The sequence below is a fragment of the Pseudomonas sp. NPDC089758 genome, from assembly GCF_044748705.1.
Taxonomy (GTDB): domain Bacteria; phylum Pseudomonadota; class Gammaproteobacteria; order Pseudomonadales; family Pseudomonadaceae; genus Aquipseudomonas; species Aquipseudomonas putida_X.
Window position 1 is genome coordinate 480972 of the sequence record NZ_JBIVGN010000001.1, and the last position, 57671, is coordinate 538642.

Annotated in this window: 50 protein-coding genes and 1 pseudogene (2 of these 51 cut by a window edge); 38 read left to right on the top strand and 13 right to left on the bottom strand. The window is 63.2% G+C overall.

Annotation, left to right across the window (positions count from 1 at the left end; all coding sequences use genetic code 11):
* On the top strand, positions 1–2262 hold the 3' portion of the coding sequence (metH, locus tag ACIPZH_RS02350) for a methionine synthase (RefSeq protein WP_400634926.1). The gene continues 1446 nt to the left of window position 1, outside the view; the window shows 2262 of its 3708 coding nt (coding positions 1447–3708); the start codon falls outside the window, past its left edge; its stop codon occupies positions 2260–2262.
* Positions 2263–2337: 75 nt separating this feature from the next.
* Positions 2338–2556, top strand: coding sequence for a DUF2970 domain-containing protein (locus tag ACIPZH_RS02355; RefSeq protein WP_241803351.1), 219 nt, complete (start codon positions 2338–2340; stop codon positions 2554–2556).
* Positions 2557–2822: 266 nt separating this feature from the next.
* Here ACIPZH_RS02355 and ACIPZH_RS02360 read toward each other — a convergent pair whose 3' ends face one another.
* Positions 2823–3899 carry an ABC transporter substrate-binding protein gene (locus ACIPZH_RS02360; protein ID WP_400634927.1) on the bottom strand — a complete coding sequence of 359 codons (1077 nt, stop codon included), beginning with the start codon at positions 3897–3899 and terminating at the stop codon, positions 2823–2825.
* A 215-nt stretch (positions 3900–4114) separates the two neighbouring features.
* Here ACIPZH_RS02360 and ACIPZH_RS02365 point away from each other — a divergent pair, with 215 nt between their 5' ends.
* The 7 genes from ACIPZH_RS02365 to ACIPZH_RS02395 all read left to right on the top strand — a co-directional run bounded on the left by ACIPZH_RS02365 (position 4115) and on the right by ACIPZH_RS02395 (position 12509).
* Entirely contained in the window at positions 4115–5767 is a 1653-nt protein-coding gene (locus ACIPZH_RS02365) for a nitrite/sulfite reductase (protein ID WP_241803349.1), read from the top strand.
* Entirely contained in the window at positions 5751–6245 is a 495-nt protein-coding gene (locus tag ACIPZH_RS02370; RefSeq protein WP_241803348.1) for a DUF934 domain-containing protein, read from the top strand. The genes ACIPZH_RS02365 and ACIPZH_RS02370 overlap by 17 nt, the downstream gene beginning before the upstream one ends.
* Positions 6246–6481: 236 nt before the next feature.
* Complete coding sequence (gene dkgB / locus ACIPZH_RS02375; protein ID WP_400634929.1) at positions 6482–7285, top strand: 2,5-didehydrogluconate reductase DkgB; 804 nt, start codon at positions 6482–6484, stop codon at positions 7283–7285.
* 74 nt (positions 7286–7359) lie between these two features.
* Positions 7360–8541 (top strand): MFS transporter, encoded by a 1182-nt coding sequence (locus ACIPZH_RS02380; protein WP_400634931.1) that lies wholly within the window; start codon positions 7360–7362, stop codon positions 8539–8541.
* A gap of 124 nt (positions 8542–8665) precedes the next feature.
* A complete protein-coding gene (locus ACIPZH_RS02385) occupies positions 8666–9130 on the top strand; it encodes a DUF1348 family protein (protein ID WP_241803345.1) in 465 nt (154 codons plus the stop codon).
* 160 nt (positions 9131–9290) lie between these two features.
* Entirely contained in the window at positions 9291–11204 is a 1914-nt protein-coding gene (locus tag ACIPZH_RS02390) for a tyrosine-protein phosphatase (protein WP_400634933.1), read from the top strand.
* A 195-nt stretch (positions 11205–11399) separates the two neighbouring features.
* Positions 11400–12509 (top strand): hypothetical protein, encoded by a 1110-nt coding sequence (locus ACIPZH_RS02395; protein ID WP_400634935.1) that lies wholly within the window; start codon positions 11400–11402, stop codon positions 12507–12509.
* Between the two features lie 57 nt (positions 12510–12566).
* On the opposite strand, the gene ACIPZH_RS02400 is transcribed toward ACIPZH_RS02395, so the two are convergent.
* Positions 12567–13544: an AraC family transcriptional regulator gene (locus ACIPZH_RS02400; protein ID WP_400634937.1), complete on the bottom strand. Its 978-nt coding sequence runs from the start codon at positions 13542–13544 to the stop codon at positions 12567–12569.
* Between the two features lie 676 nt (positions 13545–14220).
* Here ACIPZH_RS02400 and ACIPZH_RS02405 point away from each other — a divergent pair.
* The 13 genes from ACIPZH_RS02405 (at position 14221) to nuoN (ending at position 29190) form a co-directional block, all read left to right on the top strand.
* The gene (locus ACIPZH_RS02405; protein ID WP_003251427.1) at positions 14221–14634 is read left to right on the top strand and encodes an NADH-quinone oxidoreductase subunit A; all 414 of its coding nucleotides are present in this window, start codon (positions 14221–14223) and stop codon (positions 14632–14634) included.
* Between the two features lie 10 nt (positions 14635–14644).
* Positions 14645–15322, top strand: coding sequence for an NADH-quinone oxidoreductase subunit B family protein (locus ACIPZH_RS02410; RefSeq protein WP_012313769.1), 678 nt, complete (start codon positions 14645–14647; stop codon positions 15320–15322).
* Positions 15323–15401: 79 nt separating this feature from the next.
* A complete protein-coding gene (gene nuoC / locus ACIPZH_RS02415) occupies positions 15402–17183 on the top strand; it encodes an NADH-quinone oxidoreductase subunit C/D (protein ID WP_241803340.1) in 1782 nt (593 codons plus the stop codon).
* Positions 17184–17185: 2 nt separating this feature from the next.
* Positions 17186–17683 (top strand): NADH-quinone oxidoreductase subunit NuoE, encoded by a 498-nt coding sequence (nuoE, locus tag ACIPZH_RS02420; RefSeq protein ID WP_241803339.1) that lies wholly within the window; start codon positions 17186–17188, stop codon positions 17681–17683.
* Positions 17680–19056: an NADH-quinone oxidoreductase subunit NuoF gene (gene nuoF, locus ACIPZH_RS02425; protein ID WP_012313766.1), complete on the top strand. Its 1377-nt coding sequence runs from the start codon at positions 17680–17682 to the stop codon at positions 19054–19056. The genes nuoE and nuoF overlap by 4 nt, the downstream gene beginning before the upstream one ends.
* A 132-nt stretch (positions 19057–19188) precedes the next feature.
* Positions 19189–21903 carry an NADH-quinone oxidoreductase subunit NuoG gene (nuoG, locus tag ACIPZH_RS02430; protein WP_241803338.1) on the top strand — a complete coding sequence of 905 codons (2715 nt, stop codon included), beginning with the start codon at positions 19189–19191 and terminating at the stop codon, positions 21901–21903.
* Positions 21900–22907, top strand: coding sequence for an NADH-quinone oxidoreductase subunit NuoH (nuoH, locus tag ACIPZH_RS02435; RefSeq protein ID WP_012273297.1), 1008 nt, complete (start codon positions 21900–21902; stop codon positions 22905–22907). The genes nuoG and nuoH overlap by 4 nt, the downstream gene beginning before the upstream one ends.
* Before the next feature lie 11 nt (positions 22908–22918).
* Complete coding sequence (gene nuoI / locus ACIPZH_RS02440; RefSeq protein WP_003251442.1) at positions 22919–23467, top strand: NADH-quinone oxidoreductase subunit NuoI; 549 nt, start codon at positions 22919–22921, stop codon at positions 23465–23467.
* A 10-nt stretch (positions 23468–23477) separates the two neighbouring features.
* Positions 23478–23978 (top strand): NADH-quinone oxidoreductase subunit J, encoded by a 501-nt coding sequence (gene nuoJ / locus ACIPZH_RS02445; protein WP_086978409.1) that lies wholly within the window; start codon positions 23478–23480, stop codon positions 23976–23978.
* A gap of 3 nt (positions 23979–23981) precedes the next feature.
* Positions 23982–24290, top strand: a complete 309-nt coding sequence (nuoK, locus tag ACIPZH_RS02450) for an NADH-quinone oxidoreductase subunit NuoK (RefSeq protein WP_003251446.1) — start codon at positions 23982–23984, stop codon at positions 24288–24290.
* Complete coding sequence (gene nuoL / locus ACIPZH_RS02455) at positions 24287–26140, top strand: NADH-quinone oxidoreductase subunit L (protein ID WP_241803337.1); 1854 nt, start codon at positions 24287–24289, stop codon at positions 26138–26140. Before nuoK ends, nuoL begins: the two co-directional genes overlap by 4 nt.
* Positions 26141–26180: 40 nt before the next feature.
* Entirely contained in the window at positions 26181–27713 is a 1533-nt protein-coding gene (nuoM, locus tag ACIPZH_RS02460) for an NADH-quinone oxidoreductase subunit M (RefSeq protein WP_046787247.1), read from the top strand.
* A 7-nt stretch (positions 27714–27720) separates the two neighbouring features.
* A complete protein-coding gene (gene nuoN, locus ACIPZH_RS02465; protein ID WP_400634939.1) occupies positions 27721–29190 on the top strand; it encodes an NADH-quinone oxidoreductase subunit NuoN in 1470 nt (489 codons plus the stop codon).
* A 74-nt stretch (positions 29191–29264) separates the two neighbouring features.
* Here nuoN and ACIPZH_RS02470 read toward each other — a convergent pair whose 3' ends face one another.
* Positions 29265–29540 carry an ogr/Delta-like zinc finger family protein gene (locus tag ACIPZH_RS02470; RefSeq protein ID WP_241803335.1) on the bottom strand — a complete coding sequence of 92 codons (276 nt, stop codon included), beginning with the start codon at positions 29538–29540 and terminating at the stop codon, positions 29265–29267.
* A 201-nt stretch (positions 29541–29741) separates the two neighbouring features.
* Between ACIPZH_RS02470 and ACIPZH_RS02475 the strand changes: the two genes are divergently transcribed.
* Positions 29742–30128 (top strand): helix-turn-helix domain-containing protein, encoded by a 387-nt coding sequence (locus tag ACIPZH_RS02475; protein ID WP_400634941.1) that lies wholly within the window; start codon positions 29742–29744, stop codon positions 30126–30128.
* Here ACIPZH_RS02475 and ACIPZH_RS02480 read toward each other — a convergent pair.
* Complete coding sequence (locus ACIPZH_RS02480) at positions 30125–30487, bottom strand: hypothetical protein (RefSeq protein ID WP_400625697.1); 363 nt, start codon at positions 30485–30487, stop codon at positions 30125–30127. The genes ACIPZH_RS02475 and ACIPZH_RS02480 overlap by 4 nt on opposite strands.
* Before the next feature lie 7 nt (positions 30488–30494).
* A complete protein-coding gene (locus ACIPZH_RS02485) occupies positions 30495–30743 on the bottom strand; it encodes a response regulator transcription factor (protein WP_241803332.1) in 249 nt (82 codons plus the stop codon).
* A 229-nt stretch (positions 30744–30972) separates the two neighbouring features.
* On the opposite strand from ACIPZH_RS02485, the gene ACIPZH_RS02490 reads away from it, so the two are divergent.
* Entirely contained in the window at positions 30973–33039 is a 2067-nt protein-coding gene (locus ACIPZH_RS02490; RefSeq protein ID WP_400625699.1) for a TonB-dependent receptor family protein, read from the top strand.
* A 27-nt stretch (positions 33040–33066) separates the two neighbouring features.
* On the opposite strand, the gene ACIPZH_RS02495 is transcribed toward ACIPZH_RS02490, so the two are convergent.
* Positions 33067–34131, bottom strand: coding sequence for an AI-2E family transporter (locus tag ACIPZH_RS02495; protein WP_241803330.1), 1065 nt, complete (start codon positions 34129–34131; stop codon positions 33067–33069).
* A 130-nt stretch (positions 34132–34261) separates the two neighbouring features.
* Between ACIPZH_RS02495 and yegQ the strand changes: the two genes are divergently transcribed.
* The 4 genes from yegQ to ACIPZH_RS02515 all read left to right on the top strand — a co-directional run bounded on the left by yegQ (position 34262) and on the right by ACIPZH_RS02515 (position 37678).
* A complete protein-coding gene (gene yegQ, locus ACIPZH_RS02500) occupies positions 34262–35623 on the top strand; it encodes a tRNA 5-hydroxyuridine modification protein YegQ (protein ID WP_241803329.1) in 1362 nt (453 codons plus the stop codon).
* A 115-nt stretch (positions 35624–35738) separates the two neighbouring features.
* Positions 35739–36167, top strand: coding sequence for a DUF411 domain-containing protein (locus ACIPZH_RS02505; protein ID WP_400625705.1), 429 nt, complete (start codon positions 35739–35741; stop codon positions 36165–36167).
* On the top strand, positions 36167–36604 hold the full coding sequence (locus ACIPZH_RS02510) for a YqaA family protein (RefSeq protein WP_400634944.1): 438 nt from the start codon (positions 36167–36169) through the stop codon (positions 36602–36604). The genes ACIPZH_RS02505 and ACIPZH_RS02510 overlap by 1 nt, the downstream gene beginning before the upstream one ends.
* 75 nt (positions 36605–36679) lie before the next feature.
* Positions 36680–37678, top strand: a complete 999-nt coding sequence (locus ACIPZH_RS02515; RefSeq protein WP_400634946.1) for an alpha/beta fold hydrolase — start codon at positions 36680–36682, stop codon at positions 37676–37678.
* Between the two features lie 50 nt (positions 37679–37728).
* Here ACIPZH_RS02515 and ACIPZH_RS02520 read toward each other — a convergent pair whose 3' ends face one another.
* The 3 genes from ACIPZH_RS02520 to ACIPZH_RS02530 all read right to left on the bottom strand — a co-directional run bounded on the left by ACIPZH_RS02520 (position 37729) and on the right by ACIPZH_RS02530 (position 40919).
* Positions 37729–38829 (bottom strand): extracellular solute-binding protein, encoded by a 1101-nt coding sequence (locus ACIPZH_RS02520; RefSeq protein WP_400634948.1) that lies wholly within the window; start codon positions 38827–38829, stop codon positions 37729–37731.
* Positions 38829–39938 (bottom strand): agmatine deiminase, encoded by a 1110-nt coding sequence (gene aguA / locus ACIPZH_RS02525; protein WP_400634950.1) that lies wholly within the window; start codon positions 39936–39938, stop codon positions 38829–38831. The genes ACIPZH_RS02520 and aguA overlap by 1 nt, the downstream gene beginning before the upstream one ends.
* A gap of 93 nt (positions 39939–40031) precedes the next feature.
* A complete protein-coding gene (locus ACIPZH_RS02530; RefSeq protein WP_400634952.1) occupies positions 40032–40919 on the bottom strand; it encodes a LysR substrate-binding domain-containing protein in 888 nt (295 codons plus the stop codon).
* A 135-nt stretch (positions 40920–41054) separates the two neighbouring features.
* On the opposite strand from ACIPZH_RS02530, the gene ACIPZH_RS02535 reads away from it, so the two are divergent.
* From ACIPZH_RS02535 to ACIPZH_RS02555, 5 genes and pseudogenes are all read left to right on the top strand, one after another.
* Positions 41055–42344 carry an NAD(P)/FAD-dependent oxidoreductase gene (locus ACIPZH_RS02535; protein WP_400634954.1) on the top strand — a complete coding sequence of 430 codons (1290 nt, stop codon included), beginning with the start codon at positions 41055–41057 and terminating at the stop codon, positions 42342–42344.
* The gene (locus ACIPZH_RS02540; protein WP_400625714.1) at positions 42337–42888 is read left to right on the top strand and encodes a helix-turn-helix domain-containing protein; all 552 of its coding nucleotides are present in this window, start codon (positions 42337–42339) and stop codon (positions 42886–42888) included. The genes ACIPZH_RS02535 and ACIPZH_RS02540 overlap by 8 nt, the downstream gene beginning before the upstream one ends.
* Before the next feature lie 9 nt (positions 42889–42897).
* Positions 42898–44252: pseudogene (locus tag ACIPZH_RS02545) on the top strand (glutamine synthetase family protein).
* A gap of 296 nt (positions 44253–44548) precedes the next feature.
* Positions 44549–45379 carry an alpha/beta fold hydrolase gene (locus tag ACIPZH_RS02550; RefSeq protein ID WP_400634956.1) on the top strand — a complete coding sequence of 277 codons (831 nt, stop codon included), beginning with the start codon at positions 44549–44551 and terminating at the stop codon, positions 45377–45379.
* Between the two features lie 196 nt (positions 45380–45575).
* A complete protein-coding gene (locus tag ACIPZH_RS02555) occupies positions 45576–46355 on the top strand; it encodes a TSUP family transporter (protein ID WP_241803318.1) in 780 nt (259 codons plus the stop codon).
* Between the two features lie 898 nt (positions 46356–47253).
* Here the strand turns inward: ACIPZH_RS02555 and nudC are convergent.
* Entirely contained in the window at positions 47254–48084 is an 831-nt protein-coding gene (nudC, locus tag ACIPZH_RS02560) for an NAD(+) diphosphatase (RefSeq protein ID WP_400625722.1), read from the bottom strand.
* 33 nt (positions 48085–48117) lie between these two features.
* The gene (locus tag ACIPZH_RS02565; protein WP_400625724.1) at positions 48118–48930 is read right to left on the bottom strand and encodes a crotonase/enoyl-CoA hydratase family protein; all 813 of its coding nucleotides are present in this window, start codon (positions 48928–48930) and stop codon (positions 48118–48120) included.
* 207 nt (positions 48931–49137) lie between these two features.
* Between ACIPZH_RS02565 and ACIPZH_RS02570 the strand changes: the two genes are divergently transcribed.
* The gene (locus ACIPZH_RS02570; RefSeq protein WP_400625726.1) at positions 49138–49704 is read left to right on the top strand and encodes a lipocalin family protein; all 567 of its coding nucleotides are present in this window, start codon (positions 49138–49140) and stop codon (positions 49702–49704) included.
* A 62-nt stretch (positions 49705–49766) separates the two neighbouring features.
* A complete protein-coding gene (locus tag ACIPZH_RS02575; protein WP_400625728.1) occupies positions 49767–50732 on the top strand; it encodes an MBL fold metallo-hydrolase in 966 nt (321 codons plus the stop codon).
* Positions 50733–50945: 213 nt separating this feature from the next.
* Here ACIPZH_RS02575 and ACIPZH_RS02580 read toward each other — a convergent pair whose 3' ends face one another.
* The gene (locus ACIPZH_RS02580; RefSeq protein ID WP_400634957.1) at positions 50946–52229 is read right to left on the bottom strand and encodes a Zn-dependent hydrolase; all 1284 of its coding nucleotides are present in this window, start codon (positions 52227–52229) and stop codon (positions 50946–50948) included.
* Between the two features lie 13 nt (positions 52230–52242).
* On the bottom strand, positions 52243–53745 hold the full coding sequence (locus ACIPZH_RS02585) for an NCS1 family nucleobase:cation symporter-1 (protein ID WP_241803312.1): 1503 nt from the start codon (positions 53743–53745) through the stop codon (positions 52243–52245).
* 616 nt (positions 53746–54361) lie between these two features.
* Here ACIPZH_RS02585 and hydA point away from each other — a divergent pair.
* The 3 genes from hydA to preA form a co-directional block, all read left to right on the top strand.
* Positions 54362–55801, top strand: a complete 1440-nt coding sequence (gene hydA / locus ACIPZH_RS02590; RefSeq protein ID WP_400634958.1) for a dihydropyrimidinase — start codon at positions 54362–54364, stop codon at positions 55799–55801.
* Between the two features lie 149 nt (positions 55802–55950).
* A complete protein-coding gene (locus ACIPZH_RS02595) occupies positions 55951–57318 on the top strand; it encodes an NAD(P)-dependent oxidoreductase (protein WP_400634959.1) in 1368 nt (455 codons plus the stop codon).
* Positions 57319–57671, top strand: the start of a protein-coding gene (gene preA, locus ACIPZH_RS02600) for an NAD-dependent dihydropyrimidine dehydrogenase subunit PreA (protein ID WP_400634961.1). Its footprint extends 922 nt past the window's final position; the window shows 353 of its 1275 coding nt (coding positions 1–353); the start codon lies at positions 57319–57321; its stop codon lies beyond the right edge, outside the window.

The following is a 57671-nucleotide window of genomic DNA, read 5'->3' on the forward strand; positions in this document are numbered from 1 at the left end:
GTGGTGGTGATGGCCTTCGACGAGGTCGGCCAGGCCGACACCGCCGCCCGCAAGAAGGAAATCTGCCAGCGCAGCTACGATATCCTGGTCAATGAAGTCGGCTTCCCGCCGGAAGACATCATTTTCGACCCCAATATCTTCGCCGTCGCTACCGGCATCGAAGAGCACAACAACTATGCCGTGGATTTCATCGAGGCCTGCGCCTACATCCGTGACCACCTGCCCTATGCGTTGAGCTCGGGCGGCGTGTCCAACGTGTCGTTCTCGTTCCGCGGCAACAACCCGGTGCGCGAGGCGATCCACTCGGTGTTCCTGTTCCACGCCATCCGCAACGGCCTGACGATGGGTATCGTCAACGCCGGCCAGCTGGAAATCTACGATGAGATCCCGGCCGAGCTGCGCGAGCGGGTCGAGGACGTGGTGCTCAACCGCACGCCTGAAGGTACCGATGCGCTGCTGGCCATCGCCGATGATTACAAAGGCGGGGGTGCCACCAAGGAAGTCGAAAACGAGGCCTGGCGCTCACTGCCGGTAGGCAAGCGCCTGGAACATGCGCTGGTCAAAGGCATCACCGCACACATCGTCGAAGACACCGAGGAGTGCCGCCAGCAATGTGCGCGCCCGATCGAAGTCATCGAAGGGCCGCTGATGAGCGGCATGAACGTGGTTGGCGACCTGTTCGGTGCGGGCAAGATGTTCCTGCCGCAGGTGGTCAAGTCGGCGCGGGTGATGAAGCAGGCCGTGGCCCACCTGATCCCGTTCATCGAGGCCGAAAAAGGTGACAAGCCCGAAGCCAAGGGCAAGATTCTCATGGCGACGGTCAAGGGCGACGTGCACGACATCGGCAAGAACATCGTCGGCGTGGTCCTGGGCTGCAACGGCTATGACATCGTCGACCTCGGCGTGATGGTACCGGCAGAGAAGATCCTGCAGACCGCCCGCGACGAGAAGTGCGACATCATCGGTTTGTCCGGCCTGATCACTCCGTCACTGGACGAGATGGTTCACGTTGCCCGCGAAATGCAGCGCCAGGGCTTCGAGCTGCCGTTGATGATCGGTGGGGCCACCACGTCCAAGGCCCACACGGCAGTCAAGATCGAGCCCAAGTACAGCAACGATGCAGTGATCTATGTGACCGACGCCTCCCGCGCAGTGGGTGTGGCCACCCAGTTGCTGTCCAAGGAGCTCAAGCCTGACTTCGTTGAAAAAACCCGCCTGGACTATGTCGACGTGCGTGAGCGCACTGCCAACCGCAGTGCCCGCACCGAGCGCCTGAGCTATGCGCAGGCAGTGGCGGCCAAGCCGAAGTACGACTGGGCCGCTTATCAGCCGGCCGCCCCTGCCTTCACAGGCGTCAAGGTGCTGGACAACATCGACCTGCGCACCCTGGCCGAGTACATCGACTGGACGCCGTTCTTCATTTCCTGGGACCTGGCCGGCAAGTTCCCACGCATCCTCACCGATGAAGTGGTGGGTGAAGCGGCGACCTCGCTGTACAACGATGCCCGCGAGATGCTCGACAAACTGATCGACGAAAAGCTGATCAGCGCGCGCGCCGTGTTCGGTTTCTGGCCTGCCAACCAGGTTGCCGATGACGATATTCAGGTCTACGGCGACAATGGTCAGACCCTCGCTACGTTGCACCACCTGCGCCAGCAGACCATCAAGCCCGATGGCAAGCCGAATTTCTCCCTGGCCGACTTCGTCGCGCCAAAGGACAGCGGCGTCACCGACTACATGGGGGGCTTCATCACCACCGCCGGCATTGGTGCCGAGGAAGTGGCGAAGGCTTACCAGGACAAGGGCGACGACTACAGCTCGATCATGGTCAAGGCCCTCGCCGACCGCCTGGCCGAGGCGTGCGCCGAGTGGCTGCACGAGCAGGTGCGTAAAGAGCACTGGGGTTATGCGCGTGACGAACACCTGGACAACGAAGCACTGATCAAGGAACAGTACCGCGGCATCCGTCCTGCCCCAGGCTACCCGGCCTGCCCGGACCATACCGAAAAAGCCACGCTGTTCCGCCTGCTCGATGGCACGGCCATCGGTGAAACCGGCCCCAGCGGCGTGTTCCTTACCGAGCACTTCGCCATGTTCCCGGCCGCCGCGGTCAGCGGTTGGTACTTCGCTCACCCACAGGCGCAGTACTTTGCCGTGGGCAAGGTCGACAAGGACCAGATCGACAGCTACAGCGCACGCAAGGGCCAGGATGTCAGCGTCAGCGAGCGCTGGCTGGCACCGAACCTGGGCTACGACAACTGACCTGTGCGGGGCCGCTTTGCGGCCCCATCTTCCATCTACACTGTCCCTGATTGCCTCTTGAATTGCGGAGCCAACATGGACGATTCCAGCCAAGGCAAACCCCCTACCTTCTGGCAGATGCTGCACAGCATCCTCGCCGCCGCACTGGGCGTACAGAGCGGTAAAAACCGCGCGCGCGACTTCACCCATGGCAAGGCCAGCCATTTCATCGCGCTCGGCGCACTGTTCACCTTGGTGTTCATCCTGGTCCTGATCGGCCTGGTACAACTGGCGCTGCACCTGACCGCCCGCTGAAACGCAACCCGCCCGCGCAATTCCCTTGCGCGGGCGGCTCAGGTTGCATCATGGTCTGGAGCCAGGGCTATTGGTGGCTGACCCAGTACACGGCAGTGACCACCACCAGGACGATCAGGCAGAGGATCGCCCAGGCATCGACGCTGCTGTCAGCTTTGCGGGCCTTGGTTGTATTTCCCATTGCATTGCCTCTTGTAGTGGTTATGGGAATGCACTTCACAACCAGCAGTTAAGACGAGCAATGCCCTTCTCTCAAGCAGGGTTTTTCAGTAGTCGACAGGTGACGTCAGGAAGGGGTAACGGTAGGCAGGCGGGCGCCCTTCGGCGCTGAAGCGCTGAAAGTCCACACCAAAGTCGTCCTGCTCCGCCAGTTTGAGCCAGCGCTTGGCCTTGAGCGGATCGACCGACTGCAACACAGGCAGCACATGGTCGCGCTTTGCGTCCCGAGCGATATCCACACCATGGGCATCGTCATGCAGCATGACCATGGCCCAGCCGCCGAGACTGAAATGCCCACCCATCAACACCCCCAGGCGCCCATCGATGCGCGCGCGCAAGGCCTCGGGGGAACTGTTGATGGCGCTGAACACCACATCTCGTCCAGGCTTGCGCCCCGCAGCTTCGAAAGCGCGCATGGCGCCGAAAGCCATTTCGTCGTTGGCCGACCACACCAACTGGGTATCCGGGTAGCGCTGCAACAACTGCTGCGCCTGTTCAAAGGCGCGCTGCCGGTTCCAGCCGCCGTAAACCACCTGCCGCAGGCGCACCTGAGGGAAGTCGGCCAGGGCGCGGCGCATGCCTTGTTCACGCAACTGCGAGGCGGGCGTGGTCTTGATCCCGGCGAAAGCTACCAGGTCCACAGGCGCGTTACTGCGCGGCAGCAAGGCGACCATCTGGTGCAGCATCTGGTAGCCGGCCTGCTCGTCATTGGCCGTCAAGGTTCCCAATAAAGCGCCGTACTTTGTGGGCTGAGCCTCAATGCTGTCCGCTTGACTGGCAGTCAGCCCGTTGCTGACCATCAACAGCTTGACCCCGCTACCTTGCGCCAAGCGGATGATTTGCGGCGCAACGTATCGCTCGTTGACCAGCACCAGGTATTCCGGGCGCTGCGGTCCGTTGAGCACAACCCGCGCCTGGTCAAGTGCGCGCTCGGCATTGCGCGCGCTGTATTGCACCTGCAGCGTCATGCCCAAGTCGTCGGCGGCCGCCTGCATGAAGCGCGAGTAGCTGGCCCAGAACGTCTCACCGGGCAGCCCCGGGTTGAGGAACACCACCGAAGCGGCCTGAGCGCTGGCTGCCAGCGGCAGGCTCAGGCACAAGCTGTAGCACAATGCCTTGAGCATGCGGTTACATCCTTACCAACAAACCCACGAGTATAAACCTGCGGCACTGAGTGACGGACAAATGCCAGTCAATCTCACTTAGTTCGTTTGGTTCTTTTCATATGCAAAAACATCACTTTAGCGCATAAACGCAACCTGATATCGTTTCCCCGCTCCGAACCGGAGTGCGCGGCCGTGCGCGCGAATAGCTGCATGCAGCCTGAGACAGGACTTTTATGTACGTATACGACGAGTACGATCAGCGGATCATCGAGGACCGCGTCAAGCAGTTCCGTGATCAGACCCGCCGCTACCTGGCCGGTGAGCTGAGCGAAGAAGAATTCCGCCCTCTGCGCCTGCAGAACGGCCTCTATATCCAGCGTTTCGCCCCGATGCTGCGCGTCGCCGTGCCCTACGGCCAGCTGAACGCCCGCCAGGTCCGCACCCTGGCCAAGATCGCCCGCGATTACGACAAGGGCTACGCCCATATCTCCACCCGCCAGAACGTGCAGTTCAACTGGCCGGCACTTGAAGATATTCCAGACATCCTTGCCGAACTGGCCACCGTGCAGATGCACGCGATCCAGACCAGCGGCAACTGCCTGCGCAACACCACCACCGACCAATTCGCCGGTGTGGCCGCAGACGAAGTCATCGACCCGCGCCCCTGGTGCGAAATCGTTCGCCAGTGGACCACCTTCCACCCAGAGTTCGCCTACCTGCCGCGCAAGTTCAAGATCGCGATCAACGGCTCGAAGGAAGACCGCGCTGCCATCGAAGTGCACGACATCGGCCTGGAACCGGTGCGCAACGCCGCCGGCGAGCTGGGCTTCCGTGTGCTGGTCGGTGGTGGCCTAGGCCGCACCCCGGTGGTCGGTTCGTTCATCAATGAATTCCTGCCGTGGCAGGACCTGATCAGCTACCTGGACGCCATCCTGCGCGTGTACAACCGTTACGGCCGCCGTGACAACAAGTACAAGGCGCGGATCAAGATCCTGGTCAAGGCCCTGACCCCAGAAGTGTTTGCCGAGAAGGTCGAGGCCGAAATGGCCCACCTGCGTGGCGGCAGCACTACCCTGACCGAAGAAGAAGTGCAGCGTGTTTCGCGCCACTTCATCGACCCGGACTACCTGGCCCTGGACAACGTCGACTACAGCGCCCAGGACGCCGAGAACCCAGGCTTCGCCCGCTGGCGCTCGCGCAACACCCGTGCCCACAAGCGCCCTGGTTACGTGGCCGTGACCCTGTCGCTCAAGCCCACCGGCGTTGCCCCGGGTGACCTCACCGACAAGCAGCTGGACGCCGTGGCGGACCTGGCAGAGCGCTACAGCTTCGGCTTCCTGCGCACCTCGCACGAGCAGAACATCATTCTTGCCGACGTCGAGCAGCGTCAGTTGCATGCCCTGTGGCTGGAGCTGCGCGAAGGTGGTTTCGCCACGCCGAACATCGGCCTGCTGACCGACATCATCTGCTGCCCGGGCGGGGACTACTGCTCGCTGGCCAACGCCAAGTCGATCCCGATCGCCGAATCCATCCAGCGCCGCTTCGACGACCTGGACTACCTGTTCGACATCGGCGAGATCGACCTGAACATCTCCGGTTGCATGAACGCCTGCGGCCACCACCACGTCGGGCACATCGGTATCCTTGGCGTGGACAAGAAGGGCGAGGAGTTCTACCAGGTGTCCCTGGGTGGCAACGCCGCACGTGACGCGAGCCTGGGCAAGATCCTCGGCCCGTCCTTCGCCCAGGATGACATGGCCGACGTGATCGAGAAGCTGATCGCCGTGTACGTTGAACAACGTACCGAGGAAGAGCGTTTCATCGACACCTACCAGCGTATCGGCATCGACCCCTTCAAGGAACGCGTCTATGCAGCGAATCATTAAGAACAATCAGATCGTCGACGAAACCTGGCACCTGCTGCCCAAGGAAACCACGATCGACGAGCTGACCAACTGCGACGACTACATCGTCCCCCTGCAACTGTGGCGTGACCATGCCCACCTGCTCAAGGCCCGCGACGGTGGCCTGGGCGTGTGGCTGGACAGCGATGAACAAGCGGAAGAGATCGGCGACGACGTGCAGCACTTTCAGGTCATCGCCCTGAACTTCCCGGCCTTCACCGACGGGCGCAACTATTCCAATGCGCGCCTGCTGCGTGACCGCTATCAGTTCAAGGGCGAGCTGCGCGCCATCGGCGACGTGCTCCGTGACCAACTGTTCTACATGGCCCGCTGCGGTTTCGATGCCTTCGCCATCCGTGCCGACAAGGACCCGGAAGATGCCCTGCAAGGGCTGAAGGACTTCTCGGTGACCTACCAGGCCGCCACCGACGAGCCGCTGCCGCTGTTCCGCCGCCGTTGATCGTCACTCGGCATGGCCACCGCAGGGTGGCCGTGCCTGCTTGGCCCAGCAGAGGTGTTTACCGCATCTGATTCACGAGCCAGCGGATGATTCGTGATTTCAGCGCAAAAGACCTTGGCATTGCCCCGTCTTAATCAACGCCTGCAAAACCCCCACACTGCTCCCCATTCGAACGACTTGGGCACCCGGGCACCTAAGCTCTGGCTCAACCCCAATCACTCAGCAGGAGCAGCCCCATGAGCATTCCATCCTTCGGCCTTGGCACCTACCGCCTCACCGGCCAGGCCGTCATCGATTCGGTCAAGTCGGCCCTGGCGCTGGGCTATCGTGCCATCGACACAGCGCAGATCTACAAGAACGAAGCCGATGTCGGCCAGGCCATTGCCGAAAGCGGCGTAGCGCGCAGCGAGCTGTTCATCACCACCAAGATCTGGGTCGACAACTATGCTGCAGACCGGCTGGTCCCCAGCTTGCGCGAAAGCCTGGCCAAACTGCGCACCGACTACGTCGACCTGCTGCTGATCCACTGGCCAGCCCCAGGGAATGGCATCGAACTGGCCGAGTACATGAGCGCCTTGGCCGACGCCAAGAAACTCGGCCTGACCCGCCAGATCGGCGTGTCCAACTTCAACATCGAACTCACCCGCCAAGCCATCGACGTGGTCGGCCAAGGTGAAATCGCCACCAACCAGATCGAGCTCAGCCCCTACCTGCAAAACGCCAAGCTGGCTGCCTACCTCAAGGACCAGGGCATCACCGTCACCTCGTACATGACCCTGGCCTACGGCAAAGTGCTCAAGGACCCGGTGCTGGCCGAGATCGCCAGCACGCACAAGGCCACCGTCGCCCAGGTGGCCCTGGCCTGGGCCATGCAGCTGGGTTACGCAGTGATCCCCTCCTCCACCAAGCGCGAGAACCTGGCCAGCAACCTGCTCGCCTGCAGCCTGAAACTGGATGCCGAGGACATGGCGCGCATTGCCTCGCTCGAGCGCAATGGCCGTGAAGTCAGCCCGGATAGCCTGGCGCCCGCCTGGGACTGATGACCACTGCAGGTCGGCACCGGCCCGTTCCCGGCCGGTGCGACTGCTCATTGACCTTTCAATCGGAGCTCCTGATGAGCACGCTTTCCCCAAAACGGGTTCTGTTTGCCCTGGCGATCGGCGCCTTCGGCATCGGCACTACCGAATTCACCCCGATGGGCCTGCTGCCGGTGATCGCCCAAGGCGTCGAAGTCAGTATCCCCAGCGCGGGCATGCTGATCACCGCCTATGCCATCGGCGTAATGGTCGGCGCACCGATCATGACCCTGCTGTTCAGCCGCTTTGGCAAACGCGCCGCACTGATGGCGCTGATGGCCATCTTCACCCTCGGCAACCTGCTCTCGGCACTCTCGCCGGACTACTACACCCTGCTCGCGTCGCGGCTGGTCACCAGCCTCAACCATGGTGCTTTCTTCGGCCTGGGCGCGGTCGTGGCCGCCAGCGTGGTGCCCAAGGACAAACAGGCCAGTGCCGTGGCGACCATGTTCATGGGCCTGACCATCGCCAATATCGGCGGTGTGCCTGCGGCGACCTGGGTCGGCCAGCAAGTCGGCTGGCGCATGGCCTTTGCCGGTACTGCAGTGCTCGGCCTGCTGGCCATGGCCGCCCTGTGGTACGCGCTGCCCAAAGGTGAGCGTGGCAGCGTGCCCCACGTGCGCAAAGAGCTGGCGGTCATCGCCCGCCCCAGCGTGCTGCTGGCGATGGCGACCACGGTGCTTGGCGCCGGCGCCATGTTCACCCTGTACACCTACGTAGCACCGGTACTGGCGGAGCTGACGGGCGCTTCAGACAGCTTCATCACGCTGGGCCTGGTGCTGATCGGTGTCGGCTTCACCTTGGGTAACAGCCTGGGTGGGCGCCTGGCCGACTGGTCGCTGGACGGCGCTGCGCGCATCTTCCTCACAACCCTGGCGCTGATCATGTTGCTGATGCCGCTGGTACTGGGCAGCCACATCGGCGCCGCCATCGCGCTGCTGGTCTGGGGCGTGTTCACCTTCGCCGTGGTGCCGCCCTTGCAGATGCGCGTCATGACTGCCGCCATAGAGGCACCAGGGTTGGCATCATCGATAAACGTCGGCGCCTTCAACCTTGGCAATGCCGTTGGCGCGGCCCTGGGTGGTGCGGTGATCAGCCTGGACCTGGGTTATGCAGCAGTGCCCATGGCGGGCGGCGTGCTGGCGTCGGTGGCCCTGGTACTGGTATGGCTGGGCGGGCGCGGCAAGGCTGCCGACAAGGCCCTGGGCGCTGCGGTTTAGCGCACTGGCGGGGGCCCTGCATTGTTCCACCGGGCGCAATTATGAAGTGCCCGTCGCAGCCATTCCCCACCCTGCAGCGGGGGCAGTACTCTCCTCTACGCCAACCACCGCCAAGGAGTTACCCATGTCCCGCCCTCCGTTGCCGCCATTTACCCGCGAAAGCGCCATCGAAAAGGTCCGCCTGGCCGAGGATGGCTGGAACAGCCGTGACGCCGCCAAGGTATCGTTGGCCTACACCCCCGATACCGTGTGGCGTAACCGCGTCGAGTTCCCTCGCGGGCGTGCCGAGGTTCAGGCCCTTCTGACCCGCAAGTGGAACCATGAACTGGAGTACCGGCTGATCAAGGAGCTGTGGGCATTCACCGACAACCGCATTGCCGTGCGCTATGCCTACGAGTACCGCGACGACAGCGGCCAGTGGTTCCGCGCCTATGGCAACGAAAACTGGGAGTTCGCCGCCGATGGCCTGATGCACAACCGCCATTCGAGCATCAACGAGCAGCCCATTGCCGAAGCGGACCGCAAGTTCCACTGGCCACTGGGGCGCCGCCCGGACGACCATCCGGGGCTCAGCGACCTGGGGCTCTGACCACCCGGCCGGGAGCCTGACTGCGGCCGCAAGGCCAGACAGAAAACGCAGGCCCCGGCCAGATCGCGCAGGCTTTTGCGTGCAGCCTTGATATGTAACATTCAGTTTCATATTGCCCACGGAGAGTGGCCACACCACATACCCCTCCGAGGCCTCTGCCGTGCTGCAACGTCTGTTCTGCTCCCTGTCCATGCTCACACTCGCAATCTCCGCCGCCCATGCCGCCGATGCGCTCGATACGCCGCGCCTGACTGGCATTGACAACTTCCGCGACATCGCCGGCACCACATCGGCGTACGGCACAAGTCATGATGGGGTGATGCGCAGCGGCGTGTTCTATCGCACCAATGCCCTGACCCCCACTGCCGCTGACCTTGCCGTGCTCAACGGCCTTGGCATCAGCGATGTATACGACTTGCGCACCCCAAGCGAAATCGCCGCCACGCCCGACACCCTGCCCGCCGGCGCCAGCTACACCAACATCGACATCATCGGCAGCACCACCTCGGGCGCGGACATCACCAACATGTCGTTCACCAGCGCTGCCCAGGCACGCGCCATGATGCAAGAGACCAACCGCGCCTTCGTCAGCGATGCCGGCATGCGTGGGCAATTCTCGGTGCTGTTCAACGAGCTGGCCAGTGCCGACGGCGCCGCCTTGTTCCACTGTACCGCTGGCAAGGACCGTACGGGCTGGACCGCCGCCGTGCTGCTGAGCATCGCCGGCGTGGACGACGCGACGATCATGGACAACTACCTCGCCACCAATGACTACACCGCCGCCCGCGTGGCGGCCACACTGGCAGCCATGCCGGCCAGCATGGCCGAAGTCTACGCCCCGCTGCTGGGCGTCGAGGCCAGCTACCTGCAGGCCGGCCTGGATGAAGTGACTGCCGCATACGGCAGCATGGACAACTATCTCAAGCAAGGCCTGGGGCTTACCCAGGAAACGATCTATGTGCTGCGCGGTAAAATGGTGCGCTATGGCACGTTACCCGGTGAAGCAGGCCTGCTCGGTAACGCCGCGGCGGGCGCGCAACTGCTGCGCCAACTGCAGGACACGTCGCTGTCAGGCACCTACAGCGCCTACAACTATTACCTGCAGTCGGCGATCGATGCCGGCACGCTGGGCGGCGTGGAGTCCACCGTGGGTGGGCAGGTGCATGCCGATGCGGCCAGCTACCTGCTGCGGCTGGGCGCCCTGATCGACCGCGCCGCCGCGCCCTTCGCCGACGGTACCGACCTGAAGGTTGGCCAGTCGCGCCTGTGGAGCAGCGCCTTGGCCGGTTACCTGGGCACCGACGGCTCCTCCAGTGTCGCCAGCAGCAACGAACACAGCCAAGGCCTGATGATCGGCATGACCCAGCGCTTCTCCGAGCAGCTCAGCGGCCACGCAGGTTTCGGCTACAGCAGCGGTAACGTTGGCGGCGCAGGCGGCGAGGTTGATACGGACCTGACTTTCCTGAGCCTGGGCGCCCGCTTCGCCCCGGGCGGTCTGGAACAAGGCCTGTTCATCGACACCGATGCCAGCGCCGGCTACCTCGACTATTCCAGCAAGCGCGACCTCACAGGCGGCCTGGGCACGGCCAAAGGCGACAGCCACGGTACCCTGGCCGGTGCCAGCCTGGCCGTGGGCTATCGCCTGAACACCAACCACGTGGTGCTGGAGCCGAGCCTGGGTGTACGCATCAGTCACGTGGACGTGGCCGGGTTTAGCGAAAAAGGCAGCGAATTGGCGCTAAAGGTGGACGACTTGCAGCAGACCCGCCGTAGCGCGATGGCCAGACTCGAGGCGTCCTTCATGCCGTTCAGCATGGGCCGTTGGCAGTTGGTGCCCGGCGTGCAAGTGGGCTATGAGCATGCGCTGGGCGACCACGAGGTCGAAAGCGAGGGCCACTTGCTGGGGCTGGATATCGAGCAGCGCGCCGCCTTCGACAATCGTGACCAGTTCAACGCTGGCGTGAGCCTGATGGCCAACCTCGGCGCGCTGAGTATTGGCGCCGATCTAGCGGCGTTGGGCGGCGGTGACAGCCATGGGGCCAGTGGCAGCCTGAAAGCCAGCTACGCGTTTTGACAATTGCCGGGGCCGCCGTGCGGCCCCCACGGCTGCACCACCCCGATTCTTGAGGGTGCGCCTACTGGCCAAGATGCCGGCCCCTTCAATGGCGGTCATGTCGAACAGCTACTGCCAAAAATGCCAGTTTCTGTTCTCGCTTGCTGCGATTACGCTTTGCTGCGCAACGTTCCCATTCCCACAAGGACAGTGCCCATGGAAAAGCGAGCAATCATCACGCTGGTAGTCGGCTTGGCCAGTGCAACGCCTCACGCACCAGCAGCTGAACTGCCAGGACGCATCGCGGCCATCGAACATCACACGGCGGCGTGTTTCGCCCCTGGAACCTCCGTCAACTGTGAAGTGTCGGCAGTGGTTGAAAGCAATGGAAAACTGCTCTTGGCCAACGACAAACGCTTGCCCGCCCCAGGCGGGCCAGCCCTGTTCACCCTTGACATCGAGCAGGGCAAAATCAGTGGTGAGCCTACCGTGCTGCCTGGGAAGGCATTAAGAGAAGCCGATAAATACGAGGCACTGACCAAGACGCTGGATGGCCGCTACATGATCGCCAGCACCGCCTTCAACAAAGCCGGCACCGACGAAGATCCGAGCAGCGACATTCTCAACACGATCCTGTACTGGCCCGTGGACGACCCTGAGGCGGCAAAGCCCCTGTCGCCCACATCGCGCAGCGGGGTCACAAGCTCGATTTCACTGCGCGAACAGATCGAGAAGGCGATTGGCGCGTCTTACTATCAAATCGAAGCAATCACCATGGCGCCGAGCGAGCCGGCGAAGGCAAAGACGGCAGACGGCCAACTGATCATCGGCATTCGCAGGCACGGAAACGACAAAACTGACGCGCATTTCGGCTTTACACTCATCTCAGCGCATGTGAAGTTCAAAGAGGGAACCTTGGCGCTTGTGGAAGCGTTCAAATCCGTCCGGAACTTCAACGTCCAAGCCCAGGGCCACACAGTCGGGCTGTCCGGCATCGAGTATGACCGGTTCAACAAAGACAGGCTTTATGCGGTTACCAGCTACGAGGAAAAATCCGTGGATGCTGCTAACAAGCCAATTACCAAGATAGGCGGGTTTCTATGGGTCGTACCGTTTGCAGCGGGTAAGCCTGGCACGCCGCAACTGGTGACCCGCGAAGACGGCTCCACACTGAGGTTCAGCAACAAGCCAGAAGGTGTCGAGGTGCTGGATGCACACGAGATAATCGTCGTTCACGACGATGACCGGGTTGAGGTGCAAACCTCCGAGGCGGGCATCGAACGGGGCGCCAATGAGTTCGCCTACAGCAAGATCAGGTTCCCTTGAGCGCATCCAGTGCAAGCAGCGCGTTATCTGATTCGCAGCACGGCCCACTGCCGCAGGTCATGGCTCATGCCTGCGCCTGACCTGTGCCGGAGGCAAACCAAACGCCGCTTTGAAATACTGGGCAAACCGCCCCGCATTGGTGAAGCCGAAGCGTAACGCCACCTGCTCCACCGACGTACCCTGCTCGCTTGCCAGCACCTGACGCGCCTGCTCCAGCCGCACCTGCCGCTGATACCCGACTATCGAAGTGCCCGCAAACCGTCGAAAGCCCTCCTGTAACGCCCGCACGCTGACATTGGCCAAGCCAGCCAACTCGCTGCTACTGCTCAGCCTCGCGGGATGTTCACGAATATAGGCCATCGCCAGTTTCACATGGCGCGGCGCTGGCAATGGAGCCGGCCTGTGCAGCGCTTCGCGGTAATTGTGCGGCCAGGCTTGCAGCAGTGCGTCGACCAGCATTTCCTGCAACCGCAGCGGCATCAGCAGGCCGGTATTGATCAATTGATCGAACTCAGTGCCCGTGGCCAGCTCGAGCAAGGCACGGATGCCCTGAAAGCCTGGCGCGGCCAGGTCCACTACCGGCGCGAAACGTATCGGGGCCGCCAAAGGCCGCTCCAGCAGTGCCGACAGCCGCTCGGCAAATACGCCCCGGCGAATCGACATGCCACACTGGGCATGATCATCGGCGATGCGTACCGAGCGTATCTCGAGCTTGTCGACAGCGAGCCCGACCTGCGCGCCGCCGATTGACTCGCCGCGATGGTCGAAGATGATCTTGCCTGCAGTGGGCAGCACGAAGGTGATTTCGTCCTGCGGGCTGGGCAGGACGATGCGAAAGTCACCCTGGTAATGCAGGCGCCTTACGCTCATGCCCTCGAAGCGGCCATACACCCCGCCGATGGAAATACCCTCGCCCAGTGGCGGTACGTCGGCATACAGGTTGCCATAGAGCTGCGTGAACAAGGCGCCGAAATCATCGCTGTGCATGTCGGCGCAACGGAGCAGGAAGGGCTTGCGAGGCGTGGCGGGGTGCACCTGATGGCTTTCCTTTTGCCGCGGGACGGGACCTGCACGCTAGCAGGCATTCGTGACACAGGCATGACACCCGAAGCCCCGGCAATCCGCAAAATCCGGACTATGCTTGAACCAGCCCGGTAGCAGGAGCAACCCAGCCAGCAGCTATGGACGATTGCATCGGTGTCGGCGCTTTTCATTCATGTGCACGGGCGAGCCACCGCCCGACTTGTCCACTGGCCACCGCACCCTGCACATCCCTACCCACTCGAAAAACATTGACCCAGAGCGGTGCAGCGAGTGTCCAACACTGATAGAACGATAGCGGCGCGCAATTGCAAGAGGGGGGCAACGGCCTATGAACTTAACAAGGCTCAATCGCATTAACTCCAATCGGCCGCCGCAAACGATATTAATTATCATTACTAAAACTACAATCTGTTACCACGCACAAGAAACATAATTGACAAAACCAGGCCGAATCCCCGAATTTCAAGGCTTTCAGCCAGTTACGAGCATGTTTTGTTCTTAATCCTACGAATAAATTTGCGACAGAAATTTTACTTGCAACAGGTTTACCCATAAAATCAGCGCGATTGATTCAGCTGCGACATTTGGTCACTGCACCTGCGACACCACGTCGCCGCTCTACTTATTTCAGACTGCAGAGCTGGGTCTCTGTATAAGGATTTCTAGCATGTCCGATTCGGCAGGACTCATCGCCCACAACTGGGGCTTTGCCATCTTCCTCCTGGGTGTCGTCGGCCTGTGCGCCTTCATGCTCGGCCTGTCCAGCCTGCTCGGTAGCAAGGCCTGGGGCCGCGCCAAGAACGAACCCTTCGAATCCGGCATGCTGCCCGTGGGCAGCGCCCGCCTGCGTCTTTCCGCCAAATTCTATCTGGTCGCGATGCTGTTCGTGATCTTCGATATCGAAGCCCTCTTCCTCTTTGCATGGTCTGTGTCCGTCCGCGAAAGCGGCTGGACCGGATTCGTCGAAGCGCTCGTTTTCATAGCAATTCTGTTGGCAGGTCTTGTCTACCTTTGGCGCGTCGGGGCACTTGATTGGGCTCCCGAAGGTCGCCGCAAGCGGCAAGCGAAGCTGAAACAATGAGGCTTTGGCAATGCAATACAATCTCACCAGAATCGATCCGGATGCGCCCAATGAGCAGTACCCGGTCGGCGAGCGGGAAACCGTTACCGACCAACTGCTAGAGGACCAGGTCCACAAGAACATCTACATGGGGAAACTCGAAGATGTGCTGCGTGGCGCGGTCAACTGGGGTCGCAAGAACTCCCTCTGGCCGTACAACTTCGGCCTGTCCTGCTGCTACGTGGAAATGACCACGGCCTTCACGGCGCCCCACGACATCGCCCGCTTCGGCGCCGAAGTCATCCGGGCCTCGCCGCGTCAGGCCGACTTCATGGTCATCGCCGGTACCTGCTTCATCAAGATGGCGCCGATCATCCAGCGCCTGTATGAGCAGATGCTCGAACCCAAATGGGTCATTTCCATGGGGTCGTGCGCCAACTCCGGTGGCATGTACGACATCTACTCGGTCGTTCAGGGGGTCGACAAGTTCCTCCCCGTGGACGTCTACGTGCCTGGCTGCCCGCCACGCCCTGAGGCTTTCCTGCAAGGCTTGATGCTGTTGCAGGAGTCGATCGGCCAAGAACGACGCCCGCTTTCCTGGGTTGTTGGTGATCAAGGTATTTACCGTGCCGAGATGCCAGCCCAGAAAGACCTGCGTCGTGAGCAGCGCATTGCAGTAACCAACCTGCGCAGCCCCGACGAAGTCTGATCCAGCGACCTGCCGCCCGCTCCTGAAGGAGCCGGCGGCCTGGCTTCATTCTTAACGTTGACCCAAAGCGACCGAGACCATGACAGCGGACAACGCTATTTATATTCCGCCCTACAAGGCAGACGACCAGGATGTGGTCGTCGAACTGCACAACCGTTTTGGCGCCGAAGCATTCGTCGCCCAGGAAACCCGCACCGGCATGCCCGTGCTGTGGGTCAAGCGCGCCCAGCTCAAAGAGGTGCTCAGCTTCCTGCGCGGCGTTTCCAAACCTTACAGCATGCTGTACGACCTGCACGGCGTGGACGAACGCCTGCGCACCCAGCGCCGTGGCCTGCCTGCCGCCGATTTCAGCGTGTTCTACCACCTGTTGTCGGTCGAGCGTAACAGCGACGTGATGATCAAGGTGTCGCTCAGCGAAGGCGACCTGAACCTGCCGACCGTGACCGGCATCTGGCCGAACGCCAACTGGTACGAGCGCGAAGTCTGGGACATGTTCGGCATCGACTTTGCCGGCCACCCGCACCTGAGCCGCATCATGATGCCGCCGACCTGGGAAGGCCACCCGCTGCGCAAGGACTACCCGGCCCGCGCCACCGAGTTCGACCCCTACAGCCTGACCCTGGCCAAGCAGCAGCTTGAAGAGGAATCGGCACGTTTCAACCCGGAAGCCTGGGGCATGAAGCGTCAGGGCGCCAACGAGGACTACATGTTCCTCAACCTCGGCCCCAACCACCCTTCGGCGCACGGTGCGTTCCGTATCGTGCTGCAGCTGGACGGCGAAGAGATCGTCGACTGCGTACCGGACATCGGCTACCACCACCGTGGTGCCGAGAAAATGGCCGAGCGCCAGTCCTGGCACAGCTTCATCCCCTACACCGACCGCATCGACTACCTTGGCGGGGTGATGAACAACCTGCCGTACGTATTGGCGGTAGAAAAGCTGGCCGGTATCCAGGTGCCGCAGAAGGTCGACGTGATTCGCATCATGCTCGCCGAGTTCTTCCGCATCACCAGCCACCTGCTGTTCCTGGGTACTTACATCCAGGACGTCGGCGCCATGACGCCGGTGTTCTTCACCTTCACCGACCGCCAGCGCGCCTACACCGTGATCGAAGCGATCACCGGTTTCCGCCTGCACCCGGCCTGGTACCGCATCGGCGGCGTCGCTCACGACCTGCCACGTGGCTGGGACAAGCTGGTCAAGGACTTCGTCGAGTGGCTGCCCAAGCGCCTGGACGAATACACCAAGGCCGCGCTGCAAAACAGTATCCTCAAGGGCCGCACCATCGGCGTTGCTGCCTACAACACCAAAGAGGCGCTGGAATGGGGCACCACCGGTGCCGGCCTGCGCGCCACCGGCTGCGACTTCGACCTGCGCAAAGCGCGCCCCTACTCCGGCTACGAGAACTTCGAGTTCGAAGTGCCGCTGGCCCACAACGGCGATGCCTACGATCGCTGCATGGTCCGTGTCGAGGAGATGCGCCAGAGTATCCGCATCATCGACCAGTGCCTGCGCAACATGCCGGAAGGCCCGTACAAGGCGGATCACCCGCTGACCACGCCGCCGCCGAAAGAGCGCACCCTGCAGCACATCGAAACCTTGATCACGCACTTCCTGCAAGTCTCGTGGGGCCCGGTCATGCCGGCCAACGAGTCGTTCCAGATGATCGAAGCGACCAAGGGCATCAACAGTTACTACCTGACGAGCGATGGCGGCACCATGAGCTACCGCACCCGGATCCGTACCCCGAGCTACCCGCACCTGCAGCAGATCCCTTCGGTGATCAAAGGCAGCATGGTCGCCGACCTCATTGCGTACCTGGGCAGTATCGACTTCGTTATGGCTGACGTGGACCGCTAAGCATGAACAGCACGCTTATCCAGACAGACCGTTTCGCCCTGAGCGAAACCGAGCGCTCGGCCATCGAGCACGAAATGCACCACTACGAGGACCCGCGTGCGGCGTCCATCGAAGCCTTGAAGATCGTCCAGAAGGCGCGCGGCTGGGTGCCGGACGGCGCCATCTACGCCATCGGTGAGGTGCTGGGCATCCCTGCCAGCGACGTCGAGGGTGTGGCCACTTTCTACAGCCAGATTTTCCGCCAGCCTGTGGGCCGCCACATCATTCGTGTGTGCGACAGCATGGTCTGCTACATCGGCGGCCACGAGTCGGTGGTCAGCCAGATCCAGAGCGAACTGGGCATCGGCCTTGGCCAGACCACTGCGGACGGGCGTTTCACCCTGCTGCCGGTCTGCTGCCTGGGCAACTGCGACAAGGCCCCGGCGCTGATGATCGATGACGATACCTTTGGCGACGTGCAGCCTGCTGGCGTTTCCAAGCTGCTGGAGGGTTACGTATGACCATCACTTCCTTCGGCCCGGCCAACCGCATCGCGCGTTCGGCCGAAACTCACCCGCTGACCTGGCGCCTGCGTGACGACGGCGAGCCGGTGTGGCTCGACGAGTACCAGGCCAAGAACGGCTACGCTGCCGCCCGCAAGGCGCTGGCAGAAATGTCCGCCGACGACATCGTGCAGAGCGTCAAGGACTCCGGCCTCAAGGGCCGCGGCGGCGCGGGTTTCCCGACTGGCGTGAAGTGGGGCCTGATGCCCAAAGACGAATCCATGAACATCCGCTACCTGCTGTGCAACGCGGATGAAATGGAGCCCAACACCTGGAAGGACCGCATGCTGATGGAGCAACAGCCCCATCTGCTGGTCGAGGGCATGCTGATCAGCGCCCGCGCCCTGAAGGCCTACCGCGGCTACATCTTCTTGCGTGGCGAGTACACCACCGCGGCGAAGAACCTCAACCGCGCCATCGATGAAGCCAAGGCTGCCGGCCTGCTGGGCAAGAACATCCTTGGCTCGGGCTTCGACTTCGAGCTGTTCGTGCACACCGGTGCCGGGCGCTACATCTGCGGTGAAGAAACCGCACTGATCAACTCGCTGGAAGGCCGCCGCGCCAACCCGCGCTCCAAGCCGCCCTTCCCTGCCGCCGTAGGTGTGTGGGGCAAGCCGACGTGCGTGAACAACGTCGAGACCCTGTGCAACGTGCCGGCCATCGTCGCCAACGGCAACGACTGGTACAAGTCGCTGGCCCGCGAAGGCAGCGAGGACCATGGCACCAAGCTGATGGGCTTCTCCGGCAAGGTGAAGAACCCGGGGCTTTGGGAGTTGCCGTTCGGCGTCACCGCCCGCGAGCTGTTCGAAGACTACGCCGGCGGTATGCGCGACGGCTTCAAGCTCAAGTGCTGGCAGCCAGGCGGCGCCGGTACCGGCTTCCTGCTGCCCGAGCACCTCGACGCGCAGATGTACGCCGGCGGCATCGCCAAGGTTGGCACGCGCATGGGTACGGGCCTGGCCATGGCGGTCGACGACAGCGTCAACATGGTTTCGCTGCTGCGCAACATGGAAGAGTTCTTCGCCCGCGAATCGTGCGGCTGGTGCACCCCTTGCCGGGACGGCCTGCCGTGGAGCGTGAAGATGCTGCGTTCCCTGGAAAACGGCCAGGGCCGCGCCGAAGACATCGAGACCCTGCTGGGTCTGGTCAACTTCCTCGGCCCAGGCCGTACCTTCTGCGCTCACGCACCCGGTGCCGTCGAGCCGCTGGGCAGTGCCATCAAATACTTCCGCTCGGAGTTCGAGGCCGGTGTGGCGCCTGAAAGCGCTGGCACCCTGCGCCCGAACCTGGCCAAGCCTATTCAGGCCGGGCCGATTGTAGTCGGCGCATAAAAAGATAGAACGCGGGTGGTCCGTGCCACCCGCCAGCCTGCAGGCCGGCCCGAACGATTCGCGGCGGGCCGCAGGCTCACAGATTTCCATTAGCCACGCCCGCTCACGCGGGCCAACGAAGAACTTTGAACAATGGCCACTATCCACGTAGACGGCAAAGCGCTCGAAGTCAACGGTGCAGACAACCTGTTACAGGCGTGTCTGTCGCTCGGCCTCGACATCCCCTATTTCTGCTGGCACCCGGCGCTTGGAAGCGTTGGTGCCTGTCGGCAGTGTGCGGTCAAGCAGTACACCGACGAGAACGACACCCGTGGTCGTATCGTCATGTCCTGCATGACCCCTGCCTCCGACGGCACCTGGATTTCCATCGACGATGACGAATCCAAGGCGTTCCGCGCCAGCGTCGTCGAATGGCTGATGACCAACCACCCGCACGACTGCCCAGTGTGCGAGGAAGGCGGCCACTGCCACCTGCAGGACATGACGGTAATGACCGGCCACAACGAGCGCCGCTACCGTTTCACCAAGCGAACCCACCAGAACCAGGACCTCGGCCCGTTCATCGCTCACGAGATGAACCGCTGCATCGCCTGCTACCGCTGCGTGCGCTACTACAAGGACTACGCCGGCGGCACCGACCTGGGTGTCTATGGCGCCCACGACAACGTGTACTTCGGCCGCGTCGAAGACGGCGTACTGGAAAGCGAGTTCTCCGGCAACCTGACCGAGGTCTGCCCGACCGGTGTGTTCACCGACAAGACGCACTCCGAGCGCTACAACCGCAAGTGGGACATGCAGTTCGCCCCAAGCATCTGCCACGGCTGCTCCAGCGGCTGCAACATCAGCCCGGGCGAGCGTTACGGCGAACTGCGCCGGATCGAAAACCGTTTCAACGGCTCGGTCAACCAGTACTTCCTGTGCGACCGCGGCCGCTTCGGTTATGGCTACGTCAACCGCACCGACCGCCCACGCCAGCCACGCCTGGCCGATGGCACCAAGCTGGGCCTGGACGCTGCGCTGGACAAGGCTGCCGACCTGCTGCGCGGCCGGACCATCGTGGGTATCGGCTCGCCCCGCGCCAGCCTGGAAAGCAACTACGGCCTGCGTGAGCTGGTCGGTGCCGATTACTTCTATTCGGGTATGGAAGCCGGTGAGCTGGCTCGCGTACGCCTGGCCCTGAACGTGCTCAATAGCAGCCCGCTGCCAGTGCCGACCCTGCGCGACATCGAAGACCACGACGCTGTGTTCGTGCTAGGCGAAGACCTGACCCAGACCGCTGCCCGTGTCGCCCTGGCCGTACGTCAAGCGACCAAGGGCAAGGCCGAAGCCATGGCCGAGGCCATGAAAGTGCAGCCCTGGCTCGACGCCGCGGTGAAGAACATCGGCCAGCACGCGCTGTATCCGCTGTTCATCGCCAGCCTGGCCGAAACCAAGCTGGACGACGTTGCCGAAGAATGCGTGCACGCCGCCCCTGCCGACCTTGCGCGTATCGGCTTCGCCGTGGCCCACGCCATCGATCCGAGCGCCCCGGCCGTTGCAGGCCTGGACGACGAAGCCAAGGCCCTGGCCGAGCGCATCGCCGGCGCCCTGGTAGCGGCCAAACGCCCGCTGGTGGTTGCCGGTACTTCGCTGGCCGACCCTGCACTGATCGAGGCAGCTGCGAACATCGCCAAAGCCCTGAAGCTGCGCGAGAAAAACGGCTCGCTGAGCCTGGTCGTACCTGAGGCCAACAGCCTTGGCCTGGCCATGCTCGGCGGCGAGTCCGTCGATGCCGCGCTGGATGCGGTCATCAGTGGCAAGGCCGACGCCATCGTGGTGCTGGAAAACGACCTGTACACCCGCGTACCGGCCGCCAAGGTCGATGCTGCCCTGGCAGCGGCAAAGGTCGTGATCGTCGCCGACCACTCCCACACCGCCACCCTGGAGCGCGCCCACCTGGTGCTGCCGGCGGCCTCGTTCGCCGAAGGCGACGGTACCCTGGTCAGCCAGGAAGGTCGTGCCCAGCGCTTCTTCCAGGTGTTCGACCCGCAGTACCTGGACAGCAGCATCCTGGTGCACGAAGGCTGGCGCTGGATGCACGCCCTGCGTGCCACGCTGCTGAACAAGCCGGTCGACTGGACCCAGCTGGACCACGTCACCAGCGCCTGCGCCGAAGCCGCCCCGCAACTGGCCGGCATCGTCAACGCAGCACCTTCTGCGGCATTCCGCATCAAGGGCATGAAGCTGGCCCGTGAGCCGCTGCGCTACTCCGGCCGCACCGCGATGCGCGCCAACATCAGCGTGCACGAACCTCGTACCCCGCAGGACAAGGACACCGCGTTCGCCTACTCCATGGAAGGCTACTCGGGCTCTGCCGAACCGCGCCAGCAGGTGCCGTTCGCCTGGTCGCCGGGCTGGAACTCGCCGCAAGCCTGGAACAAGTTCCAGGACGAGGTAGGTGGCCACCTGCGTGCCGGCGACCCGGGCGTGCGCCTGATCGAATCGCACGGTGATCGCCTGTCCTGGTTCGATACCGTTCCGGGCGCCTTCAACCCGGCCCGTGGCACCTGGACCGCAGTACCGTTCTTCCACCTGTTCGGCAGCGAAGAAAGCTCTTCCCGCGCTGCGCCGGTTCAGGAGCGCATCCCTGCCGCTTACGTGGCGCTGGCCAAGTCCGAGGCCGACCGCCTGGGCGTCAACGAAGGCGCGCTGCTGAGCCTGAACGTGGGCGGTGTGGCCCTGCGCCTGCCGCTGCGCATCAATGAAGAACTGGGCGCTGGCCTGGTCGCGCTGCCCAAAGGCCTGGCCGGCATCCCGCCGGCCATCTTCGGTGCACCCGTCGAAGGTCTGCAGGAGGCAGCACAATGAGCTGGTTCACCCCCGAAGTGATCGATGTGATCATCCAGGTCGTCAAGGCTATCGTGGTGCTGCTGGCCGTCGTGGTCTGCGGCGCCCTGCTCAGCTTCGTCGAGCGCCGCCTGCTGGGCTGGTGGCAGGACCGCTACGGTCCTAACCGTGTCGGCCCGTTCGGCATGTTCCAGATCGCCGCCGACATGCTGAAGATGTTCTTCAAGGAAGACTGGAACCCGCCCTTCGTCGACAAGATGATCTTCACCCTGGCGCCGGTCGTGGCCATGAGCGCGCTGCTGATCGGCTTCTCGATCATCCCGATCACCCCAGGTTGGGGCGTTGCCGACCTGAACATCGGCCTGCTGTTCTTCTTCGCCATGGCCGGCCTGTCGGTGTACGCGGTGCTGTTCGCCGGCTGGTCGTCGAACAACAAGTACGCCCTGCTGGGCAGCTTGCGTGCCTCGGCCCAGACCGTGTCGTACGAAGTGTTCCTGGGCTTGGCGCTGATGGGCGTGGTGGTGCAGGTGGGCTCGTTCAACATGCGTGACATCGTTGAATACCAGGCCCAGAACCTGTGGTTCATCATTCCGCAGTTCTTCGGCTTCTGCACGTTCTTCATCGCCGGCGTCGCCGTGACCCACCGTCACCCGTTCGACCAGCCAGAAGCGGAGCAGGAACTGGCCGACGGCTACCACATTGAGTATGCCGGCATGAAATGGGGCATGTTCTTCGTCGGTGAGTACATCGGCATCATCCTCATCTCGGCGCTGCTGGTGACCCTGTTCTTCGGTGGCTGGCACGGCCCGTTCGGCATCCTGCCGCAAGTGCCGTTCCTGTGGTTCGCGCTGAAAACCGCGTTCTTCATCATGCTGTTCATCCTGCTGCGCGCTTCGATCCCGCGCCCACGCTATGACCAGGTGATGGACTTCAGCTGGAAGTTCTGCCTGCCGCTGACCCTGATCAATTTGCTGGTGACCGCTGCGATCGTGCTTTACAACACGCCAGCCGTCGCGGCCCAGTGAGGATTTGACCCATGTTCAAATATATCGGCGACATCGTTAAGGGCACCGGCACTCAGCTGCGCAGCCTGGCAATGGTGTTCTCCCACGGGTTCCGCAAGCGCGACACCCTGCAGTACCCAGAAGAACCCGTGTACCTGCCACCACGCTATCGTGGCCGCATCGTCCTGACCCGCGACCCCGACGGCGAAGAGCGCTGCGTGGCGTGCAACCTCTGCGCGGTGGCCTGTCCGGTCGGCTGCATTTCGCTGCAGAAGGCCGAGACCGAGGACGGCCGCTGGTACCCGGAGTTCTTCCGCATCAACTTCTCGCGCTGCATTTTCTGCGGCCTGTGCGAGGAAGCGTGCCCGACCACCGCGATCCAGCTGACTCCGGATTTCGAAATGGCCGAGTTCAAGCGTCAGGACCTGGTGTACGAGAAAGAAGATCTTCTGATCTCCGGCCCCGGCAAGAACCCTGACTACAACTTCTACCGTGTTGCGGGTATGGCGATCGCTGGCAAGCCGAAAGGCTCTGCACAGAACGAAGCCGAGCCGATCAACGTGAAGAGCTTGCTCCCATAAGGACAGAAAGATGGAATTCGCTTTCTACTTCGCATCCGGGATCGCCGTGGTCTCCACCCTTCGGGTGGTGACCGGTACCAACCCCGTGCACGCCCTGCTCTACCTGATCATTTCGCTGATTTCCGTGGCAATGATCTTCTTCTCCCTGGGTGCGCCGTTCGCAGGCGCCCTGGAAGTGATCGCCTACGCCGGCGCCATCATGGTGCTGTTCGTCTTCGTGGTGATGATGCTCAACCTCGGGCCGGCCTCGGTCGCCCAGGAACGCGGCTGGCTCAAGCCCGGTATCTGGGCAGGGCCGGTGATACTCGGCACCCTGCTGCTGCTGGAACTGCTGTACGTGCTGTTCGTCACCCCGAGCGGCGCCGGCATCAGCGGCACCACCGTGGGCCCGAAAGAAGTGGGCATCAGCCTGTTCGGCCCATACCTGCTGGTGGTCGAACTGGCCTCGATGCTGCTGCTCGCGGCAGCCGTCACCGCCTTCCACCTGGGCCGCAACGAGGCGAAGGAGTAAATCATGGGTGCTATCCCTCTCGAGCATGGACTGGCGGTCGCCGGCATCCTGTTCTGCTTAGGTCTGGTTGGCCTGATGGTCCGCCGCAACATCCTCTTCGTGCTCATGAGCCTGGAAGTCATGATGAACGCCTCTGCCCTGGCGTTCGTCGTCGCCGGTGCCCGTTGGGTCCAGCCCGACGGCCAGGTGATGTTCATTCTGGTGATCAGCCTGGCAGCCGCCGAGGCCAGTATCGGCCTGGCGATCCTGCTGCAGCTGTATCGCCGCTTCCACACTCTCGACATCGATGCTGCCAGTGAGATGCGCGGATGAACCTTCTCTTCCTGACTTTCGTCTTCCCCCTGATCGGCTTCCTGCTGCTGTCGTTCTCGCGCGGGCGGTTCTCGGAGAACCTGTCCGCCCTGATCGGCGTCGGCTCGGTCGGCCTCTCGGCCGCCGTGGCGGCCTACGTCATCTGGCAATTCAATGTCGCCCCGCCTGAAGGCGGTGCGTACAGCCAGCTGCTGTGGCAGTGGATGTCGGTGGACGGCTTCGCGCCGAACTTCACCCTGTACCTGGACGGCCTGTCGGTCACCATGCTCGGCGTGGTCACTGGCGTCGGCTTCCTGATTCACCTGTTCGCGTCCTGGTACATGCGTGGCGAAGCCGGTTACTCGCGCTTCTTCTCCTACACCAACCTGTTCATCGCCAGCATGCTGTTCCTGATCCTGGGCGATAACCTGCTGTTCATCTACTTCGGCTGGGAAGGCGTGGGCCTGTGCTCGTACCTGTTGATCGGTTTCTACTACAGCAACCGCAACAACGGTAACGCGGCACTCAAGGCCTTCATCGTCACCCGTATCGGCGACGTGTTCATGGCCATCGGCCTGTTCATCCTGTTCGCCCAGCTGGGCACCCTGAACGTGCAGGAACTGCTGGTGCTGGCACCACAGAAATTCCAGGCTGGCGACACCTGGATGGTGCTGGCCACGCTGATGCTGCTCGGTGGTGCGGTGGGTAAATCGGCACAGCTGCCGCTGCAGACCTGGCTGGCCGACGCGATGGCAGGCCCTACCCCGGTTTCGGCACTGATCCACGCCGCCACCATGGTGACCGCAGGCGTGTACCTGATCGCCCGCACCAACGGCCTGTTCCTGCTGGCGCCGGACATCCTGCACCTTGTAGGTGTGGTCGGTGGCGTGACCCTGGTACTGGCAGGCTTCGCTGCGCTGGTGCAGACCGACATCAAGCGTATCCTCGCCTACTCGACCATGAGCCAGATCGGCTACATGTTCCTGGCGCTGGGCGTGGGTGCCTGGGACGCGGCAATCTTCCACCTGATGACCCACGCCTTCTTCAAGGCCCTGCTGTTCCTTGCCTCGGGTGCGGTGATCGTTGCCTGCCACCACGAGCAGAACATCTTCAAGATGGGCGGCCTGTGGAAGAAACTGCCGCTGGCCTACGCCAGCTTCGTGGTCGGTGGTGCCGCCCTGGCCGCCCTGCCGATCCTGACCGTCGGCTTCTACTCCAAGGACGAGATCCTCTGGGAAGCCTTCGCCAGCGGCAATACCGGCCTGCTGTACGCCGGCCTGGTCGGTGCGTTCATGACCTCGCTGTACACCTTCCGCCTGATCTTCATCGCCTTCCATGGCGAAGCCAAGACCGAGGCCCACGCCGGCCACGGCATCAGCCACTGGCTGCCGCTGGGCGTGCTGATCGTGCTGTCGACCTTCGTTGGCGCCTGGATCCATCCGCCGCTGGCAGGCGTGCTGCCTGAAAGCGCAGGCCATGCCGGCGGTGAAGCCAAGCACTCGCTGGAGATCGCCTCGGGCGCCATCGCCATCGCCGGTATCCTGCTGTCGGCCCTGCTGTTCCTGGGCAAGCGCCGCTTCGTCAGCGCCGTCGCCAACAGCAGCATCGGCCGTGTCCTGTCGGCCTGGTGGTTCGCTGCCTGGGGCTTCGACTGGATCTACGACAAGCTCTTCGTCAAACCTTATCTGCTGATCAGCCACATCCTGCGCAAGGACCCGGTTGACCGCAGTATCGGCCTGATCCCCCGCATGGCGCGTGGCGGCCACGTCGCCATGAGCAAGACCGAGACCGGTCAGCTGCGCTGGTACACCGCCTCGATCGCCGTTGGCGCCGTGCTGGTACTCGGTGCGGTGGTAGTGGCTGCGGTATGACTATGAATCTTGCGACTTTGCCAAAGGAAACCAACCCGTCATGATTTTGCCTTGGCTGATCCTGATCCCTTTCATCGGCGGCTTCCTGTGCTGGCTGGGTGAGCGCTTCGGCTCCACCCTGCCGCGCTGGATCGCGCTGCTGACCATGTCCCTGCTGCTCGGCATCGGCCTGTGGCTGTGGGGCACCGGCGACTACACCCTGGCGCCTGCACCGGGCGCCGAACCTGCCTGGGCACTCGAATACAAGGTCGAGTGGATCAAGCGCTTCGGCATCAGCATCCACCTGGCCCTCGATGGCCTGTCGCTGCTGATGATCCTGCTCACCGGCCTGCTCGGTGTGCTCTCGGTACTGTGCTCCTGGAAAGAGATCCAGCGCCACGTCGGCTTCTTCCACCTCAACCTGATGTGGATCCTCGGCGGCGTGGTCGGTGTGTTCCTGGCACTGGACCTGTTCCTGTTCTTCTTCTTCTGGGAAATGATGCTGGTGCCGATGTATTTCCTCATCGCGCTCTGGGGTCACAGCTCGGCAGACGGCAAGAAGACGCGGATCTACGCCGCCACCAAGTTCTTCATCTTCACCCAGGCCAGCGGCCTGATCATGCTGGTGGCGATCCTTGGCCTGGTGCTTGTCAACTACAACACCACCGGCGTGCTGACCTTCAACTACAGCGACTTGCTCAAGGCCGAACTGCCGGCGGGCGTCGAGTACCTGCTGATGTTGGGCTTCTTCATCGCCTTCGCGGTAAAGCTGCCGGTGGTGCCGTTCCACTCCTGGCTGCCTGATGCACACGCCCAGGCACCGACCGCAGGCTCCGTGGACCTGGCGGGCATCTTGCTGAAGACAGCCGCCTACGGCCTGCTGCGCTTCGCCCTGCCGCTGTTCCCCAACGCTTCGGCCGAGTTTGCACCGATCGCCATGACCCTGGGCCTGATTGGCATCTTCTACGGTGCCTTCCTGGCCTTCGCGCAAACCGACATCAAGCGCCTGATCGCCTTCTCCAGCGTTTCGCACATGGGCTTCGTGCTGATCGGTATCTACTCCGGCAGCCAGCAGGCCCTGCAAGGCGCGGTGATCCAGATGCTGGCCCACGGCCTGTCGGCTGCCGCGCTGTTCATCCTGTCCGGCCAGCTGTACGAGCGCCTGCATACCCGTGACATGCGCCAGATGGGTGGCCTGTGGCACCGCATCGCCTACCTGCCCGCCATCAGCCTGTTCTTCGCCGCTGCATCGCTGGGCCTGCCAGGCACCGGCAACTTCGTTGGCGAGTTCCTGATCCTGATCGGCAGCTTCGCCAGCGTGCCGTGGATCACCGTGATCGCCACCACCGGCCTGGTCTTCGGCTCGGTCTACTCGCTGATCATGATCCACCGTGCCTACTTCGGCCCAAGCAAGAGCGACACCGTGCTGGCCGGCATGGACGGCCGCGAGCTGATCATGGTGCTGGGCCTGGCGGTGCTGCTGATCGTGCTTGGTGTGTACCCGCAGCCGTTCCTCGACACTTCTGCCGCCACCATGAGCGGTGTGCAGCAGTGGCTTGGCTCCGCTTTCACTCAACTCGCTTCGGCCCGGTAAGAGCGCTATGGAATTCACCACTCAACACTTCATCGCATTGGCGCCGATGCTGATCACCACCATCACCACGGTGGTGGTGATGCTGGCGATCGCCTGGAAGCGCAACCACTCGCAGACCTTCCTGCTGTCCACCGTGGGCCTGAACCTGGCCCTGCTGTCGATCCTGCCGGCGCTGAAGGTCGCGCCGCTGGCCGTGACCTCGCTGGTCACCATCGACAAGTTCGCCTGCCTGTACATGGCGATCGTTCTGGTGGCCACGCTGGCCTGCGTCACACTGGCTCACGCCTATCTGGGTGAAGGCGCCAAGGGTTTCCCGGGCAACCGTGAAGAACTCTACCTGCTGCTGCTGATGTCGGCACTCGGTGGCCTGGTGCTGGTCAGCGCCAACCACCTGGCCGGCCTGTTCATCGGCCTGGAGCTGCTGTCGGTGCCGGTCTACGGCCTGGTGGCGTATGCCTTCTTCAACAAGCGTTCGCTGGAAGCCGGTATCAAGTACATGGTGCTGTCGGCCGCAGGCTCGGCCTTCCTGCTGTTCGGCATGGCCCTGCTGTATGCCGATGCCGGCAGCCTGAGCTTCGACCAGATCGGCAAAGCCCTGGCCGCCACCAGCACGCCAAGCCTGCTGGCGCAACTGGGCCTGGGCATGATGCTGGTCGGCCTGGCCTTCAAGCTGTCGCTGGTACCCTTCCACCTGTGGACCCCGGACGTGTACGAAGGCGCCCCGGCGCCGGTCGCCGCGTTCCTGGCTACCGCGAGCAAGGTCGCGGTGTTCGCCGTGGTGGTACGCCTGTTCATGCTCTCCCCTGCTGCCAGCAGCGGCGTGCTGAGCACCGTGCTGGCGGTGATTGCGGTCGCCTCGATCCTGGTCGGTAACCTGCTGGCGCTGACCCAGAGCAACCTCAAGCGTCTGCTCGGTTACTCGTCCATCGCCCACTTCGGCTACCTGCTCATCGCCCTGATCGCCAGCAAGGGCCTGGCCATGGAAGCGATGGGCGTGTACCTGGTCACCTACGTGATCACCAGCCTGGGTGCCTTCGGTGTCATCACCCTGATGTCCTCGCCTTACGGCGGCCGTGATGCCGATGCGCTGTACGAGTACCGCGGCCTGTTCTGGCGCCGCCCGTACCTGACCGCAGTGCTGACCGTGATGATGCTGTCGCTGGCCGGTATCCCGCTGACCGCGGGCTTCATCGGCAAGTTCTACATCATCGCCACTGGCGTCGAGTCGCACCTGTGGTGGCTGGTCGGTGCCCTGGTGGTCGGTAGCGCCATCGGCGTTTACTACTACCTGCGCGTGATGGTCACCCTGTACCTGGTCGAGCCGAACCTGCGCCGCCACGATGCGCCGCTGAAGTGGGAACAGCGCACTGGCGGCGTCATGCTGCTGGCGATCGCCATTCTCGCCTTCGTCCTGGGCGTATACCCGCAGCCATTGCTGGACATGGTCCAGCAGGCTGGCCTGCAACTGATCGGCTGATCAACCCGGCAATACCAAACACCCCGCTTATGCGGGGTGTTTTTTTATCTGCGCTGCATGCCGTGCCGGCTACGCTAACCTTCCGTTTGCCTGCCTGGCGCAACATCTTCACTGCGGCGCAGTGCCGTCCTGCGTACATCACTGCTGGCCGATGGCAAGTACACATCCGGATTAGGCATCCCACTGGGTGACAGTTCATGGGTCATTTCGAACTCGGCCCTCACCGACCAGCCACAGGCCTCTGTGGTGCATTGCAAATAGGCCACTCTGAGGAAAATGTGGCGCCCTTCGCTGGTGCGTATGCGCATCCGGCTATGGCAATGGGGGCAGACCAGCTTGTAAGTACTCACGGTAGATACCTGTAAAGGCCGAGCGATGGCATAGGCTGTAAGGTTGATCGTCCATTTGTGTCAGTATTGCCTACGGTATAAGAAGGGATTTTCATCAAACTGCTGTTCATGCCGATAATGTTCCTCATTTTGCAGGGTTATTATTCATAACGAGTAGTTTAAGCCTAGGGAATGTCATTAAACCAGCTATGGATATCTGTTATGAGTAGCCGCTTTTTCGCCTCGGTGCTGACTCGCCTCAAGCAAATTACCCAGTCCGAAAGCGACGCCCAACTGGCCAGAGCGCTGGGTGTAAGCCCGCAGACGCTGAGCAGTTGGAAGGTACGGGACAGCATCCCATACTCATTATGCGTAGATATTGCCCGGCAGCACGCGTGCTCGCTGGACTGGCTGTTGATGGGTGAGCGCGGGCGTACCTTGCACACCGCGGAAGGCTGGGAAGATGACATGCTCGAACGCTTGCGCAGCCTGTCACGCACCGACCGCGAGGCCACGCTGCTGTACATCAAGGACAAGCAGCGCATCCAGGCGTTGGAGAAGAAACTGGATGCACTCGCCTACCGTCTGCCGAATACCTCCGAGGGTTAACCGCGACGGCGCCAACGCTGGACGATTTCTCGAAGGTCCACCGATTCGAGCCATACCATGACCTTGAGGCTGATCGGCACCACCACGACCGCCGCCACGAAAGCAGCCATGCCGCGGGAAAGCATGGGGGCCAAGCCTTGCAACAGCGGTTCGAACAGGTAACCCACGCCAACGCTGAGCAGGGCCAGCAAGGCTTGCTTGCCCATCGTAAGCCGCTTGCGCGAAACGATGACCAGCCGATCCCGCACCGCGCTGACCAGCAAAGCGCCCAACACTGCACCGAAAAGCACCCGCCCATCGCGCTCGAGCCACGGTACGACGCTGGACAAAGCGCCTTCAATCAATGCGACTTCATTCATGAGTGCCTCACTGCTCTGCGAGCATGCCGTAGCGAATGGCCTTGATCACGGCGGCGACGCGAGTGGTTACATCGAATTTGCGCAGGATATTGCCCACATGGAAATTCACCGTCGATTCCTGGCACTGCAGGATCTGACCGATTTCCCACGAACTCTTGCCATAGGCACACCACAGCAATACCTGCTGCTCTCGCGGGGTCAGGCGAATAGGCGTATCCACTTGGCTACCTTCGCTCTGTCGCGTATTGGCTTTCATCACCGAACTCCAAACAATCATGGCCAGTTCACGTCAGCTATGGGACTGACGCGGTAGGACTCCACCATACGAATCGCAAAACACCCGTGCCATTCATACGCTTTGTAAACCGCCGTCCTACACACTCGTCCTCAATGGCTGCTTTCAATTAACTGAAACTCTCCGTGCTCTGCGCGGCGTTTCGCTCGTCACAACGCCGTTGCCTACCCTTTTCACCTGGAGTTGTACGATGCGCCCCGTGTTGCCCCCCTCGCCCTGCATTGGCCTTGCGGCCCTTTTCGCTGTCGCCCAGCACGTGTCTGCCGCACCTGCGGTCGAGCTGGGTGAGGTGCTGATCAGTGACGAAGCACACAGCGAACTGGAAGACGCCCGCGAGCGTCTGCAGGCAGTGCCTGGCGCCAGCAACCTGGTGGACATGCAGCGCGTGGGGCAAGGACGGGTGGCCAGCAACCAGGACGTGCTGGCCTACCAGCCGGGGGTGTTCGCCCAGTCGGCCGGTAACGATGGCATCAAGCTGTCCATCCGCGGCTCAGGCATCAACCGTGCACCCGGGGCACACGGTTCAGGGGTGTACACGCTGTTCGACGGCCTGCCGCTGACTGGCCCGGGCGGTACCCCTTACGAGCTGTTCGAGCCGCTGTGGCTGAGCCGCGCCGACGTGTTGCGAGGGGCGAACGGCTTCGATCAGGGCGCGCTGGCGCTGGGCGGCGCAATCAACTACGTAACGCATACCGGCTACGATGCCGCACCGTTGCAGGTGCGCTACGAGGCCGGCAGCCGTGGCTATCAGCACAGGCACATCAGCTCTGGTCAGGTTTTGGGCAACCTCGACTATTACGTAGCACTCACCGACTCGGAATACGACGGCTACCAGGCGCACAGCAGCGGCAGTGCCAAAGGCATCGCAGCCAACGTTGGTTATCGGTTCAACCCCAACCTGGAGACGCGCTTCTACCTGCGCTACCGGGAAACCGAGAACGACCTGGCCGGGCGCCTGACCAAGGACCAGATCAAGCACCACCCTCGTGCCGCCAACGCCGCCTACCTGGCGCGTGACGACAGCCGGCCGCAACCGGGCAGCACCTGGGTGGCCAACAAGACCACCTTCTACCTCGAGGACGATGCCCGTGTGGAGGCCGGGCTGGTGTACCACGACTTCCCCATGGACCTGCGTGAAGGCCCGATGCGCCTGAAGGTCGCCTATACCGATGTCAGCGGCACGCTGAACTACATACGCCGCGACACCCTGCTGGGCCACCAGAGCAACACCACCGTGGGCTGGCGAACCACCAAGCACCTACCCAACAGCGGCGCATCGCAGTTCGCCCGCAGCACGGGCGACAACTTCGGCGCACGCAGCCGCGATTTCAGCTACCAGGGGTCGGATACCGTCCTGCACGTCGGCAACGATCTGGAGCTGATCCCTGACCTGTGGCTGACCACTGGCCTGGCGATGATCTACACACGCCGTGAAAGTGCGGTCACCTATCCGCAGGATGGCGGCAAGGTGAGCCAACATGACTGGGACTATGCACCGCGCTTGGGCCTGCGCTATGACATCGACCCGCAGTTGCAGGTGTACGGCAACCTGAGCCGGTCCGTGGAGCCACCCCACCCATGGTCACTGATCTGGAGCTCCACGGTCGCCACGCAGCCGATCGAACTGCAAAACCAGACCGCCACCACGCTGGAGCTGGGCGCGCGCGGCGATTCGGCGCTGGGCCGCTGGGACCTGGCCTGGTACTACTCGCAAGTGCGCCATGAACTGTTGGCCGTCGAAATCGAGGCGGGGCTCCCGGCCAAGGAGGTCAATGCCAGCGCCACGGTGCACCAAGGCGTGGAGGCCGGCCTGGACAGCACCCTCTGGGAGCACCCTGGCACGGGTAAGCTCAGTTTGCGCCAGGCCTACACGTTCAGCGATTTCCACTACCGGGACGACGATACCTTCGGCGACAACCGCCTGCCTGGGATTCCCATGCATTACTACCAGGCCGAACTGCGCTACGACTGGCCAAGCGGCTTCTATGCCGGGGTCAACACGCAGATGGCGTCCAAGGTGCAAGTCGATTACGCCAACAGTTACCACGCCGATGCCTATGCACTGCTCGGTGCGCGGCTGGGCTGGGACTCGCCGAAACAGGACTGGCAGACCTGGCTTGACCTGCGCAACCTGACCAACGAACGCTATGCGGCGACAGTCACGCCGGGGTACGACGATGCCGGGCAGGACATTGCCCGGTCGACGCCAGGGGAAGGGTTTGGCGTCTATGCCGGGGTTTCATACAGTTTCCGTTGAGGCCGGCATGGGCTGCGCGGCAGCCCCCTATTGAGGCAACTGCACCTGCGGTTTGGTCGCAGCGAAAATCCCCCAACTGGAAATGAAGAGCGCCGCGATCAGCGGCCCGATCACGAACCCGTTGAGGCCGAATACGGCCAGCCCACCCAAGGTGGACACCAGAATCAGGTAGTCGGGCATCCGCGTATCCTTGCCCACCAGGATCGGCCGCAACAGGTTGTCCACCAGGCCAATCACCAGCACGCCGAAGGCGGTGAGGATCACCCCCTGCAAGATCGCCCCGGTCAGCAGGAAGTACGCCGCCACCGGTGCCCAGATGATCCCCGCGCCCACTGCCGGCAGCAGTGACAGAAACGCCATCAGCACCGCCCAGACCAGTGCGCTCGGTATATCCAGTACCCAGAAGATGAAACCGCCCAGGGCGCCCTGGGTGATCGCCACCAGCACATTGCCCTTGACCGTGGCGCGCACCACACGGTTGAACTTCAACTGCAGGCGGCGCTTCTGGTGCTCTGGCAGCGGTACGGCCAGGCGTACCCGCCGCGCCACCTCTGCGCCCTCACGCAGAAAGAAGAACAGCAGGTAGAGCATGATGCCGAAGCTGATCAGAAACTCGAAGGTACCCTGGCCAAAACTGAAGGCCTGAGTGGCCAGTATCTCGCTGCCCTGGGTGGCCCATTTGGTGATTTTGTCGCGCAACCCTTCCAGGTTGCCCATGCCCATGCTGTCCAGGCTGTGCTGCAAGAAAGGCGGCAGCATGTTCATGCCGCGCTCGACATAGCCGGCGATATCCAGTTCCCCGCTCTCGATACGCTGGTAAAGGGTAGCGCCCTCCTGCACCAGCAAGGCACTGGTGATGATCACTGGCAAGATGGCTACCAACAGGCAAATCAGCAAGGTGGTCACCGCCGTCAGGTTACGTCGCCTGCCGAAGCGGATCAGCAGGTTCCGCTGCAGTGGCGCGAACAGGATGCCGAGGATCACCGCCCAGAAGATGGCGCCATAGTACGGCAGCAGGATCCAGCCGAAGGCAATGGTCACCAGCGCCAGCAATACTGCCAGGGCCTTGTTCTGCAAAGCGGTTTGGTTCATGGCGGTTCCTCGTGAGTGCTGGACGTTAGTGCACACTACCCGGGCAAAAGTGCCACCCCGGTGTTGATTCAAATCAATTCATCCGCCGCATGCGGGCCTTACCATCCGTGCCTTTTGTCCCGGTACACATATGAACGCTCCTGCCAAGCCTGAATTGCTGGCCCCTGCCGGCACCCTCAAGACCATGCGCTATGCATTCGCCTATGGCGCCGACGCGGTCTACGCCGGCCAGCCACGCTACAGCCTGCGGGTGCGCAACAACGAATTCGACCATGCCAACCTGGCGCTGGGCATCCAGGAGGCTCATGCACGGGGCAAGCGCTTTTACGTGGTGGTCAACATCGCGCCGCACAACGCCAAGCTCAAGACCTTTCTCAAGGACCTGGCGCCCGTGATCGACATGGCGCCCGATGCACTGATCATGTCCGATCCCGGCCTGATCATGTTGGTGCGCCAGCACTTCCCGCAGATGGCTGTACACCTCTCAGTACAGGCCAATACGGTCAACTGGGCCAGCGTGCAGTTCTGGCAACGTCTGGGCTTGAGCCGGGTGATCCTGTCGCGGGAACTGTCACTCGAAGAAATCGGCGAAATCCGCCAGCACGTGCCGGACATGGAACTGGAAGTGTTTGTCCACGGCGCCCTGTGCATGGCCTACTCTGGCCGCTGCCTGCTGTCGGGCTACCTCAACAAGCGCGATGCCAACCAGGGCACATGCACCAACGCCTGCCGCTGGAAGTACAACGCCACCCCAGCTACTGAAAACGCGGCCGGCGACATCGTGCGCGAGGTCGAGCCGACATTGGGCCTGGGCGCACCGACCGATCAGGTGTTCCTGCTGCACGAAAGCAACCGCCCCGGCACCGAGATGCCCGCCTTCGAAGATGAACATGGCACGTACATCATGAATGCCAAGGACCTGCGCGCCATCCAGCACGTCGAGCGGCTGGCGGCCATGGGCGTGCACTCCCTGAAGATCGAAGGCCGCACCAAGTCGCACTTCTACTGCGCCCGTACCGTGCAGTCGTACCGCCAGGCCATAGACGATGCCGCCGCCGGGCGCCCGTTCGACAGGGCCCTGATGGATAACCTCGAATCCCTGGCCCAACGGGGTTACACCGAAGGTTTCCTGCGTCGCCATGTGCACGACGAATACCAGAACTACCAGCGGGGCAATTCGCTGTCCGAGCGTCAGCAGTTCGTCGGCGAACTGACCGGTGCCCGGGTGGACGGCCGTGCCGAAGTCAAGGTGAAGAACCGCTTCGCAGTAGGCGATCACCTGGAGCTGATGACCCCGCGCGGCAATTATCATTTCGACCTGCACAACCTGTACGGCCGCCAGCAGCAGGCCATCGACGTGGCGCCCGGGGACGGCCATGTGGTCTACCTGCCGATCCCGGAGCAGGTAGCGCTGGAATACGGCTTGCTGATGCGCGACCTGTGCCAGGACGAACTGGCTGACAAAAATGTAATGTCCGGTTCAGCCAGCTGACAGCTGCGGGTGAGGATCATGCCAGCGCACATCGCGCCTGAAAGCCGCCTGCGCTATTCTGCAGCTCATTTGCATGGCGGGCGGGCGCCTGCCTGACCACAGGAGTCGTTTGACCATGCTGCATAAACACCTGATCGCGCTCGGCCTGCTGGCCATCACCGGGCTGGCCCAGGCTGGCGAAACCATCGACGTCTACCGCGACCCCAACTGCGGTTGCTGCAAGGCCTGGATCAGCCACCTCCGTGACAACGGCTTTACCGTCAACGACCATGTCGAGCCGAACATGAGTGCCGTGAAGCAGCGGCTGGGCGTGGCGCCGCGGCTGGCTTCGTGCCACACCGGGGTGATCGACGGCAAGTTCGTCGAAGGCCATGTCCCGGCCGAGCAGGTGCGCCTGCTGGCCAAGCGCAACGACCTCATAGGCCTGGCCGTGCCCGGCATGCCGGTGGGCTCGCCAGGCATGGAAATGGGGGATCGCAAGGACGCCTATCAGGTCATCGGGGTAACCCGCGATGGCCAGGACAGCGTTGTCGCCAACTACTGATGCTGAGCCTCTGGGCGCTGTTTCTCAGCGCTTTTGGCGCCGCCACCCTGCTGCCGCTGCAGTCGGAGGCGGTGCTGGTGGGCCTGCTGCTGCGCCAACCTGGCGCCTGGCTGACCCTGTTGCTGGTCGCCACCCTGGGCAACGTGCTGGGCTCGGTGGTCAACTGGCTGCTGGGGCGGGCCATCGAACACCTGCGCGACAAGCGCTGGTTCCCGTTCAGCGCCCGCCAGCTGGAACGTGCCCAGCAGCGCTATCAGCGCTGGGGGCAATGGTCATTGCTGCTGAGCTGGATGCCGGTGATCGGCGACCCGTTGACGCTGATTGCCGGGATCATGCGTGAGCCGTTCTGGCGTTTCCTACTCCTGGTAACCCTGGCCAAGGGCGGGCGTTACCTGGTCGTAGCGGTGATTACCCTAGGTTGGTTTCATGCCTGGTAACACCTTTAACGTTTAAGGTGCCTTTACGGCTGTTACAGTCGCCAATTCCTACATGGTCCTACACGGAGTGCCCCCATGCTACGCGCAACCGCCCTGGCCCTGGCCTGCCTCATCGGCGCCCCTGCCATCGCCGCCGAATCCCCCACTTACGGCAAGCAGCTCGAAGGCTTCAGCTACCCCCACCCCCTCAAGCATTTCGACTTCCAGTCCCAGGGGCAGAGCCTGCAGATGGGCTACATGGACGTGCCTGCCAAAGGCCAGGCCAACGGCCGCAGCGTGGTGCTGATGCATGGCAAGAATTTCTGCGCCGCCACCTGGGAAACCACCATCGATGCCTTGAGCCAGGCGGGTTACCGGGTCATCGCGCCCGACCAGGTCGGCTTCTGCACTTCAAGCAAGCCAGGCTATTACCAATACAGCTTCCAGCAGCTGGCCAGCAACACCCATGCCCTGCTGGAGCAACTGGGCGTCAAGCAAGCGATCATCCTCGGCCATTCCACCGGCGGCATGCTCGCCACCCGTTACGCGTTGATGTACCCGCAACAGGTCGAGCGCCTGGCCATGGTCAACCCGATCGGCCTGGAAGACTGGAAAGCCCTCGGCGTGCCCTACCGCACGGTGGACCAGTGGTATGCCCGCGAGCTCAAGCTCGATGCCGACGGCGTGCGTGAATACGAGCGCAAGACTTATTACGCAGGGCGCTGGAAACCTGAGTACGAGCGTTGGGTGCAGATGCTGGCGGGGCTGAACAAGGGCCCTGGGCATGAAGCCGTGGCGTGGAACTCGGCGCTGATCTACGACATGATCTTCACCCAACCGGTGTACCACGAGTTCAAAGACTTGAAGATGCCGACCCTGCTGCTGATCGGCGACCAGGACACCACGGCCATTGGCAGCGACATCGCACCGCCCGAGGTCAAGGCGCGGCTGGGCAAGTACAAAGAGCTGGGGCCGCACGTGGCCAAGCTGATTCCCCAAGGCGAGCTGGTGACCTTCGAGGGCATGGGGCACGCACCGCAGATCGAGGAGCCACGGCGCTTCAACACCACCCTGATCGACTGGCTTGGGCGCTGAAGCGTTAGCAGGGGCGCTATGCGCCCCTGTGGGCCGGCGAGCGGTGCCGGTCAACCCCTGCCACTTTTCAGCCGGCTGAACGCTCGCGTCAGTTCACGGTTGAACGCCTTGCCGTTGTCGTTCTTGCCATACAACCGTGCCCTCACCTGCGCCGGCGGATAAGTGCCAGGCGCGTTGCGGATCTGCGGGTCCACCAACCCGTCCGCCGCCGTGATCGCGTTGGCGTAATGGATGGTATCGGTAATCGGCGCAATCACCTCCGGCCGCATCAGGTAGTCCAGCAGCTTCCAGGCTGCCTGGGGATGCGGGGCATCCTTGGGCACCACCAATGCATCCAGCCAGATCAGCGTGCCCTCCTGCGGGATGCTGTACGCCAGGTTGAACGCCTTGCCCGCCTGCTGCGCCTGGGCCTGGGCGATCGCCACGTTGCCGTTCCACGACATCGCCACGCAGGTTTCGCCGTTGGCCAGGTCATTGATATTGCGGTCGTTGTCGAAGTAGCGGATATACGGCCGAATCTTGCGCAGTTGCAGTTCTGCAGCTTTCAGGTCCTCCAGGCGCTGCTGATTGATGTCCAGGCCCATGTAGCGCATCACCGCGGCGAACACCTCGTTGGGGTCGTTGAGCAGGCTGACCCCACAGTCGGCGAATTTGGCCACCACTTGCGGGTCGAACAGCATCGCCCAGCTGCCTACCGGCGCCTCGGCCATGCGCGCCGTCACAGCCTGCTGCTGGTAACCGACGCCGGTGGTACCCCAGGCGTAGGTCCCGGCATACCGGTTGCCAGGGTCGTACATCGCCATGTGCTGGCGAAACTCCTCACCGATACCTGCCAGGTGCGGTAGCTGCGCCTTGTCCAAAGGCTGCAGCGCACCGCTGGCTATCGCCCGGCTCAGGTGCTGGCCGGCACTGAGCACCACGTCGTAGCCACTGCCGCCGGTGAGCAACTTGGTCTCTGCGGTTTCCAGCGAGTCGAAGTGGTCGGCAACCACACGGATGCCGGTTTCTTTCTCGAAGTTGGTCAGCGTGTCCGGGGCAAGGTATTCGCCCCAGATATACAGGTTAACGGTTGGCTGCTCTGCGTCGGCCGCCTGGGCCGCCGACACCGCGCAGCCCAGCGTGAGCGCAGCCGCCAGCAGGGTTGGTTTCATCAGCGACGGCCTCCGGCATATTGCGGCATGCTGATGCAGGCGACATTGCCGCCACCTAGCAGGATTTCCCGCGAGTTCTCGATGCCAATGATGCGGTGGCCAGGGAACAGCTCGGCCAGGGTGGCCTGGGCAACACTGTCATTGCGGTCACCGAACAGCGGCACGACGATGGCCGTGTTGCCGGCGTAGTAGTTGATGTACGACGCACAAATCCGCGTGCCGGCCTCCCGCACGTGAGTGCCTTCGACCTGGTCCAGGCCGGCTGCTTCCTCGGCCGTCCACTGCAGCACCTCGGGCTGGGGCAGCTTGTGAACCTTCAACTCCCGCCCGCGGGCATCGCGGGTACTGCGCAGTATGTCGTACGCCTCCTGGTAGATCTCCCACTGCGGGTCGTCCCGGTTGTCGGTCCACTGCAGCACCACTTCACCCGGCCGCACGAAACACGCCAGGTCGTCGACATGGCCATCGGTTTCGTCGAACTTGCAACCGCGCGGCAACCAGATCACCTGGTCGGCGCCCAGGTAGTCCTCAAGCCGGCGCGTGACCTCCTCCTTGCCCAGGTGGGCATTGCGGTTACGGTTGAGCAAGCACTGCTCAGTGGTCAGCAGGCTACCCTGGCCGTCGCTCTGAATTCCGCCGAGTTCGGCAATCAACGGCGCGCGATAGCGGTCCAAACCTTCGATTTCGAGCATTTTCTGGGCGATCTGGTCGTCCTTGTCCCACGGGTAATAAAGACCGCCGTCCAAGCCACCGTACGCATTGAATTCAAAGTCCACGCCGCGCACTTGGCCGCTGTTGTCGTTGACCACGAAGCACGCGCCGCTGTCTCGGAACCAGGTGTCGTTGCAGGTCATCTCCACCACCCGCACCTGCGCCGGCAGCAGGCGCCGCGCATTGGCGTACTGGGCAGCGGACGCGCAAACCGTGACCGGTTCACTGGACGCAATGGCGCTGACGATTTCGACCCAGACCTTCTGTGCCGGCTTGGCGCCATTGCGCCACACATCTGGCCGCTCGGGCCAACCGAGCCAGCAGCCTGCCTTGGGCTCGAATTCGCCAGGCAAGCGGAAACCATCGGCCTTGGGCGTGGTGGTGAGCGAACGTGCCATGGGTCAACCTCGTGTCGGTGAGTGATGACTGCACGCTACGCTGGCTGGCCTGACGCTTCCAACGATGAAAACTCAGCGATAGCTGAATTCAATTCAGCTATCGCCCAGCTGTTCGATGAACCATTCGATGAAGTGCGCCACTGCAGCCCGTTCCAGGCGCAAGCGCTCGCACACCAGTGCGTATTGCCCCTGCGCGGTGACGCTGGCACTGAAAGGCCGCACCAACCTGCCGCTCTGCAGGTCGGCCTGGCAGGTCAGGTTGTCCCCCATGGCCACGCCCTGCCCCAGCAGCGCCGCCTCCAGTGCCAGCGCCGCATGCGGGAAGTAGAGCTGGCGCGTGGGCAGGGCATCGTCGGCATGGGTAGCCAGCCAGGTGGTCCAGGTCCGGCCGTCCTGGTCGTCGTGCAACAGGCAATGGCGCACCAAGTCGCGTGGGCGTTTGAGGCCGCCCTGGTTGAACAGGCCAGGGCTGCACACCGGAAAGAACTGCAGCAGCGGCAAGGGCCTGACGAAGTGGGTACTGGCGTCGAGTGTGCTGGTGCCATAGGTGATGGCCAGGTCGACATCCAAGGCCGGGGCCCCTGCGGCGATCGGCTGCTCGAGCAGGTGCAGGGTGATGTGCGGGTAACGGCCGCTGAAGGCGGCGAGCCGCGCCACCAGCCATTTCTGTGCAAGCTCGGCAGTCACCGCCACCCGTAGCACCGCCTGCGATGCCGGGTCGCGCAGCTCGTCACAGGCCTTGCCGATCAGCTCGAAGGCCTGCTGCAGGTGATGCAACAGCCGCTCGGCCTCGGCGCTGGGCCGCACCTGGCGGCCAACGCGTTCGAACAAAGTGACCCCAAGCTGTTCCTCGAGCTGGCGGATCTGGTGGCTCACCGCACTGTCAGTCACACACAGTTCGGCGGCGGCGCGGCCGAAGTGGCCGTGGCGGGCAGCGCACTCGAAGGTACGCAGGGCAGTCAGGGAAGGCAGGCGGCGCATAGGTAGTCCTGGCAGGTGCGTGGGGCCTCTGTAGGGCCACCCGATCATAGCGCCAACGTGACTCGACTGGCGCGATGAAAATCAGCTGCTAAATTTTCATGAAAATAATCATAAAAAATTTCACGAGGCCAAGGCATGTTCAAGCAATCCGCCCAGCACGTCGCCAGTTACTACGCACGCACCTACCCCGCCAGCATCCCCTTGCGCCCTACCTTGCAAGGCCGGCACGACACCGATGTGATCCTCATCGGTGCCGGCTTCAGCGGCCTGCACACGGCCCTGCGCCTGGCTTTGGCCGGCAAGCGTGTGACGCTGCTGGAAGCCAGCAGGGTGGCCTGGGCCGCCTCCGGGCGCAACGGTGGCCAGGCGCTGCTGGGCTGGTCATGCGACATGCCGCCGATCGAGAAAGCCTTGGGAGTGGAACGCAGCCAACGCCTGTGGGCCAGCATGTGCTGGGCTGCCGACGAACTGCGTGAATTGCCGCAGCGTCACGGTTTCGATATCGATTACCGGGCCGGCAGCCTCTGGACATCGGTGCTGCCACGCCGGGTGAAACGGCTGGAACAGGCCCTGCTCGATGCCGAACAGAAATGGGGCTACGACGCCCTGCGCCTGATCGGTCGTGACGAGTTGCCCGAGTGGATCGATAGCCCGCGCTACCAGGCTGCGCTGTATGACGCCAGGGGCGCGCACCTCAACCCGCTGAAACTGGCCCAAGGCCTGGCCAGCGCGATCGAGGCTGCCGGCGGGCAGATTTTCGAGCAAAGCCAGGTACTCGACTACCAGCGCAACGCCAATGGCTATATCGCCCGCACTGGCCACGGCCACGTGCACGGCGATGTGCTGGTGCTGGCCTGCAACGCCTACATCGACCGCCTTGACCGCAACCTGTCGCGCCGGCTTCTACCGGTCGGCTCCTATCAAGTGGCCACCGCGCCACTGGAGGCGGGTTTCGCCCGTTCGCTGTTGCCACGCAACAGTTGCGTGATCGACAACCAGTTCGTACCCGACTACTTCCGGCTCACACCTGACCACCGTTTGCTGTTCGGCGGCGGCTGCACCTACCTGGGCGGTATTCCCAAGGACGTGGCCAGCGCCACCCGCCCCTACCTTGAGCGTGTGTTCCCACAACTGGCGGGCGTTGCCATCGACTATGCCTGGGGCGGGCATATCGACTGCAGCATCCAGCGCACCCCGGACATTGGCCGTGACGGCCAGCGCTACTGGCTGCAGGGCTTTTCCGGCCACGGCGTGCTGCCGACCCTGGCCGCGGCGCGCGCGGTCAGCGACGCGATCCTGGGCGACGACGATTTGCTGGCGTTGTACCAAGGCATCGACAATGGCCGCTTCCCGGGCGGCGACCTGTTGGCTGCCCCGCTGGAGGCTGCAGCCAAGGCCTGGTACCGGATGCGCGACCATGTCTGAAGACGCCCAGGGCCTGGCCCTGCTGATTCGTGGCCTGCGCAAGCACCGCGGGCTGACCCTTGGCGAGCTGGCGATCAAGGTCAAGCGCTCGCTGGGCTTTCTGTCCCAGGTCGAGCGCGGCCTGTCGCAGCCGACCGTGGCCGACCTCACGGCGATCAGCGAAGCGCTGCACGTACCCACCACCTATTTCTACCAGGCCAGCCAGCCGCGCGAACTCGACTGGGTCACCCGCCCCGGCGAACGGCGCACGATCTACTACGCCGAGGGCATCAGCGACGTACTGGTCTCGCCAACCCTCAACGGCCGCTTTGCCATGCTTGAAAGCCACCTGGCGCCCGGTGCCAGCAGTGGTGAGGGGCACCTGGACGACAGCGCCGAGCAAGGCGGGTTCGTTCTCGAAGGCGCGCTGACCCTGTGGCTGGATGGCCACCCGGACGCCGTCACACTCGGCCCCAACGACAGCTTTCAGCTCCCCCCGCACAGCCACTTCCGCTACGCCAACCTGACCGACCAGGCGACCCGCGTCCTCTGGGTATTCCGATGAGAGCACAGCATGACAACGACAACGACAGGCTTTGCCGATCTGCTCAGTGAAGTACGTGCCTTCCGCACCCGTTACCCCGAGGTGCGCCATGTCGACCTGCTGAGCCTGGACATCCCCGGGCATTTCTACGGCAAGCGCTACCCCATCGACATGCTCGAAAAGGTTGCCGCTGGCAGCCCGCTGAAACTGCCGCAGAACTGCGTGCTGTTGGGCGTGCAGGGCGGGCTGTTCCCCATTGGCGACTATTGCTTCAACGACGGCGACCCGGACGCCCCGCGGCGCCTGGTGCCCGGCACACTCAAACCGGTGAGCTGGGAGCGCGAACCGCTGGGCCAGATGCTGATCAGCTCCGACGGCACCGCCGCGCCAATCGAGTTCGAGCCCAGGGAGGTGCTCGCCCGGGTGCTGCGGCGCCTGGAGCGGCGCGGCATTCGCCCGGTGGTGGCGTTCGAGCTGGAGTTCTACCTGTTCGACCGGGCACTCAAGCAGGGGCTACCGCAGTTCCCGCGGGACCCGTTCAGCGATGACGCGGACGACCAGCCCAACATGCACATCGAACGGCTGTCGCGGTTCAGCGACGTGCTGCGCGACATGGTCGCAACCGCCAACGCGCAAGGGATCGACGCCAACGTCATCACCGCCGAACTCGGCCCCGGCCAGTTCGAAATCAACTTCGGCCATTGCGATGACGGCCTGCGTGCCGCCGACTGGGCCGCCCTGTTCTGCCGCAGTACCCGCGGCGTGGCGCTCAAGCACGGGCTACGTGCCTCGTTCATGAGCAAGCCCTACCTGCAGGCGCCCGGCAGCGGCATGCACGTGCATGTCAGCCTGTACGACAAGGCCGGCAACAACCTGCTGGCGGCTGACCAGCAGCGCCCGCTGCGCCATGCAGTGGCCGGATGCCTGGCCTTGCTGCCGCACTGCATGCCGATATTCGCCGCCAACCACAATGCGTTTCGCCGTTATGGGGCCATGGTCAATGCCGCCAGCCGTGCCAACTGGGGCTTTGAAGACCGTGACGCATGCATCCGCATCCCCGAGTCGGATGCGTGCAATGTGCGTATCGAGCACCGCCTGGCGGGGGCGGATGCCAACCCTACCTGGTGCTGGCGGCCATCTTGTGCGGCATGGAGCATGGGCTGAATGCCGCGCAGGAGCCGATTGCGCCGCTCAATGATGATCGCGCCAGCGGGGTCGACTTCCCCAAGGACATGCTCGGCGCCGTCGCAGCCATGCGTGGGCACCCGGCTGTGAATGAAGGGTTGGGGGAAGCGTTCGTGATGGTGTATTGCGAGAACAAGCGCCAGGACCACCTGGCGTTCATGCAGGAGGTGAGTGCCCGGGAGTACAGGTGGTTTCTTTGAGGCAGAAACTGGTCACATCGTCGGCAACCCGGCTCACGTAGGTGAGCCCGCTGAATTCGCGGTGCCTGGCACCGGCTGCGCCGGTGATCGCCGGCAAGCCGGCTCCCACCTGGATCGCGCCGGCTTCAGAAGTTGAGCAAGACGGTTGCTTTCACAGGTAAAACGCAGGCCGCAAGAGCTGCGCGGTCGTGGTGGGAGCCGGCTTGCCGGCGATGAGGCCGGTACTGACAAGACAGAAAACTCTCCTATTCTGAATAGCTCACTTGGCAATCCCCCTGCACTGAGGAGACTCGACCATGAGCTACGTGACCACGAAGGATGGCGTTCAGATCTTCTACAAGGACTGGGGCCCGCGCGATGCGCAGGTCATCCACTTCCACCACGGCTGGCCGCTCAGTGCGGACGACTGGGACGCGCAGCTGTTGTTCTTCCTTGGCCAAGGCTTCCGTGTCGTCGCCCACGACCGCCGCGGCCACGGCCGCTCCAGCCAGGTATGGGACGGCCATGACATGGACCACTACGCCGATGACGTGGCCGCCGTGGTCGAGCATCTGGGGATCCAGGGTGCGGTGCATGTCGGCCACTCCACCGGAGGCGGCGAAGTGGTGCGGTACATGGCCCGCTATCCAGGCGACAAGGTGGCCAAGGCGGTGCTGATCGCTGCCGTGCCGCCCTTGATGGTGCAAACGCCAGACAACCCTGGAGGCTTGCCCAAATCAGTGTTCGACGGGTTCCAGGCACAGGTGGCAGGTAACCGAGCCCAGTTCTACCGCGATGTGCCGAGCGGACCGTTCTACGGTTACAACCGGCCAGGCGCCGAGCCCGCCGAAGGGGTCATTGCCAATTGGTGGCGCCAAGGCATGATCGGCAGCGCCAAAGCGCACTACGACGGGATCGTAGCGTTTTCCCAGACTGATTTCACCGAAGACCTGAAGAAGATCCAGCAGCCAGTGCTGGTGATGCATGGTGACGATGACCAGATCGTTCCCTATGAAAACTCAGGCCCACTGTCGGCCAAGCTGCTGCCCAATGGCACGTTGAAAACCTACAAGGGCTTCCCGCATGGCATGCCGACGACCCACGCCGATGTGATCAATGCGGATTTGCTGGCCTTCATCCGAAGCTGACGCCATCGTCCGCGCTGGCCTCATCGCTGGCAAGGCGGCTTTCACAGGACCATCGCCGGCCTTGGCCACTGTGCAGAACCTGTGAGGGCGGGCTTGCCAAGTGAATGAGGCCGGCACTGGCAACCCACCCCGCCCGGGATTACCATGTTGCCCCCTCTAGCGCGGCATTTTGCCGCCCCCTGCCTGCCAGACACCCATGCCCTTCGAACTCACCGTAGAACCGCTCACCTTACTGATCCTCGCCCTGGTCGCCTTCGTCGCCGGTTTCATCGACGCCATCGCCGGCGGAGGTGGCCTGCTCACCACCCCGGCACTGCTCACCGCTGGCATGCCGCCGCACCTGGTGCTGGGCACCAACAAGCTGAGCTCGACGTTCGGCTCGGCTACCGCGGGTTTCACCTACTACAAACGCAAGCTCTTCCACCCGGCGCAATGGCGCCCGGCCTTGCTCGCCACCCTGGTCGGCGCGCTGATCGGCGCGGTCATTGCCCACTACATGCCGGCCGAATGGCTGAACAAGATGCTGCCGGTAGTCGTCTTCGCCTGCGGCATCTATCTGCTGTTCGGGGGTACGCCCAAGGCGCCGCTGGATGCCGATGCGCCGATCAAGAAGAAGTGGCAATTCCCGCAGGGCTTCACCCTGGGCTTCTACGATGGCGTGGCCGGGCCCGGCACCGGTGCTTTCTGGACCGTGAGCACCCTGCTGCTCTACCCCATTGACCTGGTCCGTGCCAGCGGCGTGGCGCGCAGCATGAACTTCGTCAGCAACATCGCGGCGTTGACGGTGTTCGTCATTTCCGGGCAGGTGGATTACATCGTCGGCCTGTGCATGGGCCTGTCGGTGATGGTCGGCGCGTTCTTCGGCGCACGCACGGCGATCAGCGGCGGCAGCAAGTTCATCCGCCCGGTATTCATCACCGTGGTCCTGGCGCTGACCGCACGCCTGGCCTGGCAGCACTGGTTCGGCCAGGCCTGACGCAGGGCCTGGGTCGGCGCCTTGCTGGCCCCATTCGGGCGCAGCGACAGCGCTTGCATAGCGGGCCAGCCCCTGCAGCAACTGCGCGAACCGGTGAGCCATCATGCCCCCCTCCGATGGCCGCAGCCAGGTGCTGCTGATCTCCAGCTGAATGGTGGGCACACCCCGGGTGCAAGCAAATCGGGTAATGGTCTGATGCGTCTGGGCGCTGAAGTAGTTATCCGAAAAGTTGCCGATGCCTTCCTGCTGAAGGCTGTCGAGCAGGGCCGGCAACAATGAAGCATCACCCAGCAGAGACCTGCCATTGAGCGTGCCAATGTCGATATCGTAGGGCCTGAAGTCATGACTGCCATGAATATCCAGGACCACCATCGGCCTCTGGCGGTCAATCAGTTCAGCCAGCGTTTCCTTGAATTCATTGTCATCGTAATAGTTCGGGTCGGACGGTGAGCGGTACTGGGTGTAAAGCACCGTTGCCGAAGCGAGCCGATTGAGCATGTGTGCCAGGGCAGCCGTCCCGCCACCGTCGGAAATGCGAAACCGGCCTTCACGAAAGGACTCGGTGGCATGGGCGGCAGTCACGATGACATGCCCGCTGCCTTGGAGCGTGACGATGGGCGACTCACCCTGAGGCGCCTCGACACTTGCCTGTGCGCTGATGCGCTTTTCGATACCGATAGCCTCATGGACCATCGCCGTATCTACCAGGGCGCGCCCGATCGAACTATTACGCAACGTCTCCTGTTCATGCTCGCGGACGGTGGGTTTCATAAGGCTTCCTGCGCCAACAGTGGCATCGATCCGTCAAGTACCACTGAATGCTAAGCGGGCGCAGTGAAGTCTGAAACTGACAAAAATACCAGGTCAGGCATGCCCCCTGGCACTAGCCCAAGCGCCCTCAACGAGGCAGGACGGGCTCAGGCAAGCCCAGTCGCCGGGCCACATACAGATCGATCAGGTACCGGGCGATGGAACGCCCGGCCGGCAGTGGCGGCAGGTCGTGCACGTTGAACCACCTGGCGTCTTCGATCTCGTCCGGCTGCATGACGATCTCGCCACCGGCATACTCGGCGTGGAAGCCGAGCATCATCGAGTGCGGAAACGGCCAGCACTGGCTGCCGACGTACTGGATGTTGCTGACCTCGACTGCCACCTCTTCACGCACTTCCCGCACCAGGCAATCCTCGGCCGATTCGCCCGGTTCGGCAAAGCCTGCGAGGGTGCTGTAAACACCGGTGACGAAGCGCGGCGATCGGGCCAGCAGGATCTCGTCGCCACGGGTCACCAGCACGATCATGCTCGGCGAGATGCGTGGGTAGCTGCGCAGGTCGCAAGGCTGGCAGTACATCGCCCGCTCCCAGCGGATCTGCGTCATCGGTTGGCCGCAACTGCCACAGAACCGGTGTTCGCGCGCCCAGGTGCCGATCTGCGCGGCGTAGCCAAGCACCTTGTAAAGATCGAAATCGCCTTCGAGCATGAACGCCCGCAGGCCGCGCCAGCCGCAACCGGGCACCTCGGCAGCGCTGCGCAGTTCCAGCAAGAATACCGGCTCGCCGTCGAAATGGCCGATACCGTGCTCGGCCAGCACATCCAGGTCCTGCCGCTTGAGCCAGTCGCGGGGGAACAGCGCGCCATTGGCGTCCACCAGAAACCCTTCCGGGCTGCGGGCGACAGCCCAGCCACCGGTGATCTGCGGGTCGAGTACTGCGCTAGTCCAGCGTGCTGACATGTCGGGGTTCCTTTACTGCGTCCCCCGACCCGGTCAGTCGGCGAACGTCGGTTTCTGTTTGCTCATATGGGCCGCCACAGCCACGCGCAAGTCTTCGGACTGCAGCATGGCAGCGTTCCAGGTGGCGATGTACTCCAGGCCATCGTCGATGCGATGGTCACGCATGTAGCTGAGCATCTCCTTGGTGCCCGCCACAGCGATCGGTGACTTTGCGGCAATCTCGCGGGCAATGGCAAAGACCCCGTCGAGCAACGCAGCCTGATCATCATAGACCCGGTTGACCAGGCCGATGCGCAGCGCCTCGTCGGCCGCAACATTACGCCCGGTGAAGGCCAGTTCACGCATGATGCCGTCGCCGATGATGCGTGGCAAACGTTGCAGGGTGCCGACATCTGCGGCCATGCCCATGTCGATCTCCTTGATCGAAAACTGCGCGTCCGCGCTGCAATAGCGCATGTCGCAGGCCGACACCAGGTCGATGGCACCGCCAATGCAGTAGCCCTGGATGGCCGCCAGCACGGGCTTGCGGCAGTTGTCCACGGCATTGAAGGAGGCCTGCAGGCGCAGGATGGTACGGCGCAGCAGGCGCGCGTTACGGCCAACGTCCTTGCCCATCTGGCCGGCCAGCGAGGCCAGCATCATCAAGTCGATACCCGAAGAAAAATGCTTGCCCGCGCCGCTGATGACCACGGCGCGCACTGCATCGGTGTCGTCGATCCACTGGAAGATATCGACGATCTCTTCCCAGAAGGCAGCATTCATGGCGTTGATCTTTTCAGGGCGATTGATCTGCACATGGGCGATGTTGTCGGTCAGTTCGACCTTGAATGCGCTGTACTCGGTCACGGGCTGCTCTCCTGCGGGGGAAAAGGTTAACGGCACGGATGGTAACCCAGCCCGGTTGCCGTACTTGTGCCAAAACCGGGACTTGCCGAGGGGTTGCCCGGGCCACGCCGTCATAGCTTTGCCCGGCACGAAAAAAGCGTACAACTTTTGCCCCTCACACGCATCGAAACACAGGTAAGCTCTTCATCCCTTCCCAAGAGGTTTGCCATGGCGATGCGTACAGCCCTGATTGTTTCCTGCATGACACTGGCCCTGGCCGGCTGCGCCGGTTCGAGCGATGAGCATCGCGCGCCACCGACCACCCAGCAGGTCGACCTGCAGCGCTACCAAGGCACCTGGTACGAGCAAGCGCGCTTGCCGATGTTCTTCCAACGCAACTGCGTGCAGTCCGAAGCCAACTATGGCTTGCGCGAAGACGGTCGTATCGATGTGACCAACCGTTGCAAGGAAAAGGACGGCCAGTGGAACGAGGCCAAAGGCATCGCCGAAGCCCAGCAGCCGGGCAAGACCGACAAGCTGTGGGTCACCTTCGACAACTGGTTCAGCCGCCTGGCGCCAGGTTTGACCAAGGGCGAATACTGGGTGCTGTACCACGACAAGGACTACCGCGTAGCACTGGTCGGGCACCCCAACCGCGAGTACCTGTGGCTGTTGTCGCGTACCCCAGTGATCAACGACCAGACCCGTGAGCAGATGCTGGCCATTGCCAAGAAACAGGGCTACGACACCAGCGAGCTGATCTGGCGGCAGGGCGATGATGCAGTAACCCCCTGATTCATCGATGCCCCGATTCAATCGGGCTTTGGTGAGTGCCCACTCAGACTTGGAGTCAGTCATTGGACCTGCTGTTTCTGGGCACCTCGGCCGGGGTGCCCACAAAAGCGCGCAACGTCAGCGCCACGGCCGTGATCGAAGCCAGCGGCAGCCACTGGTACCTGGTCGATTGCGGCGAAGGTACACAGCATCAACTGCTGCACACGCCGTTGTCGGTCCGCGACCTGCGCGCCATCTTCATCACCCATGTGCACGGCGACCATTGCTTCGGCCTGCCAGGCCTGCTGGCCAGCGCGGGCATGAGCGGGCGCACGGCACCGCTGGACCTGGTGCTGCCGGCCGCCTTGCACGACTGGGTGCGCCTGAGCCTGGCCGCCAGCGATACCTTCCTGCCGTTCGAACTGCGTTTGCTCGCGGTCGAGCAACGGGATCAATGGCGCAGCGATACCCTGGCGGTCAGCAGCGTACAGCTGTCGCACCGGGTGCCCAGCGTGGCTTTCGTGTTCACCGAGTTGAACCCCGAACCGCGCCTTGACGTGCAGCGCCTGGATGCCGAGGGTATCCCCCGCGGCCCGCTGTGGGGCGAGCTTGCCAAGGGCCAGACGGTCGAGCACGCGGGCCGAGTGCTGCATGGCCGCGACTACCTGCGCGCCTCGCGTCCGGCACGGCGGGTGATCGTCTGCGGCGACAACGACACTCCCGACCTGTTGGCCGAAGCGGCGAAAGACGTAGACGTGCTGGTGCACGAAGCGACATTCACCCAACCGGTCATTGAGCGCACAGGGGTCAGCTTCGGCCACAGCAGCGCGGCCGCCGTGGCGCGCTTTGCCGAAACGGCCGGCGTGCGCAACCTGGTGCTCACACATTTCAGTGCCCGCTATCAGGCAGACCCGCGGCGCAGCCCGTGCATCGACCAGGTCAGGGAAGAGGCGCAGGCCCATTACAGCGGCAACCTGACCCTGGCTCAGGACCTGCAGCGTTACCACATCGGGCGCGATGGGTGCCTGGGCCGGGTCACCGACGTTTAGCAAACCATACCGGCACCACGCTTCACAAACCGACAACCCCAGCGAGTGAAAGCGTTATTTATTCTTTAACGAAAATGTAATATTCGCTTTCGCCGACGCTGCGCCACACCAAGGTGGCCAGCAGCAGCCGAGAGGCGTTGGCCTGAAGGCCGCTGAGTGACCCTCCAGCGGCTGCCTCGCCGGTTAGCCGGCGAGGCAGCCCGTTTCAAGGCATCACGCCGCCAGCCGCCCGCTGGCGATCGCCTCCGACGCCGCCAGCATGGCCCGCAGCAATACCGCGCAGCCCGCTGCCAGGTCTTGCGGGGTGGCGTTCTCGATTTCGTTATGGCTGATGCCGTTTTCACACGGCACGAAGATCATTCCCGCCGGCCCCAACTCGGCCAGGGAGATCGCGTCATGCCCCGCCCCACTGACGATGTCCATGTGCGGCAAGCCCAGTGTCCGCGCCGAATCACGCACGGCATCGACGCAACTGCGGTCGAAGTACAGGGCCGGAAAGTCGGCCGTGGGGGTCAATTCATGGCTCAGCCCATGCTTGGCACAGGTGGTCTCAATCACTGCGCGCACGTCAGCGATCATCGAGTTCAGCTGCTGGGCTTCGAGGTGACGAAAGTCCAGGGTCATGCGCACTTCGCCCGGGATCACGTTGCGAGAACCGGGGTAGGCCTGCAGGCAACCGACCGTGCCACAGGCATGCGGCTGATGGCCCAGCGCGGCCCGGTTGACCGCTTCTACCACCGCCGCAGCGCCGACCAGTGCATCCTTGCGCAGGTGCATCGGCGTAGGGCCGGCATGGGCTTCAACGCCACGCAAGGTCAGGTCGAACCACTTCTGCCCCAGCGCGCCAAGCACCACACCGATGGTCTTGGCCTGGTCCTCAAGGATCGGCCCCTGCTCGATATGGGCTTCGAAATACGCGCCTACCGGGTGGCCAAGCACTGCACGCTGGCCGGCGTAGCCGATGGCAGTCAACGCTTCGCCCATGCTCACGCCCTGGGCATCACGCTTGGCCAAGGTTTCCTCCAGGGTGAATTTGCCGGCAAACACCCCCGAGCCCATCATGCAGGGCGCAAAGCGCGAGCCTTCCTCGTTGGTCCATACCACTACCTCCATCGGGGCTTCGGTCTCGATGCCCAGGTCATTGAGGGTGCGGATCACCTCAAGGCCCGCCATCACCCCAAAGCAGCCATCGAACTTGCCACCGGTGGGCTGAGTATCGATATGGCTGCCGGTCATCACCGGTGGCAGCTTGGGATTGCGCCCTGGCCGGCGGGCAAAGATATTGCCGACGGCATCGACACTGACGCTGCAACCGGCAGCCTCGCACCACTCGACGAACAGGTCGCGCGCCTGGCGGTCGAGGTCGGTCAGCGCCAGGCGGCAGACACCGCCCTTGGGTGTGGCACCGAGGCGGGCGAGGTCCATCAGCGATTGCCACAGGCGCTCACTGTTCACATGCTGTTCCGTCGATTGCAGGGCTTGTTGGGCTGGGGTCATGGGTTAGGTCTCCTCAGGCGTTTTTGTTGTCTGCATTGATCACAGGCTGCACTGGCCCGCGCACCGCCAGGCCGCCCAGGGCGTAGTACAGCACCCCGCCAAGCAGCGACCCGGTGAACCAGCCATAGTCGTAGAACCAACTGAAACTGCTGTTACCAATGGCCATCACGGTCAGAGCCACAGGCAATGCAAAGGCGGCGAAGCCTGCCCAGTTCCAGGCCGGGTAGATGTCATCACGGTACAGGCCGGCCAGATCCAGCTTCTGCCGACGGATCAGGAAGTAGTCCACCACCATGATCCCGGCAATCGGCCCCAGCAGGCTGGAGTACCCCAGCAGCCAGTTGGAATAGACGCTCTCCAGGCTGATGTCGGAAACGATCCAGCCAAGTTTCTTCAGCAACTCGTGGCTCATCAGTGCCAGGCCGATGAAGCCTGTCAGCCACACGGCGCGGCTGCGCCCGATCAGGCGCGGAGCAATGTTCTGGAAGTCGTTGGTCGGTGAGACGATGTTGGCTGCGGTGTTGGTCGACAGCGTCGCGATCACGATCAGCGCCATGGCCAGGGCCACCCAGCCCGGGCTCTGGATCTTGCCGATCAGGCTGACCGGATCGGAGACCGTTTCACCTACCAGCGAGGCCGAGGCGGCGGTCATCACCACGCCCAGGGAAGCGAACAGGAACATGGTCAACGGCAGGCCAAAGATCTGCCCGAGAATCTGGTCTTTCTGGCTTTTGGCGTAGCGGCTGAAATCCGGAATGTTCAGCGACAACGTGGCCCAGAAGCCGACCATCGCGGTAAGCCCGGCACAGAAATAACTCACCACGCTCGCCCCTTCCGGACGCTTGGGCGGCTGGGCCAGCAGCTCGGCCATCGACATGTGCGGCAACGCCCAGAACAGCAGGCCAAAGCCGACTGCCACCAACAAGGGCGCGGACAGGGTTTCGAGCCATTTGATCGATTCTGCACCGCGCAACACCACCCACAGGTTGAGGGCCCAGAACACCATGAAGCCGATCACTTCACCGGTGCCGCCCAACGCTTTCCAGTCATCGAAGATCGAGCCCAGGAACAGGTGAATGGCCAAGCCGCCGAACATCGTCTGGATGCCGAACCAGCCACAGGCAACCACCGCGCGTATCAGGCAGGGTACGTTGGAGCCGAAGATACCGAACGATGAACGCAGCAACACAGGAAAGGGAATGCCGTACTGGGTGCCGGGGAAGGCGTTGAGGGTGAGCGGGATCAGCACGATGAGGTTGGCCAGCAGGATCGCCAGCAACGCCTCGCCCACGCTGAGGCCAAAGTAGGCCGTAAGCACGCCGCCCAGGGTATAGGTGGGCACGCAGATGGACATGCCCACCCACAGTGCGGTGATGTGCCATTTGTTCCAGGTGCGTTGGTGCACCTTTGTGGGCGCGATGTCGTGGTTGTAGCGCGGGCTGTCGAGCACGTCACTGCCTGCGGACAGCTCGAACAGGCCATCCTGCTCGATCACTTGCGATCTGCTCTGTTGCATGGGGCCTTCTCCAGATTTTTCTAATTGTCTGCTCATCGGGCTAACGCGATGGCCGGAGCACATACACCACCAGTACTGCTCCTGCGGTCCGGCCTGGCGGTTGTGGCCGTACTCAAAATACGTGCCGGGCCGGCCTTCGCCTGCCCGGCCGGCCGCCGCCGAGCGCAGGTAATCAACTGATCTGCAAGGTATTGATCTACGTCAGGCGACGGCGCGGTCATGTCATCGCCTTTCACGTTCAGCGCCTGGGACCGGCCCTGGCCCCTGCAACAGGTTTCAAACTGGTGCAGCCTGGTTTTTCAGTGGCGCGCCCTGCGCCTCCCAGCCAGGTTTCAAGCAGCTGATTTTGCATGGAAAATCTTGACCAATTTGGCTTGTTGTCAAGTGCGTCAAAATGGTGAAAGGCCTCACTATTTTGGTGATCTTTTAAATTAATCCTTTAAAATCAGTTACTTATATAAGTTAAAAGCCCATTGAATATTTTCTTGAACAATCCACAATCAGCATCTAAATTCCATTCTTGTCAGGTCTGACAGGATTGAAATTCATCCTCCAGCCACTGGCGCATAACAATCGAAGAACCGGCAAAGACCGGTCAGCCTGCGAGGAAGACGGCATGTCCCTGTTGATCCGTGGCGCCACCGTGGTCACCCACGAAGAGAGCTACCCCGCTGATGTCCTGTGTGTCGATGGCCAGATCTGCGCCATTGGCAAAGACCTACAAGCGCCTACCGACTGCGAGATCCTCGACGGCAGCGGCCAGTACCTGATGCCCGGCGGCATCGACCCGCACACCCACATGCAGTTGCCCTTCATGGGCACAGTGGCCAGCGAGGACTTTTTCAGCGGGACTGCCGCAGGGCTGGCCGGCGGCACCACCTCGATCATCGACTTCGTCATCCCCAACCCGCAGCAATCGCTGCTGGAGGCCTTCCACACCTGGCGCGGCTGGGCGCAAAAGAGCGCGTCCGATTACGGCTTTCACGTTGCCATCACCTGGTGGAGCGAGCAGGTCGCCGAAGAAATGGGCGAGCTGGTCACCCAACATGGCGTGAACAGCTTCAAGCACTTCATGGCCTACAAGAATGCGATCATGGCCGCCGACGACACCCTGGTCGCCAGCTTCGAGCGTTGCCTGCAACTGGGCGCGGTACCCACCGTGCACGCCGAGAACGGCGAGCTGGTCTACCACCTGCAGCAAAAGCTCCTCGCCCAAGGGCTGACCGGCCCCGAGGCGCACCCGCTGTCGCGCCCTTCGCAAGTCGAAGGCGAGGCTGCCAGCCGCGCCATCCGCATCGCCGAAACCATTGGTACGCCGTTGTACGTGGTACACATCTCCAGCCGTGAAGCGCTGGACGAAATCACCTATGCCCGGGCCAAGGGCCAGCCGGTCTACGGTGAAGTACTGCCCGGGCACCTGCTGATCGACGACAGCGTCTACCGTGACCCGGACTGGGCCACCGCCGCTGGGTATGTGATGAGCCCGCCCTTCCGCCCGCGCGAGCATCAGGACGCCCTGTGGCGCGGCCTGCAGTCAGGCAACCTGCACACCACCGCCACCGACCATTGCTGCTTCTGCGCCGAGCAGAAAGCCATGGGGCGCAACGACTTCAGCCGCATCCCCAACGGCACGGCCGGCATCGAAGACCGTATGGCGGTGTTGTGGGACGCGGGCGTCAACAGTGGGCGGCTGTCGATGCATGAATTCGTCGCGCTGACCTCCACCAACACCGCGAAGATCTTCAACCTGTTCCCGCGCAAGGGCGCCATCCGCGTCGGCGCCGATGCCGACCTGGTGCTGTGGGACCCACAGGGCACGCGCACCATCTCCGCGCAGACCCACCACCAGCGTGTCGACTTCAACATCTTCGAGGGCCGCACCGTGCGCGGTATCCCCAGCCACACCATCAGCCAGGGCCGCGTGGTCTGGGCCGATGGCGACCTGCGCGCCGAACCTGGCGCGGGTCGTTACGTGCAGCGCCCGGCGTACCCCTCGGTCTACGAGGTGCTGGGCCGCCGCGCCGAGCAGCAGCGCCCGATACCTGTGCAGCGCTGAAACTGTCGGGGCTGCTGCGCAGCCCCTGGCCGGCAAGCCAGTCCCCCCACGCTCCCAGGTACCTCACTGTACCTGTGGGAGCCGGCTGGCCGGCGATTGGGGCGCATGGCGCCCCACCCCAAGCCCTATAAAAAAGAGAGGCTACAACCGTGATCGACGCCCTGAACCACTTGCCGCGCCCCCGCGCCGGTGCCGACCAACTGGCCGAGCAATTCAGCGACCTCGCGCCGCCCCTCACCGCCCGCCAGGCCGCAGTGGAAAGCGCCCGCTGCCTGTATTGCTACGACGCGCCCTGTGTCAACGCATGCCCGAGCGAAATCGACATTCCCTCGTTCATCCACCGCATCAGCGACGAGAACCGGCAAGGTGCCGCCGAGCGCATCCTGTCGGCCAACATCCTGGGCGGCAGCTGCGCCCGCGTGTGCCCCACCGAGATTCTTTGCCAGCAGGCCTGCGTGCGCAACAATGCCCAGGAATGTGCACCGGTACTGATCGGCCAGCTGCAGCGTTATGCCTTGGACAACGCCGGCTTCACCGAGCACCCGTTCAAACGTTCGCCAGCCACCGGCAAGCGCATCGCCGTGGTCGGTGCAGGCCCCGCCGGGCTGTCGTGTGCACATCGCCTGGCCATGCATGGCCATGAGGTGGTGGTGTTCGAGGCCAGCGACAAGGCGGGCGGCCTGAACGAGTACGGCATCGCCCGCTACAAGCTGGTGGACGATTATGCCCAGCGCGAAGTGGAATTCCTGCTCGGCATCGGCGGCATCGAAATGCGCCACGGCCAACGCCTGGGCGGCAACCTGAGCCTGACAGAGCTGCGTGAGCAATACGATGCGGTATTCCTGGGGCTTGGTCTCGCCGCCGTACGCCAGCTCGGCCTGCCTGGTGAAGAGGCGCCCGGCATGCTCGCGGCCACCGACTACATCCGTGAGCTGCGCCAGGCGGATGATCTTTCGCAACTGCCGTTGGCAGAGCGTTGCCTGGTGATCGGCGCAGGCAACACCGCCATCGACATGGCCGTGCAAATGAGCCGCCTGGGTGCTCGCGACGTCAACCTGGTCTACCGGCGCGGTTACGCCGACATGGGCTCCACCGGCCACGAGCAGGACATTGCCAAGGCCAATCAGGTGCGCCTGCACACCTGGGCCCGCCCCGACGCCGTACTGCTGGACGACGACAACCGCGTGCGGGGCATGCGCTTCGCCCGCACCGAACTGGCCGAGGGCCGCCTGCGCGACACCGGTGAAACCTTCGAGCTGGCCGCCGACGCCATCTTCAAAGCCATCGGCCAAGGTTTCGACGAACACAGCCTCAACGACCCGCTGGCCGCGCAGTTGACCCGCGACGGCGAGCGCATCCGCGTCGACGAGGGTATGCGCACCAGCCTGCCGGGCGTCTACGCCGGTGGCGACTGCACCGCCCTGGGCCAGGACCTCACCGTCCAGGCCGTGCAACACGGCAAGCTGGCCGCCGAAGCCATCCATGCCCAACTCATGCTCAATGTGGAGGCTGCATAAATGGCCGACTTGTCTATCGTATTCGCCGGCATCAAGGCGCCCAACCCCTTCTGGCTGGCCTCCGCGCCGCCGACCGACAAAGCCTACAACGTGGTTCGCGCCTTCGAGGCCGGCTGGGGTGGCGTGGTCTGGAAGACCCTGGGCGAGGACCCGGCAGCGGTCAACGTGTCGTCGCGCTACTCGGCTCATTACGGCGCCAACCGGCTGGTGCAGGGCATCAACAACATCGAGCTGATCACCGACCGCTCCCTGGAAATCAACCTGCGCGAAATCACCCAGGTCAAGAAGGACTGGCCCGACCGGGCGCTGATCGTCTCGCTGATGGTGCCGTGCGTCGAAGAGTCCTGGAAGTT

What these genes read in the sequence shown, in the direction of transcription:
- ACIPZH_RS02570 (WP_400625726.1), top strand. Translation starts at nt 49,138, where the DNA reads ATGGCGATGCGTACAGCCCTGATTGTTTCCTGCATGACACTGGCCCTG.
- ACIPZH_RS02515 (WP_400634946.1), top strand. Translation starts at nt 36,680, where the DNA reads ATGCTACGCGCAACCGCCCTGGCCCTGGCCTGCCTCATCGGCGCCCCT.
- ACIPZH_RS02510 (WP_400634944.1), top strand. Translation starts at nt 36,167, where the DNA reads ATGCTGAGCCTCTGGGCGCTGTTTCTCAGCGCTTTTGGCGCCGCCACC.
- yegQ (WP_241803329.1), top strand. Translation starts at nt 34,262, where the DNA reads ATGAACGCTCCTGCCAAGCCTGAATTGCTGGCCCCTGCCGGCACCCTC.
- ACIPZH_RS02485 (WP_241803332.1), bottom strand. Translation starts at nt 30,743, where the DNA reads ATGAAAGCCAATACGCGACAGAGCGAAGGTAGCCAAGTGGATACGCCT.
- ACIPZH_RS02535 (WP_400634954.1), top strand. Translation starts at nt 41,055, where the DNA reads ATGTTCAAGCAATCCGCCCAGCACGTCGCCAGTTACTACGCACGCACC.
- ACIPZH_RS02410 (WP_012313769.1), top strand. Translation starts at nt 14,645, where the DNA reads ATGCAATACAATCTCACCAGAATCGATCCGGATGCGCCCAATGAGCAG.
- nuoK (WP_003251446.1), top strand. Translation starts at nt 23,982, where the DNA reads ATGGGTGCTATCCCTCTCGAGCATGGACTGGCGGTCGCCGGCATCCTG.
- nuoI (WP_003251442.1), top strand. Translation starts at nt 22,919, where the DNA reads ATGTTCAAATATATCGGCGACATCGTTAAGGGCACCGGCACTCAGCTG.
- nuoE (WP_241803339.1), top strand. Translation starts at nt 17,186, where the DNA reads ATGAACAGCACGCTTATCCAGACAGACCGTTTCGCCCTGAGCGAAACC.
- aguA (WP_400634950.1), bottom strand. Translation starts at nt 39,938, where the DNA reads ATGGCACGTTCGCTCACCACCACGCCCAAGGCCGATGGTTTCCGCTTG.
- ACIPZH_RS02540 (WP_400625714.1), top strand. Translation starts at nt 42,337, where the DNA reads ATGTCTGAAGACGCCCAGGGCCTGGCCCTGCTGATTCGTGGCCTGCGC.
- ACIPZH_RS02385 (WP_241803345.1), top strand. Translation starts at nt 8,666, where the DNA reads ATGTCCCGCCCTCCGTTGCCGCCATTTACCCGCGAAAGCGCCATCGAA.
- nuoG (WP_241803338.1), top strand. Translation starts at nt 19,189, where the DNA reads ATGGCCACTATCCACGTAGACGGCAAAGCGCTCGAAGTCAACGGTGCA.
- ACIPZH_RS02480 (WP_400625697.1), bottom strand. Translation starts at nt 30,487, where the DNA reads ATGAATGAAGTCGCATTGATTGAAGGCGCTTTGTCCAGCGTCGTACCG.
- ACIPZH_RS02365 (WP_241803349.1), top strand. Translation starts at nt 4,115, where the DNA reads ATGTACGTATACGACGAGTACGATCAGCGGATCATCGAGGACCGCGTC.
- nuoH (WP_012273297.1), top strand. Translation starts at nt 21,900, where the DNA reads ATGAGCTGGTTCACCCCCGAAGTGATCGATGTGATCATCCAGGTCGTC.
- nuoN (WP_400634939.1), top strand. Translation starts at nt 27,721, where the DNA reads ATGGAATTCACCACTCAACACTTCATCGCATTGGCGCCGATGCTGATC.
- nuoC (WP_241803340.1), top strand. Translation starts at nt 15,402, where the DNA reads ATGACAGCGGACAACGCTATTTATATTCCGCCCTACAAGGCAGACGAC.
- ACIPZH_RS02520 (WP_400634948.1), bottom strand. Translation starts at nt 38,829, where the DNA reads ATGAAACCAACCCTGCTGGCGGCTGCGCTCACGCTGGGCTGCGCGGTG.
- nuoL (WP_241803337.1), top strand. Translation starts at nt 24,287, where the DNA reads ATGAACCTTCTCTTCCTGACTTTCGTCTTCCCCCTGATCGGCTTCCTG.
- ACIPZH_RS02550 (WP_400634956.1), top strand. Translation starts at nt 44,549, where the DNA reads ATGAGCTACGTGACCACGAAGGATGGCGTTCAGATCTTCTACAAGGAC.
- ACIPZH_RS02505 (WP_400625705.1), top strand. Translation starts at nt 35,739, where the DNA reads ATGCTGCATAAACACCTGATCGCGCTCGGCCTGCTGGCCATCACCGGG.
- ACIPZH_RS02555 (WP_241803318.1), top strand. Translation starts at nt 45,576, where the DNA reads ATGCCCTTCGAACTCACCGTAGAACCGCTCACCTTACTGATCCTCGCC.
- dkgB (WP_400634929.1), top strand. Translation starts at nt 6,482, where the DNA reads ATGAGCATTCCATCCTTCGGCCTTGGCACCTACCGCCTCACCGGCCAG.
- ACIPZH_RS02585 (WP_241803312.1), bottom strand. Translation starts at nt 53,745, where the DNA reads ATGCAACAGAGCAGATCGCAAGTGATCGAGCAGGATGGCCTGTTCGAG.
- ACIPZH_RS02490 (WP_400625699.1), top strand. Translation starts at nt 30,973, where the DNA reads ATGCGCCCCGTGTTGCCCCCCTCGCCCTGCATTGGCCTTGCGGCCCTT.
- nuoM (WP_046787247.1), top strand. Translation starts at nt 26,181, where the DNA reads ATGATTTTGCCTTGGCTGATCCTGATCCCTTTCATCGGCGGCTTCCTG.
- ACIPZH_RS02495 (WP_241803330.1), bottom strand. Translation starts at nt 34,131, where the DNA reads ATGAACCAAACCGCTTTGCAGAACAAGGCCCTGGCAGTATTGCTGGCG.
- nuoJ (WP_086978409.1), top strand. Translation starts at nt 23,478, where the DNA reads ATGGAATTCGCTTTCTACTTCGCATCCGGGATCGCCGTGGTCTCCACC.
- ACIPZH_RS02370 (WP_241803348.1), top strand. Translation starts at nt 5,751, where the DNA reads ATGCAGCGAATCATTAAGAACAATCAGATCGTCGACGAAACCTGGCAC.
- ACIPZH_RS02580 (WP_400634957.1), bottom strand. Translation starts at nt 52,229, where the DNA reads ATGACCCCAGCCCAACAAGCCCTGCAATCGACGGAACAGCATGTGAAC.
- ACIPZH_RS02475 (WP_400634941.1), top strand. Translation starts at nt 29,742, where the DNA reads ATGAGTAGCCGCTTTTTCGCCTCGGTGCTGACTCGCCTCAAGCAAATT.
- nudC (WP_400625722.1), bottom strand. Translation starts at nt 48,084, where the DNA reads ATGTCAGCACGCTGGACTAGCGCAGTACTCGACCCGCAGATCACCGGT.
- ACIPZH_RS02380 (WP_400634931.1), top strand. Translation starts at nt 7,360, where the DNA reads ATGAGCACGCTTTCCCCAAAACGGGTTCTGTTTGCCCTGGCGATCGGC.
- ACIPZH_RS02360 (WP_400634927.1), bottom strand. Translation starts at nt 3,899, where the DNA reads ATGCTCAAGGCATTGTGCTACAGCTTGTGCCTGAGCCTGCCGCTGGCA.
- ACIPZH_RS02530 (WP_400634952.1), bottom strand. Translation starts at nt 40,919, where the DNA reads ATGCGCCGCCTGCCTTCCCTGACTGCCCTGCGTACCTTCGAGTGCGCT.
- hydA (WP_400634958.1), top strand. Translation starts at nt 54,362, where the DNA reads ATGTCCCTGTTGATCCGTGGCGCCACCGTGGTCACCCACGAAGAGAGC.
- ACIPZH_RS02355 (WP_241803351.1), top strand. Translation starts at nt 2,338, where the DNA reads ATGGACGATTCCAGCCAAGGCAAACCCCCTACCTTCTGGCAGATGCTG.
- ACIPZH_RS02405 (WP_003251427.1), top strand. Translation starts at nt 14,221, where the DNA reads ATGTCCGATTCGGCAGGACTCATCGCCCACAACTGGGGCTTTGCCATC.
- nuoF (WP_012313766.1), top strand. Translation starts at nt 17,680, where the DNA reads ATGACCATCACTTCCTTCGGCCCGGCCAACCGCATCGCGCGTTCGGCC.
- ACIPZH_RS02395 (WP_400634935.1), top strand. Translation starts at nt 11,400, where the DNA reads ATGGAAAAGCGAGCAATCATCACGCTGGTAGTCGGCTTGGCCAGTGCA.